The organism is Mesorhizobium sp. ES1-3 (assembly GCF_020164795.1).
GTDB lineage: Bacteria > Pseudomonadota > Alphaproteobacteria > Rhizobiales > Rhizobiaceae > Mesorhizobium.
Window position 1 is genome coordinate 56014 of the sequence record NZ_JAIUGW010000015.1, and the last position, 54078, is coordinate 110091.

61 protein-coding genes and 1 pseudogene (1 of these 62 only partly in view) are annotated in these 54078 nt (G+C 62.8%); 23 read left to right on the forward strand and 39 right to left on the reverse strand.

The genetic code is table 11. The features are described 5' to 3' along the window. On the forward strand, positions 1-1012 hold the 3' portion of the coding sequence (locus LB536_RS20190; RefSeq protein ID WP_224595710.1) for a CCA tRNA nucleotidyltransferase. The gene continues 251 nt to the left of window position 1, outside the view; the window shows 1012 of its 1263 coding nt (coding positions 252-1263); its start codon lies off the left edge, out of view; the stop codon is at positions 1010-1012. A gap of 48 nt (positions 1013-1060) precedes the next feature. Here LB536_RS20190 and LB536_RS20195 read toward each other — a convergent pair whose 3' ends face one another. From LB536_RS20195 to hemF, 5 genes are all read right to left on the reverse strand, one after another. Further along, the gene (locus LB536_RS20195) at positions 1061-2047 is read right to left on the reverse strand and encodes a S8 family serine peptidase (protein WP_224595713.1); all 987 of its coding nucleotides are present in this window, start codon (positions 2045-2047) and stop codon (positions 1061-1063) included. Positions 2048-2133: 86 nt separating this feature from the next. After that, a complete protein-coding gene (locus tag LB536_RS20200; RefSeq protein WP_224595716.1) occupies positions 2134-2712 on the reverse strand; it encodes a hypothetical protein in 579 nt (192 codons plus the stop codon). 245 nt (positions 2713-2957) lie between these two features. Further along, on the reverse strand, positions 2958-3143 hold the full coding sequence (locus LB536_RS20205) for a DUF1059 domain-containing protein (RefSeq protein WP_027143380.1): 186 nt from the start codon (positions 3141-3143) through the stop codon (positions 2958-2960). 213 nt (positions 3144-3356) lie between these two features. Then, complete coding sequence (locus LB536_RS20210) at positions 3357-3617, reverse strand: DUF1344 domain-containing protein (protein ID WP_224595719.1); 261 nt, start codon at positions 3615-3617, stop codon at positions 3357-3359. Between the two features lie 303 nt (positions 3618-3920). Next, a complete protein-coding gene (gene hemF, locus LB536_RS20215; protein WP_224595722.1) occupies positions 3921-4835 on the reverse strand; it encodes an oxygen-dependent coproporphyrinogen oxidase in 915 nt (304 codons plus the stop codon). A 163-nt stretch (positions 4836-4998) separates the two neighbouring features. Here hemF and LB536_RS20220 point away from each other — a divergent pair, with 163 nt between their 5' ends. Continuing rightward, positions 4999-5256 carry a hypothetical protein gene (locus LB536_RS20220; RefSeq protein WP_023770299.1) on the forward strand — a complete coding sequence of 86 codons (258 nt, stop codon included), beginning with the start codon at positions 4999-5001 and terminating at the stop codon, positions 5254-5256. Positions 5257-5504: 248 nt separating this feature from the next. Here LB536_RS20220 and soxR read toward each other — a convergent pair whose 3' ends face one another. After that, complete coding sequence (gene soxR / locus LB536_RS20225) at positions 5505-5948, reverse strand: redox-sensitive transcriptional activator SoxR (RefSeq protein ID WP_140810405.1); 444 nt, start codon at positions 5946-5948, stop codon at positions 5505-5507. A gap of 129 nt (positions 5949-6077) precedes the next feature. Then, positions 6078-6536: a tRNA (cytidine(34)-2'-O)-methyltransferase gene (locus tag LB536_RS20230; protein WP_140758486.1), complete on the reverse strand. Its 459-nt coding sequence runs from the start codon at positions 6534-6536 to the stop codon at positions 6078-6080. 283 nt (positions 6537-6819) lie between these two features. Here LB536_RS20230 and LB536_RS20235 point away from each other — a divergent pair, with 283 nt between their 5' ends. Genes LB536_RS20235 through LB536_RS20255 form a run of 5 tightly spaced genes read left to right on the forward strand, consistent with a single transcriptional unit; the run spans position 6820 to position 11981 of the window. Next, positions 6820-7338, forward strand: coding sequence for a hypothetical protein (locus tag LB536_RS20235; protein WP_224595724.1), 519 nt, complete (start codon positions 6820-6822; stop codon positions 7336-7338). A gap of 29 nt (positions 7339-7367) precedes the next feature. Then, on the forward strand, positions 7368-9254 hold the full coding sequence (locus LB536_RS20240; protein WP_224595725.1) for an ABC transporter ATP-binding protein: 1887 nt from the start codon (positions 7368-7370) through the stop codon (positions 9252-9254). 10 nt (positions 9255-9264) lie between these two features. After that, positions 9265-11148, forward strand: a complete 1884-nt coding sequence (locus tag LB536_RS20245) for an ABC transporter ATP-binding protein (RefSeq protein WP_224595726.1) — start codon at positions 9265-9267, stop codon at positions 11146-11148. Positions 11149-11152: 4 nt separating this feature from the next. After that, complete coding sequence (locus tag LB536_RS20250; protein ID WP_224595727.1) at positions 11153-11668, forward strand: GNAT family N-acetyltransferase; 516 nt, start codon at positions 11153-11155, stop codon at positions 11666-11668. A gap of 1 nt (position 11669) precedes the next feature. Continuing rightward, a complete protein-coding gene (locus tag LB536_RS20255; protein WP_224595728.1) occupies positions 11670-11981 on the forward strand; it encodes a DUF6665 family protein in 312 nt (103 codons plus the stop codon). On the opposite strand, the gene LB536_RS20260 is transcribed toward LB536_RS20255, so the two are convergent. Continuing rightward, positions 11962-12804, reverse strand: coding sequence for an alpha/beta fold hydrolase (locus LB536_RS20260; protein WP_224595729.1), 843 nt, complete (start codon positions 12802-12804; stop codon positions 11962-11964). The genes LB536_RS20255 and LB536_RS20260 overlap by 20 nt on opposite strands. A 125-nt stretch (positions 12805-12929) precedes the next feature. Next, complete coding sequence (locus tag LB536_RS20265) at positions 12930-13274, reverse strand: cupin domain-containing protein (protein ID WP_140758480.1); 345 nt, start codon at positions 13272-13274, stop codon at positions 12930-12932. 314 nt (positions 13275-13588) lie between these two features. Here LB536_RS20265 and petA point away from each other — a divergent pair, with 314 nt between their 5' ends. The 4 genes from petA to LB536_RS20285 all read left to right on the forward strand — a co-directional run bounded on the left by petA (position 13589) and on the right by LB536_RS20285 (position 17177). Next, a complete protein-coding gene (gene petA, locus LB536_RS20270) occupies positions 13589-14149 on the forward strand; it encodes a ubiquinol-cytochrome c reductase iron-sulfur subunit (RefSeq protein ID WP_140758479.1) in 561 nt (186 codons plus the stop codon). Positions 14150-14165: 16 nt separating this feature from the next. After that, the gene (locus LB536_RS20275; protein ID WP_140758478.1) at positions 14166-15506 is read left to right on the forward strand and encodes a cytochrome b; all 1341 of its coding nucleotides are present in this window, start codon (positions 14166-14168) and stop codon (positions 15504-15506) included. A gap of 27 nt (positions 15507-15533) precedes the next feature. Next, complete coding sequence (locus LB536_RS20280) at positions 15534-16406, forward strand: cytochrome c1 (protein ID WP_140810397.1); 873 nt, start codon at positions 15534-15536, stop codon at positions 16404-16406. 225 nt (positions 16407-16631) lie between these two features. Beyond that, entirely contained in the window at positions 16632-17177 is a 546-nt protein-coding gene (locus LB536_RS20285; RefSeq protein ID WP_027143364.1) for an adenine phosphoribosyltransferase, read from the forward strand. A gap of 50 nt (positions 17178-17227) precedes the next feature. Here LB536_RS20285 and LB536_RS20290 read toward each other — a convergent pair whose 3' ends face one another. Both LB536_RS20290 and LB536_RS20295 read right to left on the reverse strand, forming a co-directional pair. Further along, on the reverse strand, positions 17228-17686 hold the full coding sequence (locus LB536_RS20290; RefSeq protein ID WP_140810396.1) for a MaoC family dehydratase: 459 nt from the start codon (positions 17684-17686) through the stop codon (positions 17228-17230). Then, the gene (locus LB536_RS20295) at positions 17683-18153 is read right to left on the reverse strand and encodes a MaoC family dehydratase (protein WP_224595730.1); all 471 of its coding nucleotides are present in this window, start codon (positions 18151-18153) and stop codon (positions 17683-17685) included. Before LB536_RS20295 ends, LB536_RS20290 begins: the two co-directional genes overlap by 4 nt. 288 nt (positions 18154-18441) lie before the next feature. On the opposite strand from LB536_RS20295, the gene LB536_RS20300 reads away from it, so the two are divergent. Continuing rightward, entirely contained in the window at positions 18442-19323 is an 882-nt protein-coding gene (locus LB536_RS20300; protein WP_224595731.1) for a DUF6602 domain-containing protein, read from the forward strand. A gap of 224 nt (positions 19324-19547) precedes the next feature. Here LB536_RS20300 and ychF read toward each other — a convergent pair whose 3' ends face one another. The 4 genes from ychF to LB536_RS20320 all read right to left on the reverse strand — a co-directional run bounded on the left by ychF (position 19548) and on the right by LB536_RS20320 (position 22833). Continuing rightward, entirely contained in the window at positions 19548-20651 is a 1104-nt protein-coding gene (gene ychF, locus LB536_RS20305) for a redox-regulated ATPase YchF (protein WP_140810392.1), read from the reverse strand. 98 nt (positions 20652-20749) lie between these two features. Continuing rightward, positions 20750-21505 carry an aminoacyl-tRNA hydrolase gene (gene pth, locus LB536_RS20310; RefSeq protein ID WP_224595732.1) on the reverse strand — a complete coding sequence of 252 codons (756 nt, stop codon included), beginning with the start codon at positions 21503-21505 and terminating at the stop codon, positions 20750-20752. 23 nt (positions 21506-21528) lie between these two features. After that, positions 21529-22170, reverse strand: coding sequence for a 50S ribosomal protein L25/general stress protein Ctc (locus LB536_RS20315; protein ID WP_140810390.1), 642 nt, complete (start codon positions 22168-22170; stop codon positions 21529-21531). 234 nt (positions 22171-22404) lie between these two features. Next, a complete protein-coding gene (locus LB536_RS20320; protein WP_224595735.1) occupies positions 22405-22833 on the reverse strand; it encodes a MarR family winged helix-turn-helix transcriptional regulator in 429 nt (142 codons plus the stop codon). Between the two features lie 151 nt (positions 22834-22984). Between LB536_RS20320 and LB536_RS20325 the strand changes: the two genes are divergently transcribed. After that, positions 22985-23842 carry an alpha/beta fold hydrolase gene (locus tag LB536_RS20325; protein WP_224595738.1) on the forward strand — a complete coding sequence of 286 codons (858 nt, stop codon included), beginning with the start codon at positions 22985-22987 and terminating at the stop codon, positions 23840-23842. 72 nt (positions 23843-23914) lie between these two features. On the opposite strand, the gene LB536_RS20330 is transcribed toward LB536_RS20325, so the two are convergent. Then, the gene (locus tag LB536_RS20330; protein ID WP_224595742.1) at positions 23915-25156 is read right to left on the reverse strand and encodes an MFS transporter; all 1242 of its coding nucleotides are present in this window, start codon (positions 25154-25156) and stop codon (positions 23915-23917) included. 138 nt (positions 25157-25294) lie between these two features. Here LB536_RS20330 and LB536_RS20335 point away from each other — a divergent pair, with 138 nt between their 5' ends. Then, entirely contained in the window at positions 25295-26191 is an 897-nt protein-coding gene (locus tag LB536_RS20335) for an AraC family transcriptional regulator (protein ID WP_224595744.1), read from the forward strand. A gap of 8 nt (positions 26192-26199) precedes the next feature. On the opposite strand, the gene LB536_RS20340 is transcribed toward LB536_RS20335, so the two are convergent. The 7 genes from LB536_RS20340 to LB536_RS20370 form a co-directional block, all read right to left on the reverse strand. Then, positions 26200-27135, reverse strand: coding sequence for a ribose-phosphate pyrophosphokinase (locus LB536_RS20340; protein ID WP_140758465.1), 936 nt, complete (start codon positions 27133-27135; stop codon positions 26200-26202). A 152-nt stretch (positions 27136-27287) separates the two neighbouring features. After that, positions 27288-27923, reverse strand: coding sequence for a hypothetical protein (locus tag LB536_RS20345; RefSeq protein WP_224595747.1), 636 nt, complete (start codon positions 27921-27923; stop codon positions 27288-27290). Between the two features lie 43 nt (positions 27924-27966). After that, entirely contained in the window at positions 27967-29118 is a 1152-nt protein-coding gene (locus LB536_RS20350; protein ID WP_140810384.1) for a M24 family metallopeptidase, read from the reverse strand. Next, positions 29118-29912 (reverse strand): peptidoglycan editing factor PgeF, encoded by a 795-nt coding sequence (gene pgeF / locus LB536_RS20355; RefSeq protein WP_224595750.1) that lies wholly within the window; start codon positions 29910-29912, stop codon positions 29118-29120. Before pgeF ends, LB536_RS20350 begins: the two co-directional genes overlap by 1 nt. A gap of 103 nt (positions 29913-30015) precedes the next feature. Continuing rightward, entirely contained in the window at positions 30016-31104 is a 1089-nt protein-coding gene (locus tag LB536_RS20360) for a class I SAM-dependent methyltransferase (RefSeq protein ID WP_224595753.1), read from the reverse strand. Next, the gene (lgt, locus tag LB536_RS20365; protein ID WP_224595757.1) at positions 31101-31961 is read right to left on the reverse strand and encodes a prolipoprotein diacylglyceryl transferase; all 861 of its coding nucleotides are present in this window, start codon (positions 31959-31961) and stop codon (positions 31101-31103) included. Before lgt ends, LB536_RS20360 begins: the two co-directional genes overlap by 4 nt. Positions 31962-32088: 127 nt before the next feature. Continuing rightward, positions 32089-32331 (reverse strand): BrnA antitoxin family protein, encoded by a 243-nt coding sequence (locus tag LB536_RS20370; protein WP_140810380.1) that lies wholly within the window; start codon positions 32329-32331, stop codon positions 32089-32091. 212 nt (positions 32332-32543) lie between these two features. On the opposite strand from LB536_RS20370, the gene LB536_RS20375 reads away from it, so the two are divergent. The 3 genes from LB536_RS20375 to LB536_RS20385 all read left to right on the forward strand — a co-directional run bounded on the left by LB536_RS20375 (position 32544) and on the right by LB536_RS20385 (position 34042). After that, positions 32544-32846, forward strand: coding sequence for an accessory factor UbiK family protein (locus LB536_RS20375; RefSeq protein WP_027143348.1), 303 nt, complete (start codon positions 32544-32546; stop codon positions 32844-32846). Between the two features lie 319 nt (positions 32847-33165). Then, positions 33166-33666, forward strand: a complete 501-nt coding sequence (locus LB536_RS20380) for a YbjN domain-containing protein (protein ID WP_027143347.1) — start codon at positions 33166-33168, stop codon at positions 33664-33666. 16 nt (positions 33667-33682) lie between these two features. Next, on the forward strand, positions 33683-34042 hold the full coding sequence (locus LB536_RS20385; RefSeq protein WP_224595760.1) for a tRNA-binding protein: 360 nt from the start codon (positions 33683-33685) through the stop codon (positions 34040-34042). Between the two features lie 232 nt (positions 34043-34274). Here LB536_RS20385 and LB536_RS20390 read toward each other — a convergent pair whose 3' ends face one another. From LB536_RS20390 to LB536_RS20405, 4 genes are all read right to left on the reverse strand, one after another. Continuing rightward, on the reverse strand, positions 34275-35297 hold the full coding sequence (locus LB536_RS20390; protein ID WP_224595763.1) for a glycosyltransferase family 4 protein: 1023 nt from the start codon (positions 35295-35297) through the stop codon (positions 34275-34277). 259 nt (positions 35298-35556) lie between these two features. Next, positions 35557-36972 (reverse strand): ATP-binding protein, encoded by a 1416-nt coding sequence (locus LB536_RS20395; protein ID WP_140810376.1) that lies wholly within the window; start codon positions 36970-36972, stop codon positions 35557-35559. A 146-nt stretch (positions 36973-37118) separates the two neighbouring features. After that, the gene (locus tag LB536_RS20400) at positions 37119-37838 is read right to left on the reverse strand and encodes a response regulator (protein ID WP_140759369.1); all 720 of its coding nucleotides are present in this window, start codon (positions 37836-37838) and stop codon (positions 37119-37121) included. Continuing rightward, positions 37825-38358: a MarR family winged helix-turn-helix transcriptional regulator gene (locus LB536_RS20405; protein WP_181182888.1), complete on the reverse strand. Its 534-nt coding sequence runs from the start codon at positions 38356-38358 to the stop codon at positions 37825-37827. The genes LB536_RS20400 and LB536_RS20405 overlap by 14 nt, the downstream gene beginning before the upstream one ends. Positions 38359-38618: 260 nt before the next feature. Here LB536_RS20405 and LB536_RS20410 point away from each other — a divergent pair, with 260 nt between their 5' ends. From LB536_RS20410 to LB536_RS20420, 3 genes are all read left to right on the forward strand, one after another. Then, positions 38619-39512, forward strand: a complete 894-nt coding sequence (locus LB536_RS20410) for a branched-chain amino acid aminotransferase (protein ID WP_224595766.1) — start codon at positions 38619-38621, stop codon at positions 39510-39512. A gap of 147 nt (positions 39513-39659) precedes the next feature. Further along, on the forward strand, positions 39660-39977 hold the full coding sequence (locus LB536_RS20415; RefSeq protein WP_224595768.1) for a hypothetical protein: 318 nt from the start codon (positions 39660-39662) through the stop codon (positions 39975-39977). A 137-nt stretch (positions 39978-40114) separates the two neighbouring features. Then, the gene (locus LB536_RS20420; RefSeq protein WP_140810374.1) at positions 40115-40753 is read left to right on the forward strand and encodes an MBL fold metallo-hydrolase; all 639 of its coding nucleotides are present in this window, start codon (positions 40115-40117) and stop codon (positions 40751-40753) included. Positions 40754-40853: 100 nt separating this feature from the next. Here LB536_RS20420 and LB536_RS20425 read toward each other — a convergent pair whose 3' ends face one another. The 3 genes from LB536_RS20425 to LB536_RS20435 form a co-directional block, all read right to left on the reverse strand. Continuing rightward, positions 40854-41288: a BA14K family protein gene (locus LB536_RS20425; RefSeq protein WP_224595769.1), complete on the reverse strand. Its 435-nt coding sequence runs from the start codon at positions 41286-41288 to the stop codon at positions 40854-40856. Between the two features lie 191 nt (positions 41289-41479). Then, positions 41480-41692, reverse strand: a complete 213-nt coding sequence (locus LB536_RS20430; protein ID WP_008877668.1) for a cold-shock protein — start codon at positions 41690-41692, stop codon at positions 41480-41482. A gap of 317 nt (positions 41693-42009) precedes the next feature. Continuing rightward, complete coding sequence (locus LB536_RS20435; protein ID WP_006202520.1) at positions 42010-42222, reverse strand: cold-shock protein; 213 nt, start codon at positions 42220-42222, stop codon at positions 42010-42012. A 586-nt stretch (positions 42223-42808) separates the two neighbouring features. On the opposite strand from LB536_RS20435, the gene LB536_RS20440 reads away from it, so the two are divergent. Then, on the forward strand, positions 42809-43204 hold the full coding sequence (locus LB536_RS20440) for a Kazal-type serine protease inhibitor family protein (protein ID WP_224595770.1): 396 nt from the start codon (positions 42809-42811) through the stop codon (positions 43202-43204). 16 nt (positions 43205-43220) lie between these two features. Here LB536_RS20440 and LB536_RS20445 read toward each other — a convergent pair. Continuing rightward, positions 43221-43549 (reverse strand): annotated as a pseudogene (locus LB536_RS20445) (NADPH-dependent oxidoreductase); the annotation flags it as partial. A 193-nt stretch (positions 43550-43742) separates the two neighbouring features. On the opposite strand from LB536_RS20445, the gene LB536_RS20450 reads away from it, so the two are divergent. After that, positions 43743-45377, forward strand: coding sequence for a tetratricopeptide repeat-containing sulfotransferase family protein (locus tag LB536_RS20450; protein ID WP_224595771.1), 1635 nt, complete (start codon positions 43743-43745; stop codon positions 45375-45377). Positions 45378-45479: 102 nt separating this feature from the next. On the opposite strand, the gene LB536_RS20455 is transcribed toward LB536_RS20450, so the two are convergent. From LB536_RS20455 to LB536_RS20485, 7 genes are all read right to left on the reverse strand, one after another. Further along, on the reverse strand, positions 45480-45833 hold the full coding sequence (locus LB536_RS20455; protein WP_140759383.1) for a DUF1428 domain-containing protein: 354 nt from the start codon (positions 45831-45833) through the stop codon (positions 45480-45482). Positions 45834-45931: 98 nt separating this feature from the next. Further along, positions 45932-46348, reverse strand: coding sequence for a VOC family protein (locus LB536_RS20460; RefSeq protein ID WP_224595772.1), 417 nt, complete (start codon positions 46346-46348; stop codon positions 45932-45934). A 143-nt stretch (positions 46349-46491) separates the two neighbouring features. Continuing rightward, positions 46492-46674: a hypothetical protein gene (locus LB536_RS20465; RefSeq protein ID WP_023770253.1), complete on the reverse strand. Its 183-nt coding sequence runs from the start codon at positions 46672-46674 to the stop codon at positions 46492-46494. Between the two features lie 130 nt (positions 46675-46804). Continuing rightward, positions 46805-47104, reverse strand: a complete 300-nt coding sequence (locus LB536_RS20470) for a HigA family addiction module antitoxin (protein WP_127278412.1) — start codon at positions 47102-47104, stop codon at positions 46805-46807. A gap of 14 nt (positions 47105-47118) precedes the next feature. Continuing rightward, positions 47119-47400 carry a type II toxin-antitoxin system RelE/ParE family toxin gene (locus tag LB536_RS20475; protein ID WP_140810368.1) on the reverse strand — a complete coding sequence of 94 codons (282 nt, stop codon included), beginning with the start codon at positions 47398-47400 and terminating at the stop codon, positions 47119-47121. A 134-nt stretch (positions 47401-47534) separates the two neighbouring features. Then, positions 47535-49061 (reverse strand): ABC-F family ATP-binding cassette domain-containing protein, encoded by a 1527-nt coding sequence (locus LB536_RS20480; RefSeq protein WP_224595773.1) that lies wholly within the window; start codon positions 49059-49061, stop codon positions 47535-47537. Between the two features lie 250 nt (positions 49062-49311). After that, positions 49312-50217, reverse strand: coding sequence for a DMT family transporter (locus LB536_RS20485; protein ID WP_224595774.1), 906 nt, complete (start codon positions 50215-50217; stop codon positions 49312-49314). Positions 50218-50544: 327 nt separating this feature from the next. Here LB536_RS20485 and LB536_RS20490 point away from each other — a divergent pair, with 327 nt between their 5' ends. Then, the gene (locus LB536_RS20490; protein ID WP_224595775.1) at positions 50545-50883 is read left to right on the forward strand and encodes a hypothetical protein; all 339 of its coding nucleotides are present in this window, start codon (positions 50545-50547) and stop codon (positions 50881-50883) included. A 37-nt stretch (positions 50884-50920) separates the two neighbouring features. Here the strand turns inward: LB536_RS20490 and uvrB are convergent, their stop codons facing one another. Further along, a complete protein-coding gene (gene uvrB, locus LB536_RS20495; RefSeq protein ID WP_224595776.1) occupies positions 50921-53998 on the reverse strand; it encodes an excinuclease ABC subunit UvrB in 3078 nt (1025 codons plus the stop codon). Positions 53999-54078: the final 80 nt, after the last annotated feature.

The following is a 54078-nucleotide window of genomic DNA, read 5'->3' on the forward strand; positions in this document are numbered from 1 at the left end:
GGTCGCCGGCGGCAAACCCTACGAAATCACCACCTTGCGCGCCGATGTCGAGACCGATGGCCGCCGTGCCAGGGTGTCGTTCGGGCGCGACTGGAAGCTCGACGCCGAGCGGCGCGATTTCACAATCAACGCGCTCTACGCGGAGGCCGACGGACGGGTTGTCGACCTTGTCGGCGGCATCGCCGACATCAAGGCGCGCCGGCTGCGCTTCATCGGTGAGCCGGAGGCGCGCATCCGCGAGGATTATCTGCGCATCCTGCGCTTCTTCCGTTTCTTTGCCTGGTATGGCGACGGCCGGCCGGATGCCGAGGGACTGAAGGCCTGCGCCCGGCTGAAGGAGGGTCTCGGCCAACTCTCGGCGGAACGCATCTGGTCCGAGCTGAAGAAGCTTTTGTCGGCGGCCGATCCCTCGCGGGCGCTGCTCTGGATGCGGCAGGCCGGTGTCCTGACCGCCGCGCTGCCGGAAAGCGAGAAATGGGGCATCGATGCGATCCACGGGTTGACCAAGGCCGAGAAAGACCTGGGCTGGGCGGTGGATCCGATGCTGCGGCTGGAGGCGATCGTGCCGCCGGATGCAGCGCGCATGAAGACGCTGGCCGAGAGGCTCAGGTTCTCGACCGCCGAAGCCGACCGCTTGCTCCACTGGGCGCTCACCACGGCAGTGGAGCCGAAGACGACCGAGGGCGAACTGGCGAAAAAACTCTATCGCGGCCACCGGCAAGGGTTTGTCGACCGCCTGCGGCTTTCGCTTGCCGCGGCGCGGGTGCGCGCTGTCGAGGATAACAATGCATTGCTTCAAGCGGGCGGCTTTTCGCGCCTGCTTGCCTTTGCGCTCAAATGGGAAAAACCGGTGTTTCCGCTGAAAGGGGCCGATCTGACGGCGCTCGGTGCAACGCCGGGGCCGAAGCTGGGCGAAATCCTCAAGAATCTGGAAGCGGAATGGGTCGATGCGGGTTTTGCGCCCGATCGCGACACTCTGATGAAGCGCGCCGCGGAGGCCCTTGAAACGTAGGCCAGAACCGCGGGGTGAATGCCGGTGTTACCCTGCGATTCCGTGCCGCTACTTGATCGACAGCGGAGCTAGGGCACGCGAAAGGCTTGCTTCGCCCTTGCCATAGACGGAGGCGCTATAGTTGGCCAGCGTGTCGGTACGGGCCGTATTCAGCAACTGGTTGGTGATCTGGGTCGGCGTTGCCTTGGTGAACTTGCTGCCCACGATCGCGGCATAGCCGGCAACGATCGGCGCGGCGAAAGAGGTGCCGTAAAGGCCGGTCTTGTCCCCGGTGACACCCACGACCAGGAAATGGCTCTGCACAGCCTGGTTGGAGCCGGCGATGTTGGAGTACCAGGCCATGCTGGCCTTGTTCGACGTCGTGCCGTTGCTGTTGAGCGCGCCGACGAAAATCGCGGATGCCTTTCCGACCAAAGCGAGGTCAAGATAGTCCTGCTGGCCGCTGGTGACGCCGCCCACGGCAACCGCGTCGTTGCCCGCGGCCTTTGAAACCACGGCCGTTCCCTTGGTGGCATAGGAGATGATGGAGGCTTCCTCGGCGCTCCATCCGATCTGGCTGGGGCTGTAACCCGCTTTGGCGTACATGCCATAGCTCAGATTGAGCACGTTCAGGCCCGGCGACAGCGCGACCGATGAGCTGGTGGAAAAGTCTTTCGACCTTATGTTTGCCAGGGGCGCAACCATGCTGGCTTCTTCACGGGTCCATTCGCCGTGGCGCTGGGTCTGCGTGCCGATGCCGAAATTGCCGCTGAACTTCGATGTGCTGGAGAAATCGTCGACGATCGTGATGGTGACGCCTTGGCCCTTGTAGCCGGCACGCCATGCGGCTCCGACATCCGGGCTCATCCAGCCTTGCAAGGTCTGCGATGTCGCCGCCGGCAAGGTTGCGCTCAGGCATATGGACGCGTTCGCCCGGCCGCCCATGCAGAGCGCGGATAGCGGATCCGGACCGCCAGCTTCTTGAGCCGCCGCCATGGAAGCCGGCAGAAGGGCGAGGGCCGTGGCGATACCGAACTTCCAACGCGCATTTGACATGATCTTACCCCGGTTCAACAGAAGCTAGGACGGACGACCGCAGATCTCCGGCGGCCACGCCACATCTCGTGCCCGGCCCCTCGCGATCAGAAAGTAACACGGTAATTCAGCCAGAGATGCTGGCTCTCCGGTTTAGCGTTAACCAGATATTTCAAGGTTTCCTCGGGCGCCATCTCGCCAGCGGCGAGCCTGCAATTGACGCTGTAGGTGCCCAGATCGCCATAATCGGCCTGGCAGGGCTTTTCGGTGAGCTTGCCGCCGAAGGTCGTGGTGAACGACAGGGACAGTATGCTGTTCGCACTCGGATGCAGTTGTGTGAGGAAACCAAGCTTGAGGCTGGGCTCGATCCGATACTTCTCGGCCTGTTCCCCGGTGCCAAACCCCCAAAGGATACCGGTGTCTTGCGTTATCTGCGTCATCAGGTCCACATGCATGTCGACCCAGTTCGTCTGGTACCACTGGTTGAACGATACCCGGCTTCCGGTCTGCAACTCATACCCGGCGTCACCCAGGCCTCTCGCCTTGTCGCTGAGCGGCGAGCCCTGGTGGATGTCGATGAGCGATGTCGTAAATTCCTGGGCAACCGCCGGTGGCGTGCCGAGGAGCGCCCACGGCAGGAGCGCCGTTGCGCACAAACTCGCACGATTGCCGGACTTTTCGCGCATCCGCGAAACACCTCGCCCCACCGATTCCGGACCAGTGCCTGACGGCGACGGGCTTCTCTGGCAGCCCCCTGTAGTCTGGATATCAGTTCGACGATCGCACGGGTTCAGTTACCGCACGGTTTATTTTAGCTGGAGCAAATCTAATTTTTGAGGCGCAGGCCACGCGTCGAAATAAATCGGCTCGACGCACGCTACCCGAGCGCCGCCGCGGTTCTTTGCCAAGACCGACAGCCCCCCGCCGCGCCCTACGCCGCGTCGCGGGCCTTCTCAATTCGGGAGCGGATTGCCTCGATCATCGTCTCGCGGATGATCGTCTCGCCATGCGTCTCGCGCATATGCTCGACGGCACGGCGCATGACCTCCGCCTCCTCGTCGGCACGGGTGTGCCAGTCGCAGCCGGGAACCAGCGATCCGCAGTGGAACTGCTTCATGGGATTTCTCCTCTTCCTCCATGGAGCCGGATCGACTGCCCTGCAGGGACAGGCCGGAGCTCCGCATCTTCTTGGCCCGCTGTGCGGCCTTGGGGCCGGACCACGGGCAGGGTGAAGACCATAACACAGATGGGGTGGTATTGGTTGCGGTCAACGGTGAAAAGGCGGAGCAGCGCTGCTCCGCCCTCTTACGCTAACCCAGCGGGCAGGCCATCACTTCACGATCTTGACTACCTCGGCAACCTTGTTCTTGCCGCTCATGTCCCACGAAATTCTGACCTTCTCGCCGACCATCAGGCCAGGATCCTTGAAAGTCTTGGGAAGCGTAAAAGACGATCCATTGTCGAGAACCAGGCTCTTGGCCGCCGTATCGAAGGTCTTGACCGTTCCGGTGGTGTGCCTGACGGCGGCGAACGCCACCGAACCGGAAGCAAGAAGGGCGGCCGCGGCAGCGGAAACGATGATCTTTCTCATGCTGATGCACTCCTGGAAGAGCGGGCATCCTTTGTGACGAGGATGGTCCCGCGTCGTCTTTGGGTCGTCCGGTCGCGTCGAGTCGCGGCTAACCTTGTTCCGACGCAATTCCGAAGGGAAAGCGGTTGCATTTCCTGGAATTGCCCTCAGGCAAACCACCGGCGCTTCCCGACCCAAATGCGACAAATAACCCAGTTTTTTCAAATGGATATTAGACGAAAAAGATATTCCTGGCGTCACATTCCGCGCCCAGATTCGACAAATGGGACATCAATGCGGCTTCACATCGCGCTCACCATCTTGTTACGGCCAGCGCACCTCCGGCGGCAGGCTGGACAGGATCGAGGCGACATTGCCGCCGGTCTTCAGCCCGAAGATGGTGCCACGATCGTGAAGAAGGTTGAATTCGACATAGCGGCCGCGGCGGATCAGCTGTTCGTCGCGGTCGCCATCGGTCCAGTTCTCGTTGAAGTTGGCGCGCACCAGGTGGCCGTAGACGACGAGGAACGAACGCCCGACATCCTGGACGAAGTTGAAATCGGCGTTCCAGCCGCCCTTCTCGTCGCCCGAATGCAGCCAGTCGAAGAAGATGCCGCCGGTACCGCGCGGCTCGTTGCGATGCGGCAGGAAGAAGTACTCGTCGCACCAGGCCTTGAATTTCGGATAATCGGCGACGCCGGCGTTCTTCTCGCAAGCGAACTGCATGGCACGGTGGAAGGCTGTCGTGTCGGGATCGTCCTGCGTGCGGCGGCGGTCGAGCACCGGCGTCAGGTCGGCGCCACCGCCGAACCAATGCCTTGAAGTGACGACCATGCGCGTGTTCATGTGCACGGCCGGAACGTTGGGATTCCACGGGTGCGCGATCAGCGAAATGCCCGATGCCCAGAAGCGCGGGTCTTCCTCGGCGCCAGGCATCTGCTTCCTGAATTCGGGCGAGAACTCGCCATGAACGGTCGATGTGTGGACGCCGACCTTCTCGAAGACGCGGCCATGCATCATCGACATGGTGCCGCCGCCGCCCTTGCCGTGGTCACGTTCCCAGGACGTCTGTTCGAAGCGGCCGGGCGACCAGGAGGCCAGCGGCCCGCCGAGGTCCTGCTCGATCTGCTCGAAAGTGCCACAGATGCGCTCGCGCAGCGCCTCGAACCAAAGCCGGGCCTTCATCTTCTTCTCTTCGATGTCGGCGGGTAGCCCCGCCGGTATTTCAGGTCGTTCCAAGTGCCGTCTCCGGTTTGCGGGGCGGTGAGTCGACAAAAGACTCGTCTTTTCCGGGCGCGATCCCTAATCTCTTGAGGGACAGGGTCAAGTCACTTTGGTTTTGCGCATGATCCTTTCCGAAACTCGATTTCGGGGTCATGCGCTAGGTGCAAGGAGTTGTTTCGTGCGCACCCCGGCAAGACCGCCGCTGGATGGCCTGAAGAAAAGGCTCGACCAAAGCCGGGCCGAACGCGCGCGCATGCCGCGCGACGGTTTCCTGCGCGAGACCTTCGTCCTGCCGCGCTCGGATGCCCGCCTCAAGGCCAAGGAATGGTTCGAGCGCTTCCCCAAGCAGGCCTACTGGACCGAGATCGAAAGCTGGTTCGAGCGCCCGGGCGATCTGATCGAGTTCACGATCAGGCGGCTGCCGGCGGCGGATTGAGGAATATTACAACAAAAATAGATCGCGCAATTTTGGAGAATCTAGAATTAGGTTCTCGCCAAGTAGGTTGCTGAATTTTTCCAGGCCCATTTTTCGCGCCTCGTCAAAACTCACGGACGTATAGAGGGTTGGCATGCCGCCAGAATCGATCCGGTAGATCGTGATGAGTTGTGTCTCTTCTTCAGCCTGGATTAGGTGTCCTAACACAGACATTCCTCCCTTATCGCGCGATAATCGCATTGTTCTATTCAGGGTGCAATTAACCGCCGCGCGCCCGTTCCCTCCCTCGCCAGCCGATCCCCCTTGTTGCGAAGCGGGCATTTGTCGATCGACATGCAGCCGCAGCCGATGCAGTCGGTCAGGCCGTCGCGCAGCTTCTTTAGCTGGCTGATCTTCTGGTCGAGGTCATCGCGCCAAGCCGTTGAAAGCAGATTCCAATCCTCGCGGGTCGGCGTGCGGCCTTCAGGTAATGATTCAAGCGTGGCACCGATTTCCGCGAGCGAGATGCCGACCTCCTGGGCAATCCGGATTATGGCCACCCGGCGCAGCACGTCGCGGCCGTAGCGGCGCTGGTTGCCGGAGGTGCGGTGGCTGCGGATCAGCCCGCGGGCTTCATAGAAGTGCAGCGCCGACACCGCCACGCCGCTGCGCGCGGCCATCTGGCCGACCGTCAATTCCAACGCTGGTGCCATCTCGTAATTTTCCGCTTGACCTCAAGTTAAGTTGAGCTTGTAGCCAAGAAAGCCTGGATGTGCAAACGAAGGAGAAGGCGGATGTGCGCCTGGGCAAAAATCACCGCTGACCGCGCTGCCGGCGATCCCCTAGCCGAGTTGCCGGATGGCTTCGCCCGCCACCATGGCCACGGAAAGGGCGACGTTGAGGCTGCGCGCCGTGGGCCGCATCGGGATGGTCAGCCGAACATCCGCCGCCTGATGGACTGGATCCGGCACGCCCGCGGATTCGCGCCCGAACAGGAGGATGTCGCGGTCGGTGAAGCTGAAGTCGGTGTAGGGGGTCGCAGCCTTGGTCGACAGCAGCACCAGCCGATCCGCGCGGACCTTGCGCCACTCCTCGAAGGCATGCCAGTCGACATGCCGGGTCAAGGCCGCCATTTCGAGGTAGTCCATGCCGGCGCGCTTGAGCGCTTTGTCGGAGAGCGGAAAGCCGGCCGGCTCGATGATGTCGACGCCAAGCCCGAGACACGCGGCGAAGCGCAGGATTGTCCCGGTATTGCCGGCAATGTCAGGCTGGTAGAGCGCGATGCGGAGACCACGGTTCACTTTCGCGTCCTTCTAATAAGTGGCAGAACGGCCACAGCTGCTTCGCGGTTTTGGAAATTCCTGGACCTGCGGGTGGCCATTTTCTGCGAAGTCGAGTATACGACCAATATTGTCAACCCGAACCGATGGAGGGGTAATTCATGATGGCCATGCACATCCAGCGCCCCACCCGTGGGCTTACTTGCGCCCTGGCGGTTTCGGTACGACGTTTCTCCTGATCTTTTAGACACTTCCGCACCGATTTCCGCCGAAGCCATACCCTGGTCTTCGAAGGAATCCTGCGATGTTTTTCAAGCTGCCGAAGGGGCCGATGGCCCCGTCCCAACGCGTCCCGACTGATCCGCCGCCGATCCCGCGGCACGATGTCGATCATCCTTTTTATCTCTATTTCAACACGGAGGACGGACCGATGTTCGATCCATACAGAATACCGGGCTCGAGGAGCCTGCATGTCCACCGCCTGCCGACCTGGGCGCTGCTGATCGGCGACACCTATTCGTCGGCGGTTCATGCCGAAGTGCGCCGGCGTCCGCATCGCGGCATGCTGCCGGATGTCGATTTCTCGCACGCGGTTCCCGACCCGAGCCGGCCGTCGCTGGTGCGCCGGATTATCCGGCTGATCCGGCCGGGCGCGAAAAACCGCACTGGCACCGTGTCGTCAGGATCGACAAAGGTGCCTGTCGGCGAAAAGCCGGCGAGCCCCTATATTGCGCGAAGCAGGGCCGACGCATCGGATGATTCCGGAGCGTCGGCCCTCGACGCCATGCGGTCCGAGGATTTTGAACGTCGCCAAGCCGCGTAGGCGGAAAACAGATTTTACAGGCATGCCCCATGTTGTTGTTTAGCTGGTTTGAAAGAAGGCTCGACCCGTTCCCGTCCGCGGAACCGGTCGAGCCGCCCAAGACGTTGGTTGCCTTCTGCCTGCATTATACGCGCGGCGCATGGCCCTATATCCTTGTCGATGCGGTGCTGGTGGCGGCCATCGCCATCGCGGAAGTGTGGATGTTCGGCTTCCTCGGCCGCATCGTCGACTGGCTGTCGGGGCAGAACCGCGAGACGTTCCTGCAGACGGAGGGCTGGAAGCTCGCCGGCATGGCCTTCATCGTGTTGTTTGCGCTGCCCGGCACGGTTTGGCTGCATTCGCTGCTCAACCAGCAGACGCTGATGGGCAACTATCCCATGCGCATCCGTTGGCAGGTGCACCGTTACCTGCTCAAGCAGTCGATGAGTTTCTACCAGGACGAGTTCGCCGGCCGCATCGCCACCAAGCTGATGCAGACAGCACTTGCCGTGCGCGAATGCGTCATCAAGGTGATCGACGTCCTGAACTACGTCATCGTCTATTTCCTCGGCATGCTGTTGATCGTCGGTTCGGCCGACTGGCGGCTGGCCGCGCCGCTCGGCGTCTGGCTGGTCGGCTACATCCTGTTGCTGCGCTTTTTCATCCCGCGCCTGGGCAAGGTCGGCGAGGAGCAGGCCAATGCGCGCTCGACCATGACCGGCCGCGTCGTCGATAGCTACACCAACATCCAGACGGTCAAGCTGTTTTCCCATTCGCGCCGCGAAGCCGCCTTCGCCAGGGAAGGCATGATGGGCTTTCTCGACACGGTCTACCGGTCGATGCGGCTGGTGACGGTGCTGTTCGGCTCGCTCTACATACTGAACGCGCTGCTGTTGTTCTCGGTCACCGCCATCTCGCTGTGGCTATGGATGGGACAAGCGGTGACGATCGGCGCGGTCGCCGTCGTCATCGGCCTGGTGCTCCGCATGTGGGGCATGTCGCAGTGGATCATGTGGGAAATGTCGGGCCTGTTCGAGAATATCGGCACGGTGCAGGACGGCATTGCCTCCATCTCGCTGCCGCGCCTCGTCGAGGACAGGCCGGAGGCCAAGGAGATCGGCGTTTCCAAAGGCGATATCCGCTTCGAGGACATTCGCTTCCATTACGGCAAACAGAAGGGCGTCATCGAAAACCTGTCGCTGGCGGTGAAGCCGGGCGAGAAGGTCGGCATCGTCGGACGCTCGGGCGCCGGCAAGTCGACACTGGTCAATCTGCTCTTGCGCTTCTACGACCTGGAATCCGGCCGGATCCTGATCGACGGCCAGGAGATCGCCGGCGTGAAGCAGGATTCGCTGCGCGCCCAGATCGGCATGGTCACACAGGATACCTCGCTGCTGCATCGTTCCGTGAGCGAGAACATCCTCTACGGCCGCCCCGATGCAAGCGATGACATGCTTGTCGAGGCGGCGCGGCGGGCCGAGGCGCTTGATTTCATATCGGCGCTTTCGGACCACAGCGGCCGCCAGGGCTTCGACGCCTATGTCGGCGACCGCGGCGTCAAACTGTCCGGCGGCCAGCGGCAACGCATCGCCATTGCTCGCGTTATGTTGAAGGACGCGCCTATACTTATCCTCGACGAGGCGACGTCGGCGCTCGATTCCGAGGCGGAAGCCGCCATCCAGGAGAATCTCTACAGGCTCATGCAAGGCAAGACCGTCATCGCCATCGCGCACCGGCTGTCGACCATCGCGGCGATGGACAGGCTCGTGGTGATGGACCAGGGCCGCGTCATCGAGGAGGGTTCGCACGAGGAACTGGTCGCCAGAGGCGGGCTCTACGCGCAGCTCTGGCAGCGCCAGTCGGGTGGGTTCCTGCTCGAGGACGGCCCGGTCGACGCCGCCAACGACGCAGTTGTAAAGGGACAAGCCGCAGAATGATGGCCGCCGCATGATGACAGCCGTCTACCGCTGGTTCGAGAACTGGGTCTATCCGTTCAGGGAGCCGGCGAATCTTCGGCCACCGGCCAGCGTCGCCGGCTTCCTCTGGCACTATGTCGGCCAGGCGAAGTTCGCCTTCTTCGCCATGCTGGTCATCGGCGGCATCGCGCCGCTGGTCGAGGCCGGCCTGTTCTATTTTGTCGGGCGGCTGGTCGATATTCTCGATCAATTGCCCGGCGAGCGGAGCTGGCACGCGCTGTGGACCGCCGCCGGCCCCGAACTTGTGTTCATGGTCGCGGTGGTGCTGGTCATCCGAACCGTGGTCGTCGGGTTGTCGGCGCTGGTCGACGAACAGACGATCACGCCCGGCTTCTACAATCTGGTGCGCTGGCAGGCGCACCGGCACGTCTCGCGCCAGTCCTACGCCTTCTTCCAGAACGATTTCGCCGGCAGAATCGCGACGAAAGTCTGGCAGGCGGGGCAGGCGACCGGCGACCTGATGGAAAGCTTCATCGAGGTCGTCTGGTTCATGATCGTCTATACGGTGACGACGCTGGCCCTGGTCGCAGGGCTGGACCTCAGGCTGGCGGCATTGGTGGTGATCTGGATCACCGCCTTCGGCTTTCTGGCCAGGCGCTACCTGCCGGCGATCCGCAAGCACGCCGAAGCGACAGCCGAGGCGGGCTCGATGATCAATGGCCGCATCGTCGATTCCTATTCCAACGTGCAAACACTGAAACTGTTCGCGGCCGACGGCGACGACCGCTACATCAGGAACGGCTTCGACATCTATCTCGACGCGCTGCGGCCTTTCACCCGCCGGTTGACCGGCGTGCGCATGGCGCTGACGACGCTCTCGGGCGTTATGATTACGGCGATCGGCTGCTTTGCCGTCTATCTCTGGGTCGAGGGTTCGATCACCGTCGGCGCCGTCGCCTTTACGCTGTCGCTGGTGCTGCGGCTCAACATGCTGCTCGGCCGGGTGATGATGCAGATGAACGGCATCTTGCGAAACCTCGGCGTGCTTGAGAACTCCAAGGCGCTGATCTCGCAGCCGCTCGGCCTGACCGATGAACCGGGCGTGAAGGAGCTGGTCGTGACGGGCGGACGCATCGACGTGAAGAATGTCGAGTTCCATTACGGCAAGGGGTTCGGCGTGCTGAACGGCATCGACCTTGTCGTCGAGCCGGGCGAGAAGGTCGGGCTGGTGGGGCCATCGGGCGCCGGCAAGACGACGTTGGCCAATCTGATCCTGCGCCTTTACGATCTCGAAAGCGGCCAGATCACCATCGACGGCCAGGACGTCTCTGGTGTGACGCAGAATTCGCTGCGCGCCAATATCGGCGTCGTCAGCCAGGACACGGCATTGTTCCACCGCTCGCTGCGCGACAACATCAAGCTCGGCATACCCGATGCAACCGACGCACAGGTGATCGCGGCGGCCAGGAAGGCCGAGGCGCACGAGTTCATCCTGACCTTGCGCGACAACAGGGACCGCCAGGGCTACGAGGCCTTTGTCGGCGAACGCGGCGTCAAGCTGTCGGGCGGCCAGCGCCAGCGCGTGGCCATCGCCCGCGTCTTCCTCAAGGATGCGCCGATCCTGATCCTCGACGAGGCGACGTCGGCACTCGATTCCGACATCGAGGCGGCGATCCAGGAGAATCTGACGCGGCTGATGGAGAACAAGACCGTGATCGCCATCGCGCACCGGCTGTCGACGATCGCGGCCCTCGACCGGCTGGTAGTGCTGGACGGCGGCCGCATCGTCGAGCAAGGCACGCATGACGAACTTGTGGCGCTCGACGGGCTCTATGCCCGGCTGTGGAAGCGCCAATCCGGCGGCTTCCTCTATCACGAGGAAAGCGTGCTGGAAGAGACGCGGCCGGCGGAGTAGGCGCATGGGTGGATCGCCAGAGGCCAGCCCGGAAATCGGCCCAGAGGTCGGCCCAGAAATCGGCCCAGGGATCGGCTACGTGCTCAAGCGTTTGCGACCAACCGTGGCGGCCTTCGACGCGTTGAAGGAAGAGAGCCGGCTGGAGGGTTACTGGATGCTGGTGCGCCTGGGCGATGGCTGGGCAAGCGGCCGCAACAAGTTCCTGAGGCGGGGCGAGGCGCTGTTTGGAGCATGGCATGGCGCCGAACTCGCCGGCGTTTGCGGGCTGAACATCGATCCTTATTTCGAGGGCAGGGACCAGGGCCGGGTCCGGCACCTGTTCGTCAGCTCACGCCATCGCCGCAACGGCCTTGGCCGCATGCTGGTCGAGACCGTGATCGACCGGGCTCGCCAATATTTCACCGTGTTGAACACCCGCGCGCCGCCGGAGGCCTTCGGCTTTTATGAACGGCTTGGCTTTCAGCGCCTGGAAGGCGAAGAATTCGTTACCCACCGCATGGTGTTCGGGAAGGGAAACTGAAATGTCCTTGCGTCCGCCATCTCATCTTGCCGGCACTTCGGCTGCCGAGGCGACTTTCGACGCGCTTGGCCATGAAATCCTCGCCGAGAAGGCGGCCGCCCTCGGTCGCGCCGGACAGCGCGTGGAAGAAACCCTGGCCCGGCTGCGCGACAATGGCGACGATGAGTTGCGCCCCCGTCTGCTCAAGGAGGCGGCCGCGGCGGTGCATGGCTATTTCATCCAGCGCGAACTGTGCGGCTTTCGCAAGCATGACGCCGTGATCCACGAATACGATATCCCGAAAGCCGTGCTGGTCAGGCTTGGCGCCATGTAGAGCTGGAGCTTGCCGCGCTGATTTCCCCGTGGAAGCGCGCCAGGCGGGCGGCAAGCGCATCGGGATTTTCGTCGGCAACGAAATGTCCGCTGTCGGCTATGATGTCGCCCTCGACATTTGAGAGCCCGGCGGCGCGCAGGCCATCGACATAGTCGCCGATGTCGCCGGACTCGGCCGCACCCCTCAGATACAGCACCGGAATCGCAATCGGCTTCGCGGGCCGCGCGGCATTGGCCTTGGCATCCTCGGGAAAGGCGCGATACCAGTCGAACCCCGCCTGGAGGCTTTCCGGCCGGGAATAGGCCTTGGCGTAGATTTCCCTGGCGTCGTCAGGGATCGAGGCTCGATCCTTCGAAAGCACATTGAAGAAGAAGTCGAAATAGGCGCTCTGATGGCCGCTGACCAGCGTTTCCGGCAAGGCCGGGACGGCATGGAACGCAAAGTGCCAGATCCGCGGATCGCGAATGACCTTCTCCCACGGCGCAATGCCTGGAATGACGACATCCATGATCGCCGCGCCGGAAAGGATGTCCGGATGGTCTCTCAACAGGGCAAACACGATCTGGCCGCCGACATCATGGCCGGCGGCCACGAGTTGCCGCAGCCCGCAAACCTCGGCGACGCCTCGCATCAGTCTCGCCAGGGTTCTCTTGTCGCCAGCCCCGGGCAGGTCTTGCGAGCCGCCGATGCAGGGCAGGTCAGGGGCGACGACCCGGTAGTCGGCCGCCAGCCGGCCGATCACCCGCTCGAAGGCGTAGGAGCTTTGCGGCCATCCATGCAGCAGGAGGAAAGCCGGCGCTCCGGCAGGGCCTGCCTCGCGCATGGCAATGCTCAGCCCTTCGATTTCGATGGTCGAGGTTTGGATGTCCTGGCCCTGGCGGCTTCCCGGATGGCGCCTATGCCGTAGATCTAGGCGCCAACCGGGAATCCGCCAGGGCTATGCAGGAATCACTCCAGCCATTCGGTTATGAAGCTACCGTTTTCGTGGATGTCGGTCGTTTCCAGCGGACCCGGGCCGAGATTGGTGAATTTGTGCGGCGTGTGCGGCGGCACGATGACGATCTGACCGGCGGTGGCTTCGATCTCCTGGTCGCCGACCGTGAACAAGCCGGTTCCCTCCCGGATGATGAAGATCTCGGCATAGGGATGGGCGTGCAGCCGCGGGCCGCCGCCGACGCCGGGCAGGTAGTTGAAGATCAGGCAGGAGTTCGAGCCGTAGGCGCCGCACTGCAGTTCGCCCTTCCAGTGGTTGGAACGAACAGCCCATTCCTCGCGATCGATGACATGCGCCATGCGGCCAAGGATAGATCACGCCGATGCTCCCTGTCGAGGCGCAGCCAGGCATCGGAATTGCGGTTGTTTCCCGGCTGTTTAGCCGCCTTTCACGGCGCCTGGCCGTCCCGCCGGGCGACCGGGTATTTTGTCCCCGCGACAATCTGCCCTTGTGCCTTCACCCGTCTGGACAAAAACGGGCTTCACGCATAAACCGAAGTCCAAATGCCGGAGGAATTCGCTAGCCTGTTCGCCATGCGCTGTCGGGTTGGCGTGATTGAGCGGGGAACAAGGCTCGACCACCGGCGCGGAAGAGGCGAAAGGATCAGGCACCCGTGAGCGCAACCGACATCCACGATCCCAACCGTCGAGATTTTCTCTACGTCGCCACCGGCATGGCCGCCGTGGTCGGCGCCGGTGCCTTCGCCTGGCCGTTCATCGACCAGATGCGCCCCGACGCCTCGACGCTGGCGCTCGCTTCGGTCGAGGTCGATGTCTCCTCGCTGACGCCTGGCAGCTCGCTGATCGTCAAGTGGCGCGGCAAGCCGGTCGTGGTGCGCAACCGCACCGAGAAGGAAATGAAGGAAGGCGAGGCCGTCAGCCTCTCCGATCTCAAGGATCCGATCGCGCGCAACGCCAATTTGCCGGCCGATGCGCCGGCGACCGACGCCAACCGCACCACGCCCGGCAAGGAAGCCTGGATGGTGATGGTTCAGGTCTGCACCCATCTGGGTTGTATTCCGCTCGGCCAGGAAGGCGATTTCGGCGGCTGGTTCTGCCCGTGCCATGGCTCGCAATACGACACTGCCGGCCGCATCCGCAAAGGCCCGGCGCCGGAGAACATGGCGATTCCGGTATTCAAGTTCGTTTCCGACACCAAACTCCTTATCGGTTGAGGCAGGGGATATTTCGATGAGCGAGGGACACTCGACCTATACGCCGAAGACCGGTATCGAACGCTGGTTCGACGCCCGCATGCCGCTGCCCAGGATGGTCTATGACAGCTTCATCGCCTATCCGGTGCCGCGCAACCTGAACTATATGTGGACCTTCGGCGGCATCCTGGCGATCATGCTGGTGGCGCAGATCCTGACCGGCATCGTGCTGGCCATGCACTATACGGCCGACACCAATCTCGCCTTCGGTTCGGTCGAGAAGATCATGCGCGACGTGAATTCGGGATGGCTCCTGCGCTACATGCACGCCAATGGCGCCTCGTTCTTCTTCATCGCCGTCTACCTGCACATCTTCCGCGGTCTTTATTACGGTTCCTACAAGGCGCCGCGCGAACTTCTGTGGATCCTGGGCTGCATCATCTACCTCCTGATGATGGCGACCGGCTTCATGGGCTATGTGCTGCCATGGGGGCAGATGAGCTTCTGGGGCGCCACCGTCATCACCGGCTTCTTCAGCGCCATTCCGCTGGTCGGCGACTGGATCCAGCAGCTCCTGCTCGGCGGCTTTGCCGTCGACAATCCGACGCTCAACCGCTTCTTCGCGCTGCATTACCTGCTGCCGTTCATGATTGCCGGCGTCGTCGTGTTGCACGTCTGGGCGCTGCATGTCGTCGGCCAGTCGAACCCGACCGGCATCGAGGTCAAGTCGAAGACCGACACAGTCGCCTTCACCCCCTACGCGACCATCAAGGACGCGTTCGGCATGATCGTGTTCCTGTTCGTCTTCGCCTATTTCGTCTTCTACCTGCCGAACTATCTCGGCCATCCGGACAACTACACGGTCGCCAACCCGTTGAAGACCCCGGCCCATATCGTTCCGGAATGGTACTTCCTGCCGTTCTACGCGATCCTGCGCGCCATCACCTTCAACATCGGGCCGATCAATTCCAAGCTCGGCGGCGTGCTGTGCATGTTCGGCGCCATCGTCATGCTGTTCCTGGTGCCGTGGCTCGATACCTCTAAGGTGCGCTCGGCGGTCTACCGGCCCTGGTACAAGCTGTTCTTCTGGCTGTTCGTGGCCAATGCCATCCTGCTGGGCTGGCTGGGCTCGCAGCCGGCGGAAGGCGGCGGTCTGTTGAGCCTCCTAACCGGTGAGGTCGTGGGCAACTACGTTGGTTACGCTCAAGCTGCGACGCTGTTCTACTTCGCCTTCTTCCTCGTCATCCTGCCGGTGCTCGGCCTGATCGAGACGCCGCGCAGGCTGCCGAATTCGATCACCGAGGCGGTGCTGGAGAAGAATAAGGGCGGCAGCGGACATCCGGCGGGCGCCATGGCAGCACCTGAGACCAAGGGCTGAGCGGTAGAGAATCTAAGGGGATTTGGCATGAAAAAGATTCTCACCTCGCTTGCGCTGATCGGCCTTGTGGCCGCCGGCACTGGGGTAGCAGGCACTTGGGCGTTCGCGGCCGAAGAGGCGCACAGCGCGGCGGCACCGACGCATTTCCCGATCAACGAGCCGAAGGAAATGAGCTGGAGCTTCACCGGCCCGTTCGGCACCTATGACAAGGCGCAGCTGCAGCGCGGCCTGAAGGTCTACAAGGAAGTCTGCTCGGCCTGCCATTCGATGAACCTGGTGGCGTTCCGCACGCTGTCGGACCTCGGCTACAGCGACGCGCAGATCAAGACGCTGTCAGCCGAATACACCATCCATGACGGCCCCAACGATGCCGGCGACATGTTCGACCGTCCGGGCAAGCCGTCGGACCATTTCCCGCCGCCATTCGCGAACGTGGAAGCCGCCGCTGCCTCCAATGGCGGCGCGGCGCCGCCCGACATGTCGCTGCTGGCCAAGGCGCGCGGCGTCGAGCGTGGCTTTCCGCAGTTCGTCTTCGACATCTTCACCCAGTATGACGCGGGCGGTCCCGACTATATCCATTCGCTGCTGACCGGCTACGACCAGACGCCGCCGGCCGGAATGGTTATCCCGGAAGGCACGCATTACAACCCGTACTTCATGTCCGGCGTGTCGCTGAAGATGCCCAAGCCCCTCTCCGACGGTCAGGTGACCTATGACGACGGCTCGCCGCAGACCATCGACCAATATTCCCGCGACGTCGCTGCCTTCCTGACATGGGCTGCCGAGCCGCACATGGAAGACCGCAAGAAGATGGGCTTCCGCGTGCTGGTGTTCCTGCTTCTGTTCGGCGCGCTGGTCTACATGACCAAGCGCAAGGTATGGGAAGCTGTCGCACATTGAGGCCTTGGGCAGTTCGGAGCACGACATGGGGCGCCGCGAGGCGCCCTTTCTGCTTTTGGGGTGGATTACACCGCCACACCTGTGCGGCGTCACATGGCCGTCACCGCACATGCCGGATGTGCTTGTCTCGACCGTCACATCGCGCTAGCCGTTGTCGGTCGCGCCGGGTTACGATCGGCCCCGCGCCGTTTCGCTTCTGTCAGCTGGATCATCCGGAGCCGCTTCATGAAATCCTCGCTCGAAGACACGCTGCTGGCGTCGATCCGCACCATTCCGGACTATCCCAGGCCTGGCATCCTGTTTCGCGACATCACCACGCTGCTCGGCAACGCGCGCGCTTTCCGCCGCGCCATCGACGAGCTGGTGCATCCCTATGCCGGGCAGAAGATCGACAAGATCGCCGGCATCGAAGCGCGCGGCTTCATCCTTGGCGGCGCCGTCGCCCATCAGCTTTCGGCCGGCTTCGTGCCGATCCGCAAAAAGGGCAAGCTGCCTTATGAGACCGTGCGCGTCGCCTACAGCCTGGAATACGGGCTGGACGAGATGGAAATGCACAAGGACGGCGTCGCGCCCGGCGAGAAGGTGATCCTGGTCGACGATCTGATCGCCACCGGCGGCACGGCGGAAGCGGCGGTCAAGCTGCTGCGCCAGATCGGCGCCGACATCCTCGCCGCCTGCTTCGTCATTGACCTGCCGGATCTGGGCGGGCGCGCGAAGCTTGAAGCGCTCGGCGTGCCGGTGCGGACGCTGATCGGCTTCGAGGGCCATTGAGGGTGCGGGTTTCCCTTCTCCCACGGGGGGAGAAGGGAGAAGCGCCTGTGCTACTCCACCTTCACTAGCACCGCACTTTCGAATTCCAGCACCTTGCCGCCGGTCGAATCGGAGGCCTCGCAAAGCAGCGCCAGCAAACGCCAGCCGGGGCGGGACGCTATGGGGCGGTGGGAAAGCGCCGTGCGGGTGAAGGTGATGGTTTGCCCGGCATAGACGGGCTTCAGCCATTTCAGGTTCTTGAAGCCGGGGGAGGGGCCGAATTCGGGCACCGGGCCGTCCCAGCCTTCGGCGTCCAGGCGGGTCTCCAGATTCAGCTTCATCCAGGTGGCCGCGGTGTGCCAGCCGGAGGCGCAGAGCCCGCCGAGCACGCTCTTCCTCGCGGCCTCCTCGTCGATATGGAAGATCTGCGGGTCGTATTTGCGGGCGAACGCCTTGATCGCCTCAGGTTCGAATGTGTGCGAGCCCAGCGTCACCGTGGTGCCGATGCGGAAGAATTCGTCCAGTGTCATGACGCATTCCCCGCGGCATCGCGCGTCAGGAACATGACGGAATTCTCGAGCTCGAAGACGCTTTCGCCGCGCTGGTTGATCAGTTCGCTGCGCATGGTCACGAAGCCGAGTTGCGGCTTCGACTTCGACAGGCGCCTGGCCAGAACCACCAGGTTGCCCCGCAGCGTATCGCCGGCGAGCACCGGCTTTTTCCATTTGACCTGATCGACGCCAGGCGCACCCTGGCAGGTGGAGTCCAGCAAGAAGGCATCGCACAGCATGCGCATGAACATGGCGCAGGTGTGCCACCCTGAAGCCGACAGGCCACCGAGAATGCTGGCCTTGCCGGCCTCCTCGTCGAGATGCATCGGCTGGGCGTCGAACTCGCTGGCGAACTCGATGATCTCGGCCGCGCTCACCTGCTTGGCGCCGAGGTCGAACGAGGTCCCCTCGACGAAGTCCTCATAGGCCCATGTCTTGCGGGTCATGGTCAGGAATCCGGTTGCAGAACGCGCGATCCGCATGGATCGGAAAACCCGGATGCAGGCCGCGGGCGGTTTGGTCAAGCCCTTTCTGGTGAGCCAGCCAATGTATGCCGCTTCAGAGCCAGGGTGCGGCGCGCGGAAATGTCCGAATCAAGGCACATCCGCACATGACCGATAATAAAGCCGAGTCCAGCAAGGTCGGCAAAGCCGCTCTAGCCTTGGGCAACGCGCTTCCCGTAAAAGGGGTTCAGTGGAGGATATCCTTATGGGTTATTTAACGTCGATAAGTTGATGGCCGGGAACATTGCTCAATTGCGCATAGAGAAGGAGTTCTTCAGCTCGCTTACGTCCCATCCCGGCGAGGTCGGACGTCTTAACGAAACCCATCTCGTTCGAATGCTACGCAGGTACCTGCCAGCGAAATTCGGGATAGGTACCGGCTTCCTAGTCTCGGGAGGCGAACACGGAAGAATGAGTCCACAGTGCGACATCATCATCTTTGATGCGCTCAACAACGTGCCGTTTTACTCCTCCGAAGCATGGCAAATCTACCCGATCGAGATGGTGTACGGCGTTATTGAAGTAAAGACGAACATAAAAAAGGATAATCTTAAAAACGCCTTCACTAATTGCCTTTTCATACGAAATATGTGCAAGAATCCAGACGGAGCGCCAAACAAGAAATACCTTTGGCAATTACCTGCTGAGGTGAAGACGCCGGTGCGATACGAAAGACGACCATCGGACCTGCCCCCACGTTTTTTTGTCTTCGGGTATGGAGGCCCGACTGAAGCTAAACTAGCGAAGATGTTCCAGGATATCACAAAAAGGGTGGAACACGCTCATGTGCACGGGCTTTGCGTTTTGGATCAGGACAGCGGCCTGTTCTTGGAACATGAGGCCTATCGAAAGCCGGAGCAGCGTGTGTCGGCCATTAAAGAAAACGGGCTTTGGCACTTTCTCATGGAACTGCCCAAACGTCTAAGTTCGATGCTTCCCGTTGTTCCGCTCAAGGTCGAAAAGGAGGGTTCCAGTATCCTTCGTCCTGACACATACCTTTACAGACGAGACGCGTTCGATCAGGTGGATCTTGAGCATTACAGCTCGTTCGCGTCCTGGGAGACGTTCTCACCCGGCGATAGCCCCGCGTGGGGCCCTCGGGAGGGAGGTTGAACTGGAAGATTGCACAACGGGGGCTGAGTCCTCTCAAATCGAGAGTGTTGAAGCGGGCAGCGGCTCGCTCTGAGCCAGCCGCTGCCGAGGCAGTTGCGAAGCCAACTCGCGGCGCGGGTATAGAGAGTGCTTGGACCCCAAAAGCATCCACAGATACCGATCTGTCGATTTGAGATTCCCTTGCTGGTCGAACACGCCGCCGCTGCTGCGTGTCCTCCGTCACATCACGTGTTGAACTTGAACAGCATGACGTCGCCGTCCTGGACGACGTATTCCTTGCCTTCGTCGCGTGCCTTGCCGGCTTCCTTGGCCGCCACTTCGCCGCCCAGGGTGACGAAGTCGTTGTAGGCGATGGTCTGGGCGCGGATGAAGCCGCGTTCGAAGTCGGTGTGGATGACGCCGGCGGCCTGCGGGGCCTTGTCGCCCTTGTGGACGGTCCAGGCGCGCGTTTCCTTCGGACCGGCGGTGAAATAGGTGATCAGATGCAACAGGTCGTAGCCGGCGCGGATGACCTTGTTGAGGCCAGGCTCGTCGAGCCCGAGCGAGGACAGGAACTCCATCTCTTCCTCGTCCGAGAGCTGGGCGACTTCGGCCTCGATCGCGGCCGAGATCACGACGGTGCCGGCGCCCTGCGCGGTGGCCATCTTTTCCACGGCCCTGGTGTGCTCGTTGCCGGTCGCGGCATCGGCCTCGGCGACGTTGCAGACATAAAGCACGGGGTGCGAGGTCAGAAGGTTGAGCCCCTGCAGGATGCGCAGGTCCTCCGCCGAAATGCCCTTGAGCAGGATGCGGGTCGGCTTGCCGGCCTGCAGCAGCTCAAGTGCTGCCTCCATCATCGGCAATACGGTCGTCGCTTCCTTGTCCTTGCTGCCGGCGCGCTTGCGGATCTGCACGATGCGGCGCTCGATGCTGTCGAGGTCGGCGAGCATCAGTTCGGTCTCGACCGTCTCGGCGTCGGCGACCGGGTCGATGCGGCCCTCGACATGGGTGATGTCGTCATCCTCGAAGCAGCGCAGCACATGCACGATGGCGTCGACCTCGCGGATGTTGGCGAGGAACTGGTTGCCCAATCCTTCGCCCTTCGAGGCGCCGCGCACCAGGCCGGCAATGTCGACGAAGGAGATGCGCGTCGGGATGATCTCCTTCGACTTGGCGACCTCGGCGATCTTCTGCAGGCGCGGATCGGGCACCGCCACTTCGCCGGTGTTCGGTTCGATGGTGCAGAAGGGATAATTGGCGGCCTGCGCGGCGGCCGTCCTCGTCAGCGCGTTGAAAAGCGTCGACTTGCCGACATTGGGCAAGCCAACGATGCCGCATTTGAAACCCATTTTGTCCGGTCCTATCGGGGAAAAGCGAAATTTGATCAGGGCTATGGGCGATAGGGGTTGGGAACGTCAAGCCCTGTAAGGCCACATGCGCCTATGCTTCAGTCCTTGTTGCCGAAGAGTTTCTTCAGCATGGCGGCCATCGGGCCGGTCTCGGGTAGCTTGGCGGGCGCCTGCTGGGGGCGGGCCTGGCGAATGTGGCTCTGCTGTTTCGAGCTTTGCTGTTTCGGGCTGGACTGCTTCTGCGCCGGCTTTTCCGGCTCGGCGCCCGCCTTGCCCTGGATGGCAAGGGCGGCCTTGTTCATGAAGCCGGATTCGTCGCCCTTGACGATCATCGCCGCATTGTCGGCGATCGCGTCGAGCAATGGGTCGAGCCATTCGCGGTCGGCCTTGGCGAAATCGCCGAGCACATGATGCTGGACCATTTCCTTGACGCCGGGATGGCCGACGCCGATGCGCACGCGCCGATAAGCGTTGCCGATATGGCCGTCGATCGAGCGGATGCCGTTGTGGCCGCCGGCGCCGCCGCCGGTCTTGATGCGCAGCTTACCTTCGGCAAGATCGATCTCGTCATAGAAGACGGTGAGGGCGGAAAGGTCGAGCTTGTAGAAGCGCAGCGCTTCGCCGACCGACTGGCCGGACAGATTCATGAAGGTCTGCGGCTTGATCAGGATGATCTTTTCGCCGCCGAGCGTGCCTTCGGAAATCAGGCCCTGGAACTTCTTCGACCAGGGCGAAAAGGAATGGCGGCGAGCGATAGCGTCCGCCGCCATGAAGCCGACATTGTGCCGGTTTTGAGCATATTTCGCGCCCGGATTGCCGAGGCCTGCAAAGACAAGCGCCGTCTTCCCTGGCATCGTCCGCTCCGGGCGTGAAAGAGTTACTTCTCTTCGGCGGCCGGAGCCGCTTCGGGAGCCTCAGCCTCGACCGTCTCTTCCGTCTCCGGCTTCATCGCCGCCGAACCAGCAACGGTCGCGATGGTGAAGTCGCGATCGGAGATGACCGGCTTGACGCCGGCCGGCAGCTTGACCGCCGAGATGTGGATCGAATCGCCGATGTCGGCGCCGGTGAGATCGACGGTGATGAATTCCGGGATCGCATTGGCCGGGCAGTGGAACTCGACTTCGTGACGCACGATGTTGAGCACGCCGCCACGCTTGATGCCGGGCGACTTGTCTTCATTGATGAAGTGCACGGGAACATCGACATTGACTTCCGTGTCCTTGCCAATGCGCAGGAAATCCACGTGCATCGGGAAGTCCTTGACAGGGTCAAGCTGGAAGTCCTTCGGCAGGACCTGGATCTTCTTGCCGTCGACATCGATCGTGGCGACCGTGGTCAGGAACCCGCCGCCATGGATCTTATAGAAGATGTCCTTGTAGGTGAGAGCGATCGCCAGGGGAGGCTGCTTGTCACCGTAAATTACTGCAGGCACTTTACCATTGCGGCGAACTGCACGGGCGGACCCCTTACCGACCTGTTCGCGCGCTTCGGCCTTGAGCTCGTAAGTATCGTGGCTCATGGTTTTTCCTTTCGCGTGTTATGGAGCGCCTACGGTCGGCGATGTGCCCAAGCCGTAAACGTCGAAAGCCGCCAGACCTCGATGTCCGAATGCCGGAAACCGCAGCGAGCGGATCTTTGTTCGGATCACAAGGGGAGGGCAGCCTTCCGCCGCGTTGCCTCCAAGGGTGTCTACGCGGGTGGCGGCTCTATAGCGGAAGGTGGGCAGGCGTGCAAGCGGTGGGAAGGCCGTCGCTTACCGGTCGCCGCTCAAGGCATCGCGCAGTGCCTGGACCTGCCGGTTCAGGGCGTCGAGCTCAGCCAGCGTCATGCCCGAGCGCTCAACCAGGGTCTCGTTCAGGCAGTTGCACTGCACGAGCAGCTTGCGGCCGGCTGCAGTCAGGTCGACCTGCACCTGGCGCTCGTCGGTCTGGCTGCGCTGTCGGGTCAATAGGCCGGCCTGCTCCATCCGCTTCACCAACGGCGTGACCGTGCTCGATTCCAGAGCGAGCCTGTGAGCGATCGCGCCGACAGACATGCCGTCGGCCTCGCCCAGCGCGTTGAGCACGAGATATTGCGGATAGGTGATGCCCATCTCGTCCAGCATCGGCTTGTAGGTGCGATTGATCGCCATGCTGGTGGCGTAGAGCGTGAAGCAGAGCTGATTGTCCAACGGGAGAGGCACGACGCATTCCTTTGCCGATTAAGCGCTCCAGATATGTACTACGAAAAATGATATCGCGATACATATTTCTGTGGACACGGGGATCAAGCTGCGCTAGCTATATTAGTATCGCGATATTGTTTATCGCGATACTAATCGAACGGAGATTGAGATGACCTCGCAAACCAAATCAGGCTCAGGCAGCGGCACGATCACCACCAAGGACGGCACGCAAATCTATTACAAGGACTGGGGAACCGGTCAGCCCATCGTCTTCCATCACGGATGGCCGTTGAGCAGCGACGACTGGGACGCTCAGATGCTGTTCTTCCTCGCACAGGGCTACCGTGTCATCGCCCATGACCGCCGCGGCCATGGCCGCTCGACCCAGACCGATATCGGCAACGAGATGGACACCTATGCCGCCGATGTGGCTGAACTTGTCGCGCATCTCGACCTCAGGGATGCCATCCATGTCGGCCATTCGACCGGGGGCGGCGAGGTGGCGCGCTATGTTGCCCGGTATGGCTCGGGCGGCCGTGTCGCCAAGGCAGCGTTGCTCGGCGCGGTGCCGCCGATCATGCTCAAGACCCCAGCCAATCCCGGCGGCCTTCCCATCGAGGTGTTCGACGGCTTCCGTTCCGGCGTCGCCGCCAACCGTGCCCAGCTCTATGTGGATGTTCCCGCCGGCCCGTTCTACGGTTTCAACCGTCCGGGCGCCGAGGTTTCGCAGGGCGTTGTCGACAACTGGTACCGCCAGGGGATGATGGGCGGCACCAAGGCGCATTACGACTGCATCAAGGCCTTTTCGGAAACCGATTTCACCGAGGATTTGAAGGCGATCGACGTGCCGGTGCTGGTCATGCATGGCGACGACGACCAGATCGTCCCCCTCGCCGACTCGGCGCTGCTGAGCATCAAGCTGCTCAAGAAGGGCGAGCTCAAGGTCTACAAGGGCTTTCCGCACGGCATGGCCACGACCCACACCGAAATCATCAACGCCGACCTGCTGGCTTTCTTCAAGGCCTAGATGCTTTCCACCTGAACGGAAAAGGCACCCGCCGTGAGGCGGGTGCTTTTACCGGGATGCAGCTTGAATGATTTAAACGGTTGCTTGCGCCTTCCGGGCTTCCTTCATGTTGGGCAGGAACACTGTCAGCAGCCCCAGGAACGGCAGGTAGGAGCAGATCTGGAAGACGAAGTCGATGCCCTTCATGTCGGCGACGACGCCAAGCACGGCGGCCGCGATACCGCCGACGCCGAAGGCGAAACCGAAGAAGATGCCGGCGATCATGCCGACACGCCCCGGCACCAGTTCCTGCGCGAAGACGACGATGTTGGAGAAGGCCGACGACAGGATCAGGCCGATCAGCACGGTCAGCACCATCGTCCATTCCATGTTGGCGTAGGGGAGCGCCAGCGTGAAGGGCAGGACGCCGACGATCGAGAACCAGATCATCGCCTTTTGTCCATAGCGGTCGCCGAACGGGCCGCCGAGCAAGATGCCCAGCGCCGAAGAGCCGAGGAAGAGGAACAGCATGACCTGCGACATCTGCACCGAAACGCCGAACTTATGGATGGAATAGAAGGTGTAGTAGCTGGCGAGGCTGGCGATGTAGGCGTTCTTGGTCAGCACCAGCAAGGTCAGCACCGCCAATGCCCACATCACCTTCCGGCGCGGGAAGGGCGAGACGAAGCTTGCCGTCTTGCGATTGCCCTGCGCGGCGCGCAGGCGGCTGTACCAGCCGCCGACCTGCCACAGGATGACGATGCCGATCAGCGAGCCGACGGCGAACCAGGCGATGCTGGTCTGGCCGAAGGGCACGACGATGAAGGCGGCCAGCAAGGGGCCCATGGACTGGCCGAAATTGCCGCCGACCTGGAACAGCGACTGCGCCAGGCCAAACCGGCCACCGGATGCGAAGCGGGCGATGCGCGAGGATTCCGGATGGAAAATCGCCGAACCGATGCCGATCAGCGAGGCACCGATCAGGAGCAGATAGTAGTGCCCGGCATAGGCCAGCACGACCAGGCCGATCAGCGAGGACGCCATGCCCCAGGGCAGCGAATAGGGCATCGGCCGCTTGTCGGTGACCGCGCCGATGATCGGCTGCAGCAAGGATGCCGTCACCTGGAAGGTGAAGGTCAACAGGCCGATCTGCCAGAAGTCGAGGCCGTAATTGTCTTTCAGAAGCGGATAGATGGCCGATAGCAGCGACTGCATGATGTCGTTGATGGAGTGGCAGAGGCTCACCGCCAGGATGACGGTGAAGGCCGTCGCCTGGGCTGAAGCGTGACTAGCGGTCGCTTGTGTCGCGACGCTGCTGGCTGTCGTATCGGTCAAGATAGGCTCCGTAGTCTTTTTGGCGGGTGTTCCCGCGGGCGACGTGGCGGGGGCTTCCCGCAGGCAGCCTTATAGTCCGGTTGCCAAGCGACTTCTTTCGTGGTTTGGTCCAATAGTTTCGCGAGTGGGCCATACCGAATGCCAAAAACCAGGGAGATTTTCGGCGCCGGCCACACCGATCTCGAGCAATTGCACGGGTTGCGTTGGCAGTGGCTCGAGCAGGCGGTCGAGCCGGCGGTGGTGTTGCCGACCGAATATCCGGACGGCTACCACGTGCCGCACCACCACCACAGCCGCAGCCAGTTGCTGCACGCGCTGGTCGGCGTCGTGCTGGTGACGACACGGCATGGGCGCTGGATGGTGCCGCCGGACCATGCGATGTGGATTCCGGCCGGCATCGAACATTCCGTCGAGATGCTGGGCGATGTCTCGATGCGCTCCGTCTATGTCATGCCGCAGGCGATCCCGGGCCTGCCGGAAGGCATGCGCGTCGTCGGCATCACCGACCTGATGCACAGTCTGATCGTGGAATCCGAGAAGCTGCCGCAAGGCGGCGAGCTTGAAGGGCGCGGCGGCCTGATCATGAACCTACTCCTGCATGAGATCCCGCAATTGCCGGAGCGGCCGCTCGGCCTGCCATTTCCGTCGGATCCCAAACTGGCGGCGCTCTGCCGGCGTTTCGTCGCAGCACCCTCACCGCATGCAACGATCGACGAATGGGCCGATACCGTCGGCATGAGCAGGCGTTCCTTCACGCGCGCCTTCCAGCGCCAGACCGGCCTGTCGCTGTCGACCTGGCGCCAGCAGGCCTGCCTGTTCGCGGCACTGCCGAGGCTCGCCGACGGCGAGCCGATCACCCGGGTGGCGCTCGATCTCGGTTATGACAGCGTGCCGGCCTTCATCACCATGTTCAAGCGCATGCTGGGTTCCTCGCCGCGCGGCTATATGCGCGGGGCGCGTGATGCCGGCGAAGGCATGCGCCGAGCCCCGGCCCGGTTAGAAGCCCCGGCACCCTCGGCCTTGCCGCAGGGGTAACCGGCTTTTCAGTCGAACAGACTCGACACCGATTCCTCGGTCGCCGTGCGCGAAATGGCTTCGCCCATCAGGTCGGCGATCGAGATGACGCGGATATTGGGCGCGTCGAGCACGCCCTGCGTCGGCTGGATGGAATCGGTGATCACCAGTTCCTGCAGCTTCGAGGCGCTGATGCGGGCGACCGCGCCGCCCGACAGCACGCCGTGGGTGATGTAGGCGGTGACGCTGGTGGCGCCGTTGGCCAGCAGCGCGTCGGCGGCGTTGCACAGCGTGCCGCCGGAATCGACGATGTCGTCGATCAAAAGGCAATCCTTGCCGGCGACCGCGCCGATGATGTTCATGACTTCCGATTCGCCCGGACGCTCACGGCGCTTGTCGACGATGGCGAGTTGCGCGTCGAAGCGCTTGGCCAGAGCGCGGGCACGCACCACGCCGCCAATATCGGGCGACACCACCACGACATTGCCGAGCTGCTTGTACTTAGCCTTGACGTCGCGGGCCATCACCGGCACCGAGAACAGATTGTCGGTCGGGATGTCGAAGAAGCCCTGGATCTGGCCGGCATGGAGATCCAGCGTCAAAACCCGGTCCACGCCGGCGCGGGTGATCATGTTGGCGACCAGCTTGGCCGAGATCGGCGTGCGCCCGGAAGCGCGGCGATCCTGCCTTGCGTAGCCGAAATAGGGAATAACCGCCGTGATGCGCTTGGCCGACGAGCGCATGAAGGCGTCGATCATGATGAGCAATTCCATCAGGTGATCGTTGGTCGGAAAGGAAGTCGACTGCAGGATGAAGACATCCTCGCCGCGCACATTTTCCTGGATTTCGACGAAGATTTCCTGGTCGGCGAAGCGCCTGACACTGGCCTTGCCCAGCGGGATGTTGAGATAGCGGGCGACCGCTTCGGCCAGCACCCTGTTGGAATTGCCCGCGAAGAGTTTCATGCACCGTTCCTGGTGGAGGACGGAGAGGTCCGGCGGACTCTCCTGCGCCTTTTAACCGGGCTTTTAGCGGCCCGCGCTGGTATTGCAAGCGCCGAGATCGTGAATCCGCCGGCTAAGCCCAGGAAAACTGTTCGGCGTCACCGACTGGCACCTCAACTCGCCTTGCCGCTGAGAAAGGCCGCGAACTGATCGATGGTCTGGTCGGCGATCGCCTGCATGGTGGCCGGCGAGACCGACTTCCAGCTGTCGGCGCCCGCGCTGCCGCCGGAACTGGTCGAAGGCGCCTTCATCTGGCCGTTGATGCGGTGCAGCCGGTTACCGGAGGGGTCGTAGACGTCCCAGACATAGATGACGGTGGTGTCCTTGCCTTCCGTCATCGCCGAGAAGTAGCCCTTGAGCACGTGGGTAGCGGTCTGGTCCTGGCTGCCGGCCAGCGTGATGCCGCGCTGCTTGGCGCGTGTCTGCAGTTCCGCCGTCAGCGGCGTGGCGGCTTCCACCGAAGCGCCGACGATCGGCGCGATCTGCAGCCGGGTCTTCGACAGGATGGCGGCGGCCTGGGCGGAGGTGACGGGCGCGGCGGCAGGTGCGCCCGCCGTCGTGGTGGCCGTCGCGGCCGGCGCCGGGGCGGGAACGGTGGCCGCGGCGCTGCCTTGCGTGGCGGGTGCGGGCTGTGCCGAAGCCGCCGGCGGGGTGATGGCGGAAGGTTCGAGGACGTCCTTTGCGTTGGTGCAGGCAGTCAAAGCCAATGCCACAAGCAATGACACGGTCGTCACATGCGATCGTCTCATTTGCCTTCTAACTCCTTGGCGAAGAACGTCTCCCATTGTGGATTCACTGCACGATCAAGTCGAGATCATGGCGGGACAGCGGCTTCGGCTGGGATTCGGTGGTCAGGTAGGTGCGGCCAAGCGTCATCGCCGTCTCGGTCTCGGAATCCATGATGATCATGTGGGCAAACAGCGTCATGTTCGGCGCGATCGGCTCGGGATTGCCCTGGTAGAACATCGGCATGTCCATCCAGGACGGCGTGAAGCGGGCGCCGACCGAATAGCCGCAGGCGTTCAGCCGGTGCTTGGTCAGGCCGTGCGCTTCCATGGTGCGGGCGTGGGCGTCGAACACGTCGCCGAAGGTGTTTGCGGGCGTCATCGCCTTTTCGACGGCCAGAAGCGCTGCACGCGCCGCGTCGAACAGCTCCTGATGGCGCTTGGAGACCTTGCCGGTCAGCACCGTGCGCATCATCGGCGCATGGTAATGATGGAAGACGCCGGCCCATTCGAGCGTCAGCTGGTCGTTCTTGGTGAGCTTGCGGCGGCCGGCCTTGTAGCGGCACAGCAGCGCATCGACGCCGGAGCCGATGATGAACTCATTGGCCGGATAATCGCCGCCGCCGGCGAAGATCGCGCCCTGCATGGCGGCGAGGATCAGCGCCTCGTCGCCGCCCTGCTTGATCAGCGGCAGCGCCGCGTCCAGCGCGTCGTCGGAAAGATTGGCGGCCTTCTCCGCCTTGGCGACCTCGGCCGGGCTCTTGAACAGGCGCAGCCGGCCGACGATGCCGGAAGCATCGGCGATCTGGCCGAAGGTCTGCAACTGCTCGTCCAGGCGGCGGCCATTAAAGGCGGTCAGGCCGTGGGTGTCGTATTCGACGCCGATGCGGGCGCCGAGCAGGTCGAGTTCGTTGAGCAGGTTGCGCAGGTCGACCGCCGGATTGGCGCCGTCGCGGTCGGTCCACAGCACGATGTTGTCGATGATCGATGTGTGGCGCGCCTGGCGCAGATCGGCCGAGCGGGTCAGAAGCACCATGGAGCCGTCGGCCTTCACCACCAGGCACTGGAAGAAGCAGAAGCCGAACGTGTCGTAGCCGGTCAGCCAGTACATGCTTTCCTGCGCGAACAGCAGGATGGCGTCGAGCTTCTTCTCGGCCATCTCGATCATCAGCCGGTCGCGCCGCGCGTCGAATTCCGATCGTTCAAAATGCAGCACCATTATACCTCCTCCAAAACGATTGCCGAAACCTGCCGGCCATAATCGGGCTCCTTGCGGTGCGTGGTGCGCCGGTAGGAGAAAAACAGATCTTCCTCGGCATAGGTGCAGCGGCCAAGGCCATCGGCCGTCACGCCGGCCCTGGCCAGCCGGTCGATCGTATAGCGGTTGAGGTCGAACATCGAATGGCCGGCATGTGCCGAAGGCACGAAATACCGCGCATTTCCGCTATCGGCCTCGACGAAGCGAGCGACGAATTCCGGCCCCACTTCGTAATTGTCGGGACCGATCGAAGGGCCAAGCACGGCGACGATGTTTTCGCGACGGGCGCCGAGGCTTTCCATGGCGGCAATGGTGTTTTCGAGTACGCCCGTGAAGGCGCCTTTCCAGCCGGCATGCGCCGCGCCGATGATGCGCGCGCCCGTATCCGCGAACAGAACCGGGCCGCAGTCGGCGGTCGAGGCGCCGATGGCGATGCCCGGCCTGTCGGTGACGATGGCATCGGCCTTGGGCCGCTCGCCCGCGAAGGGTTCCCTGGCGATGACGACGTCGGGCGAATGGATCTGCCAGGCGGTCAACAGATGGCTTGCGGGCACGCCCATCCAGGCGGCGACGCGAGCCCGGTTCTGCGCCACCAGCGCCTGGTCGTCATCCGACCCGGTGCCGATGTTGAGGCCCTTGTAGATGCCCGTGGAGACGCCGCCGATGCGGGTGAAATAGCCGTGACGGATGCCTTGTGCCTGCGCCTGGTCCAGCAGCGGCGACCGAACGGGATCCGGTTTGGTCTGATTCAGCATGCGGGCGTTGTTGTCCGTGTGGGCGGTTTCGTCAAGGAAAAGCGGCCGGCGGTCCGGCCGCTCTTTTACCGGACGGGAGATTGGGAGGGGTAGCGATGAAAAGTCAATCCGCCGTGGCGAAGGGCCTGACGGAGATGCCGCGCGGAACGATGGCGAGGACCTTGAAGAGTTCACCCATGGCTTGCGGGCCGGCGAGGCGCTCGACGGCATCTGATATCTCGTCGCGTGCCGGCTGGCCGGCATCCGCGCCCAACTGGCCGGCGCGCTCCAGAATGCCCATGCCGAGCAGGAAATTGCCCTGTGTCGACAGATAGGCGTCGAGACCGTGCGCGCGCACGATCGCTGCAAGGGCGGCGAAATCGACATGGGAGGTAAGGTCCGCTTCGCCGGGACTGGCCAGCACATCTTCGTGATTGTGCCGGCGCAGGGCCTGCAGCGTGTCGCCGACACCGGGCTGCAGATGCCCATAGTCGAGGAACAGTCCGGCGCCGCCGTCGCCGGCTATGCGCTCGGCGATCGCCGCCATCAGGGCCGTGCGGGCCGGCGCGATTTCGACGATCGCCCCTTGCGGCGCGTCGACTGCATCCCTGGGCAGCAGCGTCGGGTCGACGGAGCCGACGCCGGCGAAGAAGCAAAGATTGTCCGCGTCGTCCAGGCCGACCATGCGCTCGCGCCACTCGGCGCCGGCGCGGACGAACTGGCGGATGGGCACGGCATCGAACAGTTCGTTGCCGACGATCAGCAGCGGCTGCCGCGGCAGCGTGCCGACGACCTCGTGCCAGGAAACAGCGAATGGTGTCGCGCCGAGCGTCTGTTTTTGGATTTCCGTCAGGCGCGGGCTGGTCTCGATCATGGCGATGGCGGCGCCATTGGCCAAGGCCGGGTCGAGCCGCGACAAGGTGCGCAGCATGTCCTTCATCAGCGTGCCGCGACCGGGGCCGATCTCGGCGATGGTGACCGGCATCGGCCGGCCGATCGCTGCCCAGGCCTGGTAAAACCAGACGGCGACGAGTTCGCCGAACATCTGGCTGATCTCCGGCGCGGTGATGAAGTCGCCGGCCGCGCCGAACGGTTCGCGTGTCGTGTAGTAGCCGTCGCGCGGATCGAACAGGCACAGCGCCATGTATTCGTTGACGGGCATCGGGCCAACCGCCTCGATCAGGTCGACGATGCGGGATTTCAGTCGCGTCATGTCGCTTGCTGTTGCGTTTGGATCACTGGCTTGGCTGTCGCCATCGCCCAGATTCCGGCCAGCACCATCGGCGTCGACAGGATCATGCCCATGGTCAGCCAATTGGTGCCGAGGAGATAGCCGAGCTGCTGGTCGGGTTCGCGGAAGAACTCGACAAAGATGCGTGACAGGCCGTAGCCGCAGATGAAAGCGCCGCCGACGAAGCGCGGCGTCCTCAGCTTGAGGCGCGAGTGGGTGAGGATGCGCAGCACGAGAAACAGCACCAGCCCTTCGAGCAAGGCTTCGTAGAGCTGGCTTGGATGGCGGGTGAACGGACCGCCATTGGGGAATTCGATCGCCCAGGGCACATCGGTAGGCCGTCCCCAGAGCTCGGAGTTGATGAAGTTGGCGACGCGCACGAGGCCAAGGCCGACCGGCACGCCGGCTGCCACGACATCGAACAGAGACCAGGTGCGGATGCCGCGCTTAAAGGAAAACAGCGTCATGGCCAGGATGACGCCGAGCAGGCCGCCATGGAAGGACATGCCGCCTTGCCAGACGGCGAAGATATCGAGCGGATGGGCGATATAGCGCGCCAGGTCATAGAACAGGACATAGCCGGTGCGGCCGCCCAGAACCACGCCGATGGCCGCCCAGACGATGAAATCGTCGAGATCCTCCGGCTTCATCGGCAGGACGCCGTCGGGCCAGAGTTTCGGATTGGCGGCGAGCCGCTTGGCATACCACCAGGCAAACAGGATGCCGACGATGTAACCGATGCCGTACCAGTGCACCGCCAGCGGCCCGATCTGGATGAGGATCGGGTTGATGTTCGGGAAAGGCAGCGAAGCCAACGGCAGCAGGAAATACTCGTTCAACGGAAAGCTCTCGGTTGCGATCGGCGCGGACCATGCGGCAGGGTTTTGGCAGGGTCAAGGCAAGGTCACGGCCGTCCATGGTCCGTAAACAGGATCGCTTCAAGGTCCATCGCGCGGACGGACGTCCTCAACCCCTGGGCTTGCCGGCCACCACATTACGCAAGGCGTCGTTGATCCTGTCCTGCCAGCCGGGACCATCTTCCTGGAAATGATCGAGCACGGCCCGGTCGATCCTGATCGAGACAAGCTCGCGGACATTCGGAGTGGTGGAGGGTTCGCGTGGCGGAGCCGCGGCCGGCTTCTTGACTGGCTTGAAGACAGCTTCAGCGGCTTCCATCGGATTTGTCGGTCGGCGCGGGGGTGTTGCCATTGGTTATCCTGATTGAACGTGCCTGAAGGGGAGAGAGGGCGTCATAATAGGCGACTTGCCACCACTAAGTACAGCTTCGGAGCCGTTCGGAAGGGCGTGGCGCTCACCATGCGGCTGTGCGCCATAGCAACGCAGCAGCCGCAGCTAGCTTCAACGTTCTTGCATTCCTCGCGCCACGTCACTAATTCCAATCAAGCAAGCGAGGATTTGCCATGTCGACCGGACCGAACCGCATTCTCGATGAATTCGCCAAGCTGATGACCGACGCCGCCGGTGCCGCTCAAGGTGTGCGGCGCGAGGTGGAGACGGCCTTCAAGGGCCAGGCGGAACGCATCCTCAACTCCATGGATGTCGTGCAGCGCGAGGAGTTCGAGGCCGCGCGCGAGATGGCGGCCAAGGCGAGAGAAGAGAACGGCAGGCTCGCCGAGCGCATCGAGACGCTCGAGGCCAGGATCGCCGAACTGACCGGTCAGGCCACACCGGCGGCTCCGGCGAAGCCCAAGCCGAAAAAATAATTCGTTAAACTTTTCCACAAAGCACCAGCCTGAAAATCGCTTTGCCGTGAATCGCTTACCGGCATTGCGTGACTCTTTGTGACAGGCACCTTTCCACATGCGAATGACGCAGTGCGAAAAATTGGGCTGTTCACGCGACTCCCGATCAATAGACTGAATTTGTTGCATGATTCGGAACAGGGGTCATGCGCCGGGCGGTGGGGTCCGGTCTGGGGTCTTTGCGTCGAGAAGTCCCGGCCGTCCGAGTTCTAGACAAGATTGTTCGTCGTGTGTGCCCCGCGGAGCGTGTGGCGCTCCCCCTGAACACAGGAAGCATTCCATGGAACTTCTCGAACTCGAATTTTCCCGCGAAATCCATCCGGTGGATGTGATCGAGCAGGTGGCCCACAACAATGACTGGTCCTTCGAACGGGCCGGCGACGACGAAATCTCGATCTCGGTCGCCGGCAGCTGGACCGACTATCACGTGTCCTTCTCGTGGATGGAGGATTTCGAGGCGCTGCATCTCGCCTGCGCCTTCGACATCAAGGTGCCGGAAACCCGCACGCTGGAAGTGATGCGGCTGTTGTCGCTGATCAACGAACAGATGCTGTTCGGCCATTTCGACCTCTGGGAGCAGGAAGGCGCGATCATGTTCCGCCAGTCGCTGCTCCTGGCCGGCGGGGTCGAACCGTCGAGCCAGCAAGTCGAGGTGCTCTTGTCCTCGGCGCTGGAAGCCTGCGAGTGCTATTTCCAGGCTTTCCAGTTCGTCGTCTGGTCGGGAACCTCGGCCAAGGACGCGCTGGCCGGCGTGCTGTTCGAGACCTTCGGCAACGCCTGAGCAAGAAGCGTTCGACATGAGTTCGAGCAACGAGCGCAAGCCCGAGATCAGCTTCGCCGATTTCGATCGTGTCGACATCCGCGCCGGCACGATCGTCGAGGCCGAGCCGTTTCCGGAGGCGCGCAAGCCGGCCTTCAAGCTGAAGATCGATTTCGGAGCCGAGATCGGCATCAAGAAGTCGTCGGCGCAGATCACCAAATACTATACGCCCGAGACCTTGATCGGCCGCCAGGTGTTCGCGGTGGTCAATTTCCCGCCGCGCCAGATCGGTCCGTTCATGTCGGAAGTGCTGACGCTCGGTTTTCCCGATGAAGAGGGTGCCGTCGTGTTGGGCGCCATCGAGCGCAAGGTCCCGGACGGCGGGCGTTTGTTTTAACCTTCGTCATCCACGGGCGTAGCGGACGCGCACACCCGAGGATCCATGCCGCGACAATGGCCGAAGAATGGAGCGGTCCAGAGGTTTCTTGCTCGTAATTGAGCCACCGGGCCGTCTTCTAGCTAAGTTCTAATTCGCCAGCCCAAGCACCCTTCGCAGGTCACGGAATGGATACTCGGGTCTACGCGGCGGCTTCGCCGTCGCTTCGCCCGTGGAGGACGAAAGATTGGTTTCAGGCCGCCAGCTTGCGCGTCGTTCCCAGCGCTTCCTCGACCGCGTCGAGGAACATTTCCGCGCAGGCCTTCCAGCTGTAGCGCATGGCGCGTTCGCGGGCCTGGGCGCGGTCGACGTTGAGTGCGGCGAGCGACGCCTGGCGCAAATCGTTCGACACCGCGCCGCCAAAGCCGTCTCCGACGATGTCTATAGGCCCGGTCACCGGATAGGCGGCGACTGGCGTGCCGCTGGCCAGTGCCTCGATGATGACATTGCCGAAAGTGTCGGTGCGGCTGGGGAAGACGAAGACATCGGCCGAGGCGTAGATTTCGGCCAGTTCGTCATTGGGACGATGGCCGAGAAAATGCGCCTGGGGGTATTTTGTCTTGAGCTTGGCAAGCTCCGGACCCTCGCCGACGATCACCTTGCTGCCGGGCAGGTCGAGATCGAGGAAGGCGGAGAGGTTCTTTTCGATGGCGACACGGCCGACGCAAAGGAAGACCGGGCCGGGGAAGCCGAGGTCCTTGCGCTTGTCAGGGTGGAAATGCTCAGTGTCGACGCCGCGCGTCCACGGCCTGAGCTTGTTGAAGCCGCGCGCCGTGAGATCGTCGGCGAGCGACTGCGTGGCGACCAGCGTTCCTTGGCCTGAATTGTGGAAATCACGCAGCCAGCGATAGGCCCAGCTCTCCGGTACCGGCAGGCGGGCGCTGAGATATTCGGGAAAGCGGGTGTGGTAGCTGGTGGTGAACGGCCGGCCGGCATTGCGGCAATAGCGCCGCGCCATGATGCCCAGTGGTCCCTCGGTGACAATGTGGACGTGGTCGGCCTTGTAGCCGTCGATCAGGCGCGCGACATGGCGGGGGGTGGTCAGCGCCAGGCGGATGTCGGGGTAGGTCGGCAAGGGCAGGGTGCGAAAGATGTTCGGGGTCAGGAACTCGACCGCGACGTCGAAGGACTTCAAGGTCTCGGTGAGCCGCTCCAGCGTGTGGACGACGCCGTTGACTTGTGGGCGCCAGGCGTCGGTGACCATCAATATGCGCATGGCGGCCCTTTGCTCCGGATGTCCGCGGTTGCCTTGAAACGATGCCGGAACGGGGACCAGGCGGCCGCCCTCGCTTCGCTCCAGCGCACCTTGGCGGGCACGGGCTCAAAGTGAGGCGGCAAGGACGAATCAAATGCGGTCGCACGCTTCATGCGCGCTCTTGACCATGGTTTCATGACGGGCGGATGAAGCAGACCGTGATCCCGAAAAGTCGAAACCGGTTTTTAGCCAAGATCATGCTCGGCTAGTCAAATAGAAATCAGGCCGGAACCTTGATTACGACGCGCAGGCCGCCCATCGGACTGTCGTCGAGCGTGATGTCGCCGCCATGGCTGCGGGCGATGTCACGGGCGATCGACAGGCCGAGCCCGGTACCGCTGGCGTCGAGGTTACGGGCTTCATCGAGGCGCACGAAGGGCTTGAACACGTCTTCGCGCCTGTCGGCCGGAATGCCTGGCCCATCGTCGTCGATGGTGACCAGAAGCGAGCCACGGCCATGGTTGGCGGTGACCTCGACGGTGCGGGCATAGCGGAAGGCATTGCCGATGATGTTGGACAACAGCCGCGCGAAGGCATTCGGCCGCACATGCACGGTCGGATCGCCGGAAAGCGTTGTCGACAGCTTGCATTTGCGCAAGCCCGCTTCCTCGCCGAGCTTCTGGAAATAGGCTTCGAGATCGAAACGTCCCGGATCCTCCGAGGCCTCGCCGCGGGCAAAGGAGAGATAGCCTTCCAGCATCGACTGCATGTCTTCGATGTCCTGGTCCAGCGCCGCCTTGGTCTCGGCCTTGCCGCCGGCCAGCGCCAGCTGCAGCTTGAAGCGGGTGAGAATGGTCCTAAGATCATGGCTGACACCGGTCAGCATGGCCGTGCGCTGCTCGATCTGGCGCTCGATGCGCTCGCGCATCTGGATGAAGGCAAAGCCGGCGCGGCGCACCTCTTCAGCCCCGCGCGGGCGGAAATCGCGCGGCATCGGCCGGCCCTTGCCGAAGCTTTCGGCGGCCTCGGCAAGTGCCAGGATCGGCCGGATCTGGTTGCGCAGGAAGGGGATGGCGATCATCAGGAGCACCAGCGAGGTGCCGACCATCCAGATCAGGAAGATATGGGTGTTGGAGGCATAGGCCTGGCTGCGGCGCACGAAGACGCGCAGCACCTTGTTCTCGAGCTGGACGCGGACCTCGACGATGTTGGAATTGCCGACCGTGTCGATCCAGAATGGGCGGTTGATCTGGCGGGTAATCTCGGCGGAGAGAACATCGTCGAGGATCGAGAAGAACGGTTTTGGACCGGGCGGCGGCAGCGGATCGGGCGGCAGGAGATCGACCTTCAGCTGCATGCGGTCCTGCGCGATGCGGATGATGCTGGCGTAGTCGGCGTCGTGCGGGTAGGTCTCGATCAGGTCGATGATGGCGGCGATGTCGCGCACGGTGGCCTGCGACAGGCGCTGCGTCACGGTTGCCCAGTGACGCTCCATGAAATCGAAGGCGACGACCGACTGCAAAAGGATCATCGGCGCGATGACGATGATCAATGAGCGCGCATAGAGGCGCTTGGGCATGTAAAGCGAAACGAGGCGCCAGAACCGGTTCCAGATGCGCGGCACCGCCTTGAGCGTCCGCGTGGCGCGTGCGCTCAAGCCGTCATTGTCCGGCTCTTCCAGTTCCGTGGTCGCCATTGGCTCTTTTCATCCGTCGGCGGTATGAGACCAGCATGACGTTTGGCCGAATCGTCATCCTGATCTAACTCTTTGTTGGAGCACAATCTTTTCCGAAAACCGGTTCCCACTTTTCGGGATCATGCCCTTGGGCCGCCGCCGGCATTCTATTCCACGCTGAGCCGATACCCAATACCGCGCACGGTCTGCAACCAGACCGGATTGGACGGATCGCGCTCGATCTTGCGGCGCAGCCGGTTGATCTGGACGTCGATGGTGCGCTCGCCGACTTCCGAATCGTCGCCGACCAGCTCGTGGCGGGGGATGGTTTCGCCGGCGCGCGCGGCGAAGATCGCCAGGATCTCCTGTTCGCGGTCGGTCAGCTTCAGCGCTTCGCCGCCGCGCTTCAGTTCGCGCCTGGCGATCTGGAAGGTGTAGGGACCGAACACCAGCTGTTCGACCTTGGGCGTCGCCGCCGGGCCGCCGCGGCGCAGGATGTTGTTGATGCGCAGGATCAACTCGCGCGGGTCGAAGGGCTTGGGCAGGTAGTCGTCGGCGCCGGCTTCGAGTCCCGAGATACGGTTGTCGGTCTCCGACAGGGCCGTCAGCATGAGGATCGGCACGTTCTTCTCGGCGCGCAGCGCCTTGGTGAGATCGACGCCGCTTTCTCCCGGCATCATGACATCGAGCACAAGCAGGTCGAAGTCGAGGCCGGCGAGCTTGCGCCGGGCCTCGCCGGCATTGCCGGCGACGGTGACGCGAAAGCCGTTTTCGGTCAGATACTGCTTGAGAAGATTGCGGATACGGGTGTCGTCGTCGACCACGAGCAGATGCGGCGCGTCGTCGTCCGGTGCGGCCGCCTGGTCGATCCTCTCAGTGCTCTCCATGGCTTTTCCCTGACATTTTTGCGGACCCAACGTCGATCTGAGCTCTCAGTTCCGGATTGACCATCGCTTCGAGGAAGCGTTCCACCAAGGTCCGTTCGGCGGCACCGCAATCTTCCAATGCAGCACGGATGCGGCGCGACTGTGGCCGCGCCAGCGCCAGCGCCAGCGCACGGCCCTTGGCCGTCGGATAGAGTTCGCGCTGGCGGCGGTCGCGCGGGCCCTGCAGCTGCACGACGTGATCGGTGTCGATCAATTGCTTGAGCACGCGCGCCAGGCTCTGCTTGGTTATCTTCAACACGTCGAGCAGTTCGGCGACGGTCAGGCCCGGCCGGCGGTTGACGAAATGCAGCACGCGGTGGTGGGCGCGGCCGAAACCGTAATCGGCCAGGATCTGATCGGGATCGGAGGTGAAGTCGCGATAGGCGAAGAAGAAGAGTTCGATGATGGCGAAATCGATGCCGTCCTCGCTGGTGATCGCGGTCCTGATCGGTTTTCCGGCGGCTGGGTTTTTATCCGTCATCATTTCTCCATGGGAACGGGAGATTATGTCAGTACTATTGACGTAATTTCCCTGCAATGGTAATTTTTGACAAGCTTTTGGGCGGATTGCGAACGAAAAGGCAAGGCAGGCCGGTTTTTCCGGAACTTCCTGAGTTTGCCAGGGCGCGATTATCCGCTTACGCTTCGAGACACCGGCCGGCGTCTCCAATCACATGGCGCGGCCAAAAAGAACATGCAACGACACTGAGATATGCGGGCCGAGGTCCGCGGGAGGTTACCATGGCATCCGTTCCTTTCGATCAACTGGACGGCTTCATCTGGATGAATGGCGAGTTCGTCCCGTGGGGCGAGGCCAAGATTCACGTGCTGACCCATGGCCTGCACTACGCCAGCGCGGTCTTCGAGGGTGAGCGCGCGTATGGCGGCGAGATCTTCAAGCTCAACGAGCATACCGAGCGGCTGCATGAATCGGCGCGCCTGCTCGGCTTCAAGATTCCCTATTCGGTGGCCGAGCTCAACGACGCCTCGACCACGCTTCTGAAGAAGCAGGGCTTCCAGGACGCCTATGTCAGGCCTATCGCCTGGCGCGGCAGCGAGCAGATGGGCGTTTCGGCGCAAAACAACCGCATCAATGTCGCGATCGCCATCTGGCAATGGCCAAGCTATTTCGACCCGGCTCAGAAGCTGAAGGGCATCCGCCTCGATGTGGCGGAATGGCGCCGGCCCGACCCGCGCACGGCGCCGTCGAAGTCGAAAGCGGCGGGCCTCTACATGATCTGCACCATGTCCAAGCATGCCGCCGAGGCCAAGGGCTATGCCGACGCGATGATGCTCGACTGGCGGGGCCAGGTCGCGGAAGCGACCGGCGCCAACATCTTCTTCGTCAAGGACGGCAAGATCCACACGCCCAAGCCCGACTGCTTCCTCGACGGCATCACCCGCCGCACGGTCATCGGTCTCGCCAGGGATCGCGGCCTGGAGATCATCGAACGCGCCATCATGCCGGAAGAACTCGAAGGGTTCGAGCAGTGCTTCCTGACAGGAACCGCAGCGGAAGTAACCCCGGTTTCGGAGATCGGCCCTTACCGATTCGAAGTTGGCGAGATCGCCAAGAATCTCATGAACGACTATTCTATCGCCGTTCAACCCAAGCATGCTATCGCCGCAGAATAACGATAGTCACAGCTTTTCGGGCAAGCAGGGGCGGTTTTCGGGCCGCCCCTTTTATTTCAGCGTTTGTGCATTTGACTTTCATCAAATTCGGCGTCTCTCATGATGGTGTCGGCCCGGGAGGCTGGCAGCTATGGAGGGACTAATCATATGGACATGAACACGCTTCTTCCGATCATCGTTCAGATCATTACGGGCATCATCGGTGGTCAGGCGGTAGGCGCGGCTATCAAGACGGCGGCGATGGGGCAGCTTCCCAAAATCCTGGGCGGTGCCATTGGTGGTGTCGGCGGCGCGGCGATCCTCGGCAGCCTGCTCGGCCACGGCGCGATCAGTCCTGATGCAGCCGCGGCGGCGACGAGCGGTCTCGGCAGCGCGCTCAACCTGCAGAACATCGTCGGTGGCGCCGGCGGCGGCGCGATCCTGACCGGCATTCTCGGCGCGGTCATGGGCGCCATGAAGAAATGAGCCTGCAATCTCGGGCTGGCAAAATGGGCGGCTTCGGCCGCCCATTTCTTTTGCGGCGACCGGCCGTTCGCCTTTGCGGGGCTGGACGCTCCAGGCCCACGCCTCTACATCACCGCTGACACAGCGAAAGGACGATCATGGGTCAGCTCAATGCCGGCATCGTGCCGGTCACACCGTTCCAGCAGAACTGCACCATCCTGTTCGACATGGACGACAAGCACGGCGTGGTGGTCGATCCCGGCGGCGACATCGATAAGGTGCTGGCGGTATTGAAGGACAATGCGATCACGGCCGAAGCGATCTGGATCACGCATGGCCATATCGACCATGCCGGAGGCGCCATGGAGTTGAAGGAAGCACTCGGCATCGAGATCATCGGCCCGCATGACGCCGACAAGGTGCTGCTCGACAATCTGGAAAACCAGGGCAGGCGCTACGGCATCGAGGGCGTGCGCAATTGCGTGCCCGACCGGTTTCTCACCGAAGGCGAGACAGTGTCGTTTGGCGGCCATGTGTTCGAGGTGCTGCATTGCCCCGGCCACGCGCCCGGCCATGTCGTCTATTACAATCGGGCCGCCAAATTCGCCCATGTCGGCGACGTCCTGTTTCGCGGTTCGGTTGGCCGCACCGACCTGCCGGGCGGCGACCATGCGGCACTCATCGCCTCGATCAAGGACAAGCTGTTGCCGCTTGGCGACGACATCGGCTTCATTTGCGGTCACGGTCCGGGCGGGCGCTTCGGCGAGGAACGGCGGACCAACCCGTTTTTGACCTGAAGGAGGTCTGACCGCACCTGCGTTTGAAGGCCCAGCAAGCTGACAACAAAAAAAGCGCCGGCCTTGCGGTCGGCGCTTTTTTGTTTGGGGCAGGGAAGCCTCAGTTGGCGGTGCAGAAATGCTGTTCGCCGTCACTGCCGGTGAAGGTGCCGGTGCGGGAATTGAAGGAGCGGTATCGGTCCGAGCAGTACTCGTACCAGCCGCGCGTCCACGGTTCGGCATAGCGGTCGGCATAGACCACCTGCGGTTCCACGTAGTAGCGGCGGACCGGGGCCGGGCGTATCCGCACGTCACGATCGTAATAGCCGTCATTGTAATAACGGTCGGAATCGGGCGGCGGCCGGTCATTGGCCAACGCGCCACCGATCAGCGCGCCGGCGGCAAGGCCGAGAACACCGGCTGCCACAGCGTCGCCATGGCCATGGCCGTGATGGTGCCAACGGCGCCAGTCATCGGCATTGGCCGCCGAAAAGGTCCCCAGCGTGGTGGCGACCACGGCGGCGGACAGCACGGCTGTCTTGAAAATACGGTTCATCTTGGTCTCCTTCGTACCGGACCGTGCAGTTCTGCAGGGGATGCGGTCCGGCTTTACGAATGACTAATATGGGACCGTGGCTGAACGGGGGCTGAACGAAAATTTGACCGCACACATTCTTTCACGGCGTCAAAATCGCACCCTCGGGGCACGGACCTGGCCTGCCGCGCCGGCGCCGGTTTGAAGCCGGCTCAGCCGACCGACAGGTTGACGGCCTTCGGTCCCTTGCCGCGCTTGTCCGGCTCGGTGTCGAATGTCACTTTCTGCCCATCTTCGAGACCGGGAAGACCCGACGCCTGCACGGCCGAAATATGCACGAAGACATCCTTCGCGCCATCATCGGGTGTGATGAAGCCGAAGCCCTTGGCATGATTGAAGAATTTGACGGTGCCGGTCTGCGGCATGGGAAGCTCCTTTGATCCCATAAACTCCAGTCTCGGGCCGGCAAATGCCCGAGTGGAAATTTGTCCTTTATTTTAGCGCTATCGGCAAGTGAAAGTTTTGCGGGCACTTAAAGCACGTCGCGCTTTAAGTGCTTGTTATGACGCGTGTCATTGGCCCGGACCGGATGAACTTCCCGATGACATGCGTTTATGCTGCACCGCGTCATGAAAAAGGCGCGACGAAAACCGCCGCGCCTTTCAAAATCTGTCTGCCTGCCCAGTTGCTGGTCAAGCTCCTCGTTCGCCCATCCGCCTGGGATGGGCGGCGCGCCGATCGCTCAGGCCGCGCGCAGGTTGACCGCCTTCGGGCCCTTGCCCATGCGGTCCGGCTCGACATCGAAGGTGACCTTCTGGCCGTCGACGAGCGTGCGCAGGCCCGAGGCCTCGATCGCTGAAATATGGACGAACACGTCCTTGGCGCCGCCGTCGGGCGTGATGAAACCGAAGCCTTTGGTCGCATTGAAGAATTTAACGGTGCCGGTCTGGGCCATTGGGGAAACTCCTTCACCCGTTCAGTCTTGGTGGTCCTGCCCGCCACCTGGCGTCGAGGGCAGTTCCTGGTGGTTGCTTTCGGCAGTCATGCATTGGCGCATGGTCAAACCCCCCGCCGAAAAACGGGGCCGTCAGAGATTCACAGTATCGGGGAAAGGTCGTCCAAAACGTTCCGCTCTCCGGGTCGCAAATGCCCGAACACAGAATTTATCGCACGGAAACGTGAAGGTTGCAAGATAGCGCCGCGGGCCGCCGCCACGAGCGCATCCCGACGCAAAAAATCGACCGATCAGAGCGTCGACCGGCCGCAGATAGGCCTCGTTGCCCGAGGGGTCATCGGCCCACAGCCCCGGTCATGCATGGGCCAGAAGCGATGATTGCCGGCGACGTGCGGTGGGGGCCTGGCTGATCCCGCCGTCATTTCTCGATAGAGGCCGCGAACAGGGTTGCAATTGGCAGTGGAATGGCGAGGATCATGCCATAGGCGACTGATTTAAATCCTGTTTTGATCGATATCATTATCAGCGAACCGCCAGGCAGTCTTGGGCAGTATGCACCGGGACGGGGATCGAGGGAGAGACGATCATGAGGTTTCTTGCGGCCATCTTTTCACGACAGGGTTTTACCATCCTGTTCCTGTCGGCAATTCTTGCCGCCTGTACGGTCGTCGTCGATGACGGACCGCGGCCGCGTCCACCGCGCCCCGAGCCGCAATTCTGCACCAAGCAGTACGAGCCGGTCTGCGCCCGGCGCGGCGGAGATCGCCAGACCTTCGCCAACGCCTGCCTTGCCGACCGGGCGGGTTACCGCATCGTACGCGACGGCCCTTGCCGCGACGGCGGTGGCGGCGGCGAGCAGACCTTCTGCACCCGCGAATACGCGCCGGTTTGCGGCCGTCGGCATGGCGAAATGCGCACCTTCCCCAATGCCTGCGAGGCCCGTGCCTCGGACTACCGCATCGTCGGCGACGGGCCGTGCTGAGAAGGGTAGGAACGCCTCACCCATCCACGCCGACATAGGCCTTGCTCTTCACCAGGGCTGCAAGGTGAGCCGCATTCGACGCCGCCATCTCGACCATGCCGGCGACCGCCTTTGGGGTTTTCGGCAGGTCGACATAGTTGACGTCGCCCATGGCTTCGCCGACCCAATAGGCGCCGCCATTGGCGGGGATGGTGAAGCCAACGTCGTTCAGCGCCTGGAAGCATTCCGCGTGGCAATGATGCGCGCCATCCTCGTTGCCGACGATCGCCACCAGCGCCACCTTGCCGGCATGCGGTCCTTGTCGTCGGTTTCGTCCAGAAAGGCGTCCATGCGTTCCATGCCGCGGACAGTCCTGACCGTTCGCGCGACCGGCCACACTCTTGAATCTCTCCCCGGCATGGCTTAGGTCCCGCAGGCGTATAAACACGGCAGGTGTCCCATCAACAGAGATCAGAGAAGAGCGGCGGGTGCGGGAGCCAGGTCTGGCGCGGCCAAGTCTGGCGCGGGAGGCCAGCCGCCGCTGGGCCTCGACCAGTATGTGCAGCAGGCGCTGCAACTGCATCAGGCCGGGCGCCGGCAAGAGGCCGAGGCGATCTACCGGCAGGTGCTGGCGCGTCAGCCCAAACATGCGGCCGCGGCGCATTTCCTGGGGTTGCTGCTGCACCAGACCGGGCGTAGCGAAGAAGGCATGGATTTCCTGGAACAGTCGGTTCAGCTGCAGCCGACGAACCCCGACTTCCTCAACAATCTCGGCACGGTGATGCGGGATCTCGGCCGTGTCACGGCGGCGATCGATTTCTTCCGCGGTGCGGTGGATCTGCGGCCGGAGCAGCTCGCGGCGCGCGACAATCTCGGCTCGTCGCTGAAGCAGATCGGCCGGTTCGATGAGGCCGAGGATATCTATCGCGGCACGGTGCAGCGCAATCCATTCCACGCGCGCGCGCGTATCGGGCTTGCCGAAACCCTGCAGGAGGCCGGACGCCTCGACGAGGCGCTGGCTGTCTTCCAGGAGGCACTGGCCATCCGGCCCAAGGATGCGGACCTGCTGCACGGCCTGGGCGTCGGGCTGATAGAGAAGGGCAAGCTCGACGAGGCGGCCGACCTCTTCCGGCAGGCGGTGGCGATCCATCCCCCGATGGCCCGCGCGTGGCTGATGCTGTCTCAGGTCAAGCGCCAGAAGGAGCGCGATGCCGAATTGGCCGGCATGGAGGCGCAGCACGCCAAGGCGCCTCAGGACAGTCTGGCACGCATGCAGCTGTCGTTTGGCCTCGGCAAGGCAAATGACGATCTCAAGGATTATGGCAAGGCTTTCGACTATTTCGCGGAGGGCAATGCCATCCGCCGCAAAGCCATCGACTATGATCCGGTGAAGACGCGCGCCGAATTCGAGGCGATGAAGACGGTGTTTGATGCCGGCTTCTTCGAAAAGCACAGGCCGAGCCCGATCACCGACGACGCGCCGATCTTCGTTGTCGGCATGCCGCGTTCAGGTACGACGCTGGTCGAACAGATCATCGCCAGCCACGCCCAAGTCTATGGCGCGGGCGAGCTCGGTATCTTGAAGACGGCGGTCGGCAGGCAGTTCCCGTCGAACATGCCGGGCGGCTTTCCCTGGGGTGTGGCCGATACGGACGATACGGATTTCGCCGAGGCGGGGCAGGCCTATCTCGACATGCTCCATGCCCGCTATCCGCATATGCGCCACGTCACCGACAAGATGCCGGGCAACTTCCTGCTCATCGGCTTCATCCACATGATGCTGCCGAAGGCCAAGATCATCCACTGCGCCCGCGATGCGGCGGCGACATGCCTGTCGATCTACAAGGTGCATTTCCGCGGCGACAGCCACCGCTATGGCTATGACCTCGGCGAGCTCGCCGATTTCCACAATCTCTATACCGACATCATGGCGCATTGGCACAAGGTGCTGCCCGGCGTCGTGCACGATGTGCGCTACGAGGATTTCGTCGCCGACCAGGACGGGCAGAGCCGGGCGCTGATCGACTATCTCGGCCTGCCGTGGGACGATGCCGTGCTGTCGTTCCACCAGACCGACCGGCCGGTACGCACGGCATCGGCCGCGCAGGTGCGCCAGCCGATGTACCAGGGCTCGGTCGATCTGTGGAAGCGTTATGGCGACCGGCTGAAGCCGCTGCTCGACAAGCTGGATTAGCGCGCGGGTAGCGGATTGGGGGAAGCTCTTCAGCTTCGCCATAGGATGACGAAGCGATGGGTGCCTACGAGCAGCCAGTCAGACAAGCGTTGCGCCAGTTCCTCAAAGCTCTATGAACGGCTGGAAGCCGCCGAAGATCATGCGCTTGCCGTCGAACGGCATGGCGGACCAGTCCATCTTGAGACGCTCGTCGGCCATCACCTTGGCCATGACCGCGTCGCGGCTCTGTCTGGACTCGTAGACGACCCAGGCGAAGATGACGACCTCGTCGTCCTTGGCCTGCACCGCGCGCGGGAACGAGGTCAGCTCGCCGTAAGGCACGTCGTCGCCGACGCATTCGACATAGGCGAGCGCGCCATGCTCCATCCAGACGGCACCGCCGTTCTCAGCCATTTTCTTGTACGCATCAAGATTTGCCTTCGGCACGGCAAGCACGAAGCCATCGACATAGGACATGGCGGTCTCCTCATTGCTGGAAACGGGCGCCGGGTCGGCGGGGATACGACCCGGCGCGGTTGGGCGCATCCCCTCGGCGAGGGCGCGCGCGCTAAAGCTCATTCCGTCGGTGCGTTCATTGCCCAGGCGACGCCGAAGGGGTCCTTCACTTGGCCCCAGCGGTCGCCCCAGAACATCACCTGCAGCGGCGTAACGATCTCGCAACCGGCGTCGACGGCGCGCTTCCACCAGGCGTCGATGTCATCCTTGCCGAGATGGAGCTGCAGCGTATAGCCCTGCGCGGCCTGGTGCGGATGGCCGTGTTCCGGATAGGCGTCGCCGAGCATCAGCGTCGAGCCGTTGATGTAGAGATGGATATGCATGGTGCGGCCTTTTTCATCCGCCGGATAGGCAAAGACTTCCTCGGCCCCGAAAGCCTTCTTGTAGAACTCGGCGGCCTTGATGGCGCCGTCGACCTGCAGATAGGGGGTCAATCCGCCAAGAACTTTGGCGCGGGGCGGGGTCTGGTCGGTCATTCTCGTGTTCCTCTTCACGTTTGGTTTGGCCTTGCGGACCATAGGACGGACGAGGTGACGCCAATCCTACAGGGTCGCGAAAATTTTTCTCCTGATATCATCCGGCAACCGACCGCCTCGGGAGGCCGGCGTGCAAGCCGTGGTCATATGACCTTGGCCGAGGACGTGGCCGCGCGACGGCTGTCGCGGGCATCGAAGATTTCCGGAAAGCCGATATCCTTTCGCAGTTCGGCCGGCAGCGACAGCAGAATGCGTTCGCTGCGGTGACGGGCGCGCGCCGCGGCATACCGGGTTGCGATGCGGCCGATGGAGGACAGGACGGACATGACGAATTCTCCCTGGGTTGGCGCCGGCATCATCGTGTCGGCATCCCAAGGACGAGGCAGCAACGGGCGATCCGACAGATCGCCCGGAGAATTTTTCAGCGGCCTCTGTTACCGGCGCGGCGCGCTTACGTCAGGCGGCAGTCTCCAATCGTTCGATCGTTTCAAGGTCGGCTCTCTTGGCCTTTCCCTCGACGGCGAGGTCATAGCTTGCCTGCATGTTCATCCAGAACTGCGGCGTGGTCCCAAAAAACTTCGCAAGGCGCAACGCGGTATCAGGGGTTACCGGGGTCGTCTCGCTGGCCAGGCGCTCGATGCGCGTGCGCGGCACATGCAGCTTTTTGGCCAGCGTGTAAGGCTTCAGACCAAGCGGTATGAGATACTCTTCGCGGAGAATTTCTCCGGGATGGATAGGCGGGTTGATATCAAGCATTTAGGACCTGCCTTTCAATGGTAGTCGGTTATTTCAACATCTTCTGCTTGCCCATCCACCCAGCGAAAGCAGATGCGAAACTGATCGTTGATGCGGATCGAATGCTGACCGGCACGGTTGCCTTTCAACGGCTCAAGCCTGTTGCCGGGAGGCGTCTTGAGATCTGACAGTTCGGCGGCGTTGTCGATCATGTACAGCTTCCGTTGGGCCGGTCGGACAAGATCCGAAGGGAAGCCCTTTGGAGCCTTGCCGTTCGAAACGGCTTCGCTGGTCTTGTCCTTGAATGAACGTATCATCCGTGGAGCCCGACAGACGTACCATGACATGATACGTTCCAGGAATCAAGAGTACGTCTCATGAAATGATACCAAAGGTCCGGCGTGTCAATGACAGGCAGGAACTTCATTGGCAATGCATCTGTCCCCGCCGCTCAGTTGGTTCCCTCAGCCACGTCGCGGAAGAAATCCTCCGGATCGTCGACCTCGGTCAGCTTCCGTTTCTCGATCAGCCAGAAGCGGTTGCCGATGGCGCGGATGAAGGATCGGTCGTGCGAGGCGAGCAGGCAGCTTGCCTGGTGCTTCAACAACTCCTCCTCCAGCGCTTCCTGGCCGTCTATGTCGAGATGGTTGGTCGGTTCGTCGAGCAGATAGAAGTTGGGATTGGCGAGTCTCAGCGCCAGCATCATCAGCCGCGCCTTCTGGCCGCCCGACAGCACGCCGATCCTGCGCTCCTGCATCTCGATGACCACGCCGGCGCCGGCAAGCAACGAGCGGGCGCGCTGTTCGCCGATATCGTAACGGCGCGAGACCATCGCCAGCGGCGTGTCGTCGCTGTTGATGCCCGACAGCGCCTGGTCGCTGTAACCGAGCACGGTCGACGGCGTCACCTTAACATTCCGCACCGTGTCCGGTTCGACGATGGCGTTGCGGATCAAGGTGACGAAGCGCGATTTGCCGACGCCGTTGCGACCGAGCAGCACGATGCGATCGCCCTGGCAAATGTGGCGTTTGCCGGTCCTGAACAGCAGCGTGCCGTCAGGCGTTTCGACCGCCGCGTCGTCGAGCGTGATCAGCACCTTGGCGTGCGTGCCGCGATTGGCGAGTTTGATCGCACCCGCCGATTTTTCGCGATGCGCCGGATTGGCGGCCTCTTCGAGCTTCTCCGCGCGCTGGTTGAGCTGCTTGGTCTTGACCGTCAGCAGATCACTGCCGGAATTGATGCCGATATTGTTGAGCTTGGCCGCCTGGCGGCGCAATTGCTGTGCCACCTTCATGTCGCGCTGGAATTTTCGTTCGGCCGAAGCATCTATCTCGTCCAGCGCGTCCCTGGCCCGCGAATAGGGGAGGGAAAACACCGGCGATTGTTCCGGGCGCAGGAACAGCGTCCGGTTGGTAGTGGCGTCGAGGAAGGCGCGGTCATGGCTGGCGATGATGACAGGCACCTCGCGCGGCAGCGCATTCAGCCATGTCTCGAGTTGGCTGATGCGGGCGAGATCGAGATGGTTGGTCGGCTCGTCGAGCAGCAGCACGTCGGGATCGGTGACCCAGACGCGGGCGATCAGCGCCAGCCGCTGCCAACCGCCGCTGAGCACCTGCATTGGCCGCTCGCGCATCGGCTCGGGCACGTCGAGTGAATCGAGAACCACGTCGACGCGCCACATCTCGCTGTCGGCCTGCTCCGGCGGCAAGGCGTCAGCCACCACCTGATAAAAGGTGCGGCCGAGCAGGGCAGGGACAACGGACTGCTCGACATTGCCGACACGCAGGCCGCGCGTGCGGGTGATGTCGCCTGTCGTCGGCTCCAGTTCGCCGGTCAGGCATTTGAGCAAGGTCGACTTGCCGCGCCCGTTGGCGGCGACGATGCCGAGCCGGTCGCCGGTGCCGATGCTGAGGTCGAGGTTGGAGAAGAGCGGCGCACTCATGGTGACGCCGAGGGATTTGAGGCTGATCAGGGCCATTTTCGATTTCTCTGGTCTGTCCGGAAAATCCGGCTCGATGCACTTTGTCGGTGCGCGTGCCGGCGATCAGGCCAGGCGTTGCACACCACGAAGGGCAGACCAAAAAATCGAAGCGGGAAAAAACCCGGACCGTCCCTGGTCAGCCCTGCAAGCTAGCTCGCAGGGCAGAAATCGGGCCACGCTGACGATGGTGACGAAAAAACGTAAACACGTGAGCCCTCCTTTCGAGACGTTCGAGTGTGACGACTGGCTACACCAAAGGCGGGGCGGATGGCAAGGGCGCCGCTTTCAAGCGGCGCGGGAAGGGATCCAGCACCAGTATGCAGCCGCCGATGATTGCCGCCGCGCCGAAGCCCTGGATCATGGTCAGCGACTCGCCGAGCACAATCGTTCCGGCCAGCACCGCGATCGTGGTCACGGCGAATTCGACGCTGATCGTCCTGGTCGCGCCGATGCTGGCCACCAGCCGGAAATACACGACATAGGTCAATGCGCTCATCACGCAGGCCAGTATCGCCAAATAGAGGAAGTCGACAAAGCGCGGCATGGCCGGCACCGGCACGGCGAGCAGCAGCGGCAGCGTCATCACGCCGCCAGACAGGAAGGCGGCGCTGGTGAGCTCCAGCGAGCCGGCCGACCGCAAATGGCGATTGGCGTAGTTGCTGCCGAACGCCGCCGAGAAGGAACTGAACAGCGAGGCGGTACAGCCGATCGCAAAGGAAGCGGTGACCGGAACCGGAGGGAAACCGACAAGGACGATGATGCCGGCAGCGCCGAGCAGCAGCCCGGCAAGGCCGCGAACAGTGATGCGCTCAAGCCCCCAGAACTGGCCGACGATCATCGAGAACAGCGGGATCGCGGCAACCAGGATGGCCGCCATCGCCGTGCCGATGCGCGGCGTGGCGTAGGACAGGCCGATCAGCTGCGCCGCGACCGTGGTTGCGCCGACCATGGCGAAGTGCCGCCAGCCAGCGCTGAAATCCAGCCGTCGCCTCGTCGCGGCTGCAAGCAGAAAGAGCGTGATGCCGGCGATCAGCGAGCGCAAGGTGACCGCGCCGACCCAGCCAAAGGCATGCACCACCTTGAGCAGCACCAAGAACGACAGTCCCCAGGTGACGGCCAGGAAGACGTAGGCGGCGATGTCCTTGCGGGTCATTTTCGTCGGCCGTTGGGAGGTACTTGGGGGTGGGCAGTCGCCATTGGCCCGTATCGTTTCGATCAGCGCATGGCAAGCGCCGGCGCATGGTCCAGGCCGGCCGAAAGTCGAGGCATCTTGAAGCGGCCGACGCGGTCTGCCATCAGTCGCTGTTGAAATCGAGGCCATGCTATATATGGTCCTGCGACTGGCAAGGCAGCTAAGATGCAAGACAAAGAGCCTCTCTACAGGCGTATAAACTCCCGAACCCGTGGAGTCAGACACGGGGGCGGTGAATACAAGTTTTCTCGGAATGCCAAAAGAGAAGACCCGACGACCCGCGGCTCGATGCATGGCAAAAAGCACCAGGGCCTCGATTACACTCCGCTGTTCAGATTTCTGCTTTCCAAGGTTGGAAAGGATTGGACCGACATCCATAGTCAGGCAGTGGCACGGCTCGATCGACCAGATCCTATTTTCTGGATCGTCGCATTGAACGATGCGGACAAGAAGTCCTTCGTTCGGGTAGGCGAGAACTCATACTACAGCGGCTTGCATGTAGATCAGAACAATTGCTTGGCGCGTGTCGACCCGGATCTCAAGGTGGAAGACATGAAGCCAAACTGTTCCTGCTGCACCCACACATTCAACGGGCAAGCATTCACCAAAAAATTTGAAGCGACCTAGACGAAACACATCCCCGCCCCAAGGAGGAAGGGAAAGCCTACTGTCCCGGCCTGCCAGTCTTGCCCGGCCGGCGCTTTTCGCGGCGGGCGTCGCCTGGGTCCTCGTAGGAGCCGATGCCGGTGCGTTCGCGCTTGACCGGTTTGTCGCCTTCGATCGGCGTTTCGGTGCGCCGCACCGTCATCTCGTCGAGCGAGTTCTTCTTGAACAGCGGCTTGGTCGCGTCGCCGGGAATGCCGAAGTCGGAGCCGTGCGCCTCTTCGGCCGACTGCTTCTTGAACAGCGAACGCGACACCGCGCCGGACGGTGTCGGCATGTCGGTACCAGGTCCCATATCGTCGAGCGAGGGCTTGGCGAACAGCGGCTTCTTCACCGGTACGGCGCCGTCGGCGCCCATCTCGTCGAGATCGGGCTTGCGGAAGAGGTTGGGCCTGGCGGCCTTGGCCGCCTCTTCGGCGGCGCGTGCCTGGTCGAGCTTGCGGAAACGTTCCTGCTCCTCAGCCGTTCGATGCTTGGCCACGCCCTTGTTGTGTTTGCCCTTTTCGCGGCCTGACGCCGGGCTTTGGCCTTCCACCTCGCGCGCCAGCGGATCGTCGGAGATGGATAGTTCCATCTCGCGCAGCCGCTTGATCTCGTCGCGGATACGGGCCGCCTTCTCGAAGTCGAGATTGGCGGCGGCGTCGCGCATCTGCTTGTCGAGCGCGTCGAGATGAGCCTTGAAATTGTTACCCATCATGGCGCCGGCGCCGTCGGTGAACTGCGAGATGTCGGCGCGGACGTGATCCTTCTCGTAGACCGAATCCAGGATGTCGGAGATGCGCGATTTCACCGATTCCGGCGTGATGCCATTGGCGGCGTTCCATTCCATCTGCTTCTCGCGGCGGCGGTTGGTCTCCGCCATCGCCCGTTCCATCGAGCCGGTGACCTGGTCGGCGTAGAGGATGACCTTGCCGTCGACATTGCGGGCGGCGCGGCCGATGGTCTGGATCAGCGAGGTTTCCGAACGCAGGAAGCCTTCCTTGTCGGCATCGAGGATGGCGACGAAGCCGCATTCGGGAATGTCGAGGCCTTCGCGCAGAAGGTTGATGCCGACCAGCACATCGAAGGCACCAAGCCGCAGGTCGCGCAGGATCTCGATGCGCTCCAGCGTGTCGATGTCGGAGTGCATGTAGCGTACGCGCACGCCCTGCTCGTGCAGATATTCGGTCAGATCCTCGGCCATGCGCTTGGTCAGCACGGTGACCAGCGTGCGATAGCCGGCAGCCGTCGTCTCGCGGATTTCGCCGACGACGTCGTCGACCTGGCTCTTGGCCGGTCGCACCTCGACCGGCGGATCGATCAGCCCGGTCGGGCGGATGACCTGCTCGGCGAAGACGCCGCCGGCCTGTTCCATCTCCCAGCCGCCCGGCGTCGCCGAAACCGCAACCGAGAGCGGCCGCATGGCGTCCCATTCCTCGAAGCGCAGCGGCCGGTTGTCCATGCAGGAGGGCAGGCGGAAGCCATATTCGGCCAGCGTCGCCTTGCGCCTGAAGTCGCCGCGATACATGCCGCCGATCTGCGGCACGGTGACGTGGCTTTCGTCGATGAAGACCAGCGCATTGTCGGGAATGTACTCGAACAGCGTCGGCGGCGGATCGCCCGGCTGGCGGCCGGTGAGATAGCGCGAATAGTTCTCGATGCCGGCGCAGGAGCCGGTGGCCTCCAGCATCTCCAGATCGAAGCGGCAGCGCTGTTCCAGCCGCTGCGCTTCCAGAAGACGGCCGGCGCGCTCCAGTTCCACCAGCCGGTGTTTCAACTCTTCCTTGATCGACTTGATCGCCTGATTGAGCGTCGGGCGCGGCGTCACGTAGTGCGAATTGGCGTAGATCTTGACGCTCTTCAGCTCGCCGGTCTTCTGGCCGGTCAGCGGGTCGAACTCGGTGATAGCCTCGATCTCGTCGCCGAACATGGAGATGCGCCAGGCGCGGTCTTCCAGGTGGGCCGGGAAGATTTCGATCGTGTCGCCGCGCACGCGGAACGAGCCGCGCACGAAATTGATGTCCTGGCGCTTGTACTGCTGGGCGACGAGGTCGGCGAGCAGGGCGCGCTGGTCGAGCCGGTCGCCGATCTGCATCTGGAAGGTCATCGCGGTATAGGTCTCGACCGAGCCGATACCGTAGATGCACGAGACCGAGGCAACGATGATGACGTCGTCGCGCTCGAGCAGCGAGCGCGTCGCCGAGTGGCGCATGCGGTCGATCTGCTCGTTGATCGAGGACTCCTTCTCGATGAAGGTGTCGGTGCGCGGAACGTAGGCTTCCGGCTGGTAATAGTCGTAATAGGAGACGAAATATTCCACCGCGTTGTCGGGGAAGAATTTCTTGAACTCCGAATAGAGCTGTGCCGCCAGCGTCTTGTTGGGCGCCAGGATCAAAGCGGGCCGCTGCGTCTCCTCGATCACCTTGGCCATGGTGAAGGTTTTGCCGGAGCCGGTGACGCCAAGCAGCACCTGGGTGCGATCGTTGTTGTCGACGCCCTCGACCAAGTCCTTGATCGCGGTCGGCTGGTCGCCGGCGGGTTCGAAGTCCGACACCATCTTGATGGCGATGCCGCCTTCGGACTTTTCCGGCCGGGCAGGGCGGTGCGGTGTCCACAGCACGCCGTCCTTGTGCAGGGGATTGCCGGATTCGATCAGCGCCGAGAGCGCGGCCACCGTAGCGGTGACGCCACTCGACGTCATCGTCTCGGCCTCCTCCAGCGAGACATCGAGGCCGGCGACGGGATTGAGGCCGGCCGCGGCGCGTTCGCGGGCCGTCGCGGCGCCGCCCATCGAGGTGCCGCGCGCGGTGCGGCCCGGCGCGGCGGAGCGCTCGGGTATCTTCTTCGGCGATTTGGCGCCGCCACCCTTGCCCGTGGTGCGCCCTTCGCGTTCCGCCTCCTGCTCGATCTGCTCGGCCCAATCCGCGATCGAACCGGTCAGCGGCGTGCCCGACAGTTCGGTCTGCGGCATTTCGGCGAAGCCGCCCTTATGCAATGGTTCAGACGCGTCGAGGAAATCGGTCAGCGGACTGCGCCGCTTCGGCGCGGCGCGGTCGTCACTCGCCGTCGGCGGCGTTCTTTTATCGGGGGATTTGGCCATGTCCCGAATATGGGAGGTCTTGGCGAAAATGGAAAGGGCGGGATGAAGGCGGGCGTGCCGCCGGCCGCGGCTCCTGACAG

Bases quoted from the DNA above. Each gene is read 5' to 3' on its own strand.
- LB536_RS20195 (WP_224595713.1), bottom strand. From the start codon at position 2,047: ATGTCAAATGCGCGTTGGAAGTTCGGTATCGCCACGGCCCTCGCCCTT.
- LB536_RS20200 (WP_224595716.1), bottom strand. From the start codon at position 2,712: ATGCGCGAAAAGTCCGGCAATCGTGCGAGTTTGTGCGCAACGGCGCTC.
- LB536_RS20205 (WP_027143380.1), bottom strand. From the start codon at position 3,143: ATGAAGCAGTTCCACTGCGGATCGCTGGTTCCCGGCTGCGACTGGCAC.
- LB536_RS20210 (WP_224595719.1), bottom strand. From the start codon at position 3,617: ATGAGAAAGATCATCGTTTCCGCTGCCGCGGCCGCCCTTCTTGCTTCC.
- soxR (WP_140810405.1), bottom strand. From the start codon at position 5,948: ATGGCACCAGCGTTGGAATTGACGGTCGGCCAGATGGCCGCGCGCAGC.
- LB536_RS20235 (WP_224595724.1), top strand. From the start codon at position 6,820: ATGTTTTTCAAGCTGCCGAAGGGGCCGATGGCCCCGTCCCAACGCGTC.
- LB536_RS20240 (WP_224595725.1), top strand. From the start codon at position 7,368: ATGTTGTTGTTTAGCTGGTTTGAAAGAAGGCTCGACCCGTTCCCGTCC.
- LB536_RS20245 (WP_224595726.1), top strand. From the start codon at position 9,265: ATGATGACAGCCGTCTACCGCTGGTTCGAGAACTGGGTCTATCCGTTC.
- LB536_RS20250 (WP_224595727.1), top strand. From the start codon at position 11,153: ATGGGTGGATCGCCAGAGGCCAGCCCGGAAATCGGCCCAGAGGTCGGC.
- LB536_RS20255 (WP_224595728.1), top strand. From the start codon at position 11,670: ATGTCCTTGCGTCCGCCATCTCATCTTGCCGGCACTTCGGCTGCCGAG.
- LB536_RS20260 (WP_224595729.1), bottom strand. From the start codon at position 12,804: ATGCGCGAGGCAGGCCCTGCCGGAGCGCCGGCTTTCCTCCTGCTGCAT.
- LB536_RS20265 (WP_140758480.1), bottom strand. From the start codon at position 13,274: ATGGCGCATGTCATCGATCGCGAGGAATGGGCTGTTCGTTCCAACCAC.
- LB536_RS20275 (WP_140758478.1), top strand. From the start codon at position 14,166: ATGAGCGAGGGACACTCGACCTATACGCCGAAGACCGGTATCGAACGC.
- LB536_RS20280 (WP_140810397.1), top strand. From the start codon at position 15,534: ATGAAAAAGATTCTCACCTCGCTTGCGCTGATCGGCCTTGTGGCCGCC.
- LB536_RS20285 (WP_027143364.1), top strand. From the start codon at position 16,632: ATGAAATCCTCGCTCGAAGACACGCTGCTGGCGTCGATCCGCACCATT.
- LB536_RS20290 (WP_140810396.1), bottom strand. From the start codon at position 17,686: ATGACACTGGACGAATTCTTCCGCATCGGCACCACGGTGACGCTGGGC.
- LB536_RS20295 (WP_224595730.1), bottom strand. From the start codon at position 18,153: ATGACCCGCAAGACATGGGCCTATGAGGACTTCGTCGAGGGGACCTCG.
- LB536_RS20300 (WP_224595731.1), top strand. From the start codon at position 18,442: ATGGCCGGGAACATTGCTCAATTGCGCATAGAGAAGGAGTTCTTCAGC.
- ychF (WP_140810392.1), bottom strand. From the start codon at position 20,651: ATGGGTTTCAAATGCGGCATCGTTGGCTTGCCCAATGTCGGCAAGTCG.
- pth (WP_224595732.1), bottom strand. From the start codon at position 21,505: ATGCCAGGGAAGACGGCGCTTGTCTTTGCAGGCCTCGGCAATCCGGGC.
- LB536_RS20315 (WP_140810390.1), bottom strand. From the start codon at position 22,170: ATGAGCCACGATACTTACGAGCTCAAGGCCGAAGCGCGCGAACAGGTC.
- LB536_RS20325 (WP_224595738.1), top strand. From the start codon at position 22,985: ATGACCTCGCAAACCAAATCAGGCTCAGGCAGCGGCACGATCACCACC.
- LB536_RS20335 (WP_224595744.1), top strand. From the start codon at position 25,295: ATGCCAAAAACCAGGGAGATTTTCGGCGCCGGCCACACCGATCTCGAG.
- LB536_RS20340 (WP_140758465.1), bottom strand. From the start codon at position 27,135: ATGAAACTCTTCGCGGGCAATTCCAACAGGGTGCTGGCCGAAGCGGTC.
- LB536_RS20345 (WP_224595747.1), bottom strand. From the start codon at position 27,923: ATGAGACGATCGCATGTGACGACCGTGTCATTGCTTGTGGCATTGGCT.
- LB536_RS20350 (WP_140810384.1), bottom strand. From the start codon at position 29,118: ATGGTGCTGCATTTTGAACGATCGGAATTCGACGCGCGGCGCGACCGG.
- pgeF (WP_224595750.1), bottom strand. From the start codon at position 29,912: ATGCTGAATCAGACCAAACCGGATCCCGTTCGGTCGCCGCTGCTGGAC.
- LB536_RS20360 (WP_224595753.1), bottom strand. From the start codon at position 31,104: ATGACGCGACTGAAATCCCGCATCGTCGACCTGATCGAGGCGGTTGGC.
- LB536_RS20370 (WP_140810380.1), bottom strand. From the start codon at position 32,331: ATGGCAACACCCCCGCGCCGACCGACAAATCCGATGGAAGCCGCTGAA.
- LB536_RS20375 (WP_027143348.1), top strand. From the start codon at position 32,544: ATGTCGACCGGACCGAACCGCATTCTCGATGAATTCGCCAAGCTGATG.
- LB536_RS20380 (WP_027143347.1), top strand. From the start codon at position 33,166: ATGGAACTTCTCGAACTCGAATTTTCCCGCGAAATCCATCCGGTGGAT.
- LB536_RS20385 (WP_224595760.1), top strand. From the start codon at position 33,683: ATGAGTTCGAGCAACGAGCGCAAGCCCGAGATCAGCTTCGCCGATTTC.
- LB536_RS20390 (WP_224595763.1), bottom strand. From the start codon at position 35,297: ATGCGCATATTGATGGTCACCGACGCCTGGCGCCCACAAGTCAACGGC.
- LB536_RS20395 (WP_140810376.1), bottom strand. From the start codon at position 36,972: ATGGCGACCACGGAACTGGAAGAGCCGGACAATGACGGCTTGAGCGCA.
- LB536_RS20400 (WP_140759369.1), bottom strand. From the start codon at position 37,838: ATGGAGAGCACTGAGAGGATCGACCAGGCGGCCGCACCGGACGACGAC.
- LB536_RS20405 (WP_181182888.1), bottom strand. From the start codon at position 38,358: ATGACGGATAAAAACCCAGCCGCCGGAAAACCGATCAGGACCGCGATC.
- LB536_RS20410 (WP_224595766.1), top strand. From the start codon at position 38,619: ATGGCATCCGTTCCTTTCGATCAACTGGACGGCTTCATCTGGATGAAT.
- LB536_RS20415 (WP_224595768.1), top strand. From the start codon at position 39,660: ATGGACATGAACACGCTTCTTCCGATCATCGTTCAGATCATTACGGGC.
- LB536_RS20420 (WP_140810374.1), top strand. From the start codon at position 40,115: ATGGGTCAGCTCAATGCCGGCATCGTGCCGGTCACACCGTTCCAGCAG.
- LB536_RS20425 (WP_224595769.1), bottom strand. From the start codon at position 41,288: ATGAACCGTATTTTCAAGACAGCCGTGCTGTCCGCCGCCGTGGTCGCC.
- LB536_RS20430 (WP_008877668.1), bottom strand. From the start codon at position 41,692: ATGCCGCAGACCGGCACCGTCAAATTCTTCAATCATGCCAAGGGCTTC.
- LB536_RS20435 (WP_006202520.1), bottom strand. From the start codon at position 42,222: ATGGCCCAGACCGGCACCGTTAAATTCTTCAATGCGACCAAAGGCTTC.
- LB536_RS20440 (WP_224595770.1), top strand. From the start codon at position 42,809: ATGAGGTTTCTTGCGGCCATCTTTTCACGACAGGGTTTTACCATCCTG.
- LB536_RS20455 (WP_140759383.1), bottom strand. From the start codon at position 45,833: ATGTCCTATGTCGATGGCTTCGTGCTTGCCGTGCCGAAGGCAAATCTT.
- LB536_RS20460 (WP_224595772.1), bottom strand. From the start codon at position 46,348: ATGACCGACCAGACCCCGCCCCGCGCCAAAGTTCTTGGCGGATTGACC.
- LB536_RS20465 (WP_023770253.1), bottom strand. From the start codon at position 46,674: ATGTCCGTCCTGTCCTCCATCGGCCGCATCGCAACCCGGTATGCCGCG.
- LB536_RS20470 (WP_127278412.1), bottom strand. From the start codon at position 47,104: ATGCTTGATATCAACCCGCCTATCCATCCCGGAGAAATTCTCCGCGAA.
- LB536_RS20475 (WP_140810368.1), bottom strand. From the start codon at position 47,400: ATGATACGTTCATTCAAGGACAAGACCAGCGAAGCCGTTTCGAACGGC.
- LB536_RS20480 (WP_224595773.1), bottom strand. From the start codon at position 49,061: ATGGCCCTGATCAGCCTCAAATCCCTCGGCGTCACCATGAGTGCGCCG.
- LB536_RS20485 (WP_224595774.1), bottom strand. From the start codon at position 50,217: ATGACCCGCAAGGACATCGCCGCCTACGTCTTCCTGGCCGTCACCTGG.
- LB536_RS20490 (WP_224595775.1), top strand. From the start codon at position 50,545: ATGCATGGCAAAAAGCACCAGGGCCTCGATTACACTCCGCTGTTCAGA.
- uvrB (WP_224595776.1), bottom strand. From the start codon at position 53,998: ATGGCCAAATCCCCCGATAAAAGAACGCCGCCGACGGCGAGTGACGAC.